The organism is Mycobacterium sp. PSTR-4-N (assembly GCF_022348085.1).
Classification (GTDB): domain Bacteria; phylum Actinomycetota; class Actinomycetes; order Mycobacteriales; family Mycobacteriaceae; genus Mycobacterium.
Genome location: NZ_JAKRFN010000022.1, coordinates 1 through 55,719, shown reverse-complemented (window position 1 = coordinate 55,719; position 55,719 = coordinate 1). Strand labels below are relative to the sequence as shown.

The 55,719-nt window shown below is 69.4% G+C and carries 55 protein-coding genes and 1 pseudogene (1 of these 56 only partly in view); 22 read left to right on the top strand and 34 right to left on the bottom strand.

Annotated elements, in window-relative coordinates; all coding sequences use genetic code 11:
- Together MHN84_RS23670 and MHN84_RS23665 are read left to right on the top strand one after the other, a co-directional pair.
- Window positions 1-466: the 3' portion of a DUF4126 domain-containing protein gene (locus MHN84_RS23670; protein WP_241206955.1), read on the top strand. The gene continues 125 nt to the left of window position 1, outside the view; 466 of the gene's 591 nt are visible here — the last part of the coding sequence; its start codon lies beyond the left edge, outside the window; it ends in the stop codon at window positions 464-466.
- A gap of 23 nt (window positions 467-489) precedes the next feature.
- A complete protein-coding gene (locus tag MHN84_RS23665) occupies window positions 490-972 on the top strand; it encodes an MSMEG_6728 family protein (RefSeq protein ID WP_241206954.1) in 483 nt (160 codons plus the stop codon).
- On the opposite strand, the gene glgC is transcribed toward MHN84_RS23665, so the two are convergent.
- Window positions 969-2,183 (bottom strand): glucose-1-phosphate adenylyltransferase, encoded by a 1,215-nt coding sequence (gene glgC / locus MHN84_RS23660; RefSeq protein ID WP_241206953.1) that lies wholly within the window; start codon window positions 2,181-2,183, stop codon window positions 969-971. The two genes, MHN84_RS23665 and glgC, sit on opposite strands and share 4 nt — an antisense overlap.
- Window positions 2,184-2,338: 155 nt before the next feature.
- On the opposite strand from glgC, the gene glgA reads away from it, so the two are divergent.
- Window positions 2,339-3,514: a glycogen synthase gene (gene glgA, locus MHN84_RS23655; protein WP_241206952.1), complete on the top strand. Its 1,176-nt coding sequence runs from the start codon at window positions 2,339-2,341 to the stop codon at window positions 3,512-3,514.
- Here glgA and MHN84_RS23650 read toward each other — a convergent pair.
- The 7 genes from MHN84_RS23650 to MHN84_RS23620 form a co-directional block, all read right to left on the bottom strand.
- Entirely contained in the window at window positions 3,511-3,678 is a 168-nt protein-coding gene (locus tag MHN84_RS23650; RefSeq protein WP_003406247.1) for a DUF3117 domain-containing protein, read from the bottom strand. The genes glgA and MHN84_RS23650 overlap by 4 nt on opposite strands.
- Before the next feature lie 145 nt (window positions 3,679-3,823).
- Complete coding sequence (locus MHN84_RS23645; RefSeq protein WP_241206951.1) at window positions 3,824-4,441, bottom strand: DNA-3-methyladenine glycosylase I; 618 nt, start codon at window positions 4,439-4,441, stop codon at window positions 3,824-3,826.
- Window positions 4,438-4,740, bottom strand: a complete 303-nt coding sequence (locus MHN84_RS23640) for a DivIVA domain-containing protein (protein ID WP_241206950.1) — start codon at window positions 4,738-4,740, stop codon at window positions 4,438-4,440. Before MHN84_RS23640 ends, MHN84_RS23645 begins: the two co-directional genes overlap by 4 nt.
- Before the next feature lie 31 nt (window positions 4,741-4,771).
- Window positions 4,772-5,731 carry a glucosyl-3-phosphoglycerate synthase gene (locus tag MHN84_RS23635; protein WP_374238410.1) on the bottom strand — a complete coding sequence of 320 codons (960 nt, stop codon included), beginning with the start codon at window positions 5,729-5,731 and terminating at the stop codon, window positions 4,772-4,774.
- On the bottom strand, window positions 5,728-6,552 hold the full coding sequence (gene folP / locus MHN84_RS23630) for a dihydropteroate synthase (protein WP_241207003.1): 825 nt from the start codon (window positions 6,550-6,552) through the stop codon (window positions 5,728-5,730). The genes MHN84_RS23635 and folP overlap by 4 nt, the downstream gene beginning before the upstream one ends.
- Window positions 6,553-6,681: 129 nt before the next feature.
- Entirely contained in the window at window positions 6,682-8,490 is a 1,809-nt protein-coding gene (gene fadD6 / locus MHN84_RS23625) for a long-chain-acyl-CoA synthetase FadD6 (protein ID WP_241206949.1), read from the bottom strand.
- Entirely contained in the window at window positions 8,487-9,089 is a 603-nt protein-coding gene (locus tag MHN84_RS23620) for a TIGR00730 family Rossman fold protein (protein WP_241206948.1), read from the bottom strand. Before MHN84_RS23620 ends, fadD6 begins: the two co-directional genes overlap by 4 nt.
- A gap of 49 nt (window positions 9,090-9,138) precedes the next feature.
- Between MHN84_RS23620 and MHN84_RS23615 the strand changes: the two genes are divergently transcribed.
- Entirely contained in the window at window positions 9,139-11,121 is a 1,983-nt protein-coding gene (locus tag MHN84_RS23615) for an AAA family ATPase (protein ID WP_241207002.1), read from the top strand.
- Between the two features lie 7 nt (window positions 11,122-11,128).
- On the opposite strand, the gene MHN84_RS23610 is transcribed toward MHN84_RS23615, so the two are convergent.
- Window positions 11,129-12,739, bottom strand: coding sequence for an ABC-F family ATP-binding cassette domain-containing protein (locus MHN84_RS23610; RefSeq protein ID WP_241206947.1), 1,611 nt, complete (start codon window positions 12,737-12,739; stop codon window positions 11,129-11,131).
- An 80-nt stretch (window positions 12,740-12,819) separates the two neighbouring features.
- Window positions 12,820-13,884 carry a succinyl-diaminopimelate desuccinylase gene (dapE, locus tag MHN84_RS23605; protein ID WP_241206946.1) on the bottom strand — a complete coding sequence of 355 codons (1,065 nt, stop codon included), beginning with the start codon at window positions 13,882-13,884 and terminating at the stop codon, window positions 12,820-12,822.
- Window positions 13,885-13,938: 54 nt separating this feature from the next.
- Between dapE and MHN84_RS23600 the strand changes: the two genes are divergently transcribed.
- Together MHN84_RS23600 and MHN84_RS23595 are read left to right on the top strand one after the other, a co-directional pair.
- Entirely contained in the window at window positions 13,939-14,292 is a 354-nt protein-coding gene (locus tag MHN84_RS23600) for a YidH family protein (protein ID WP_241206945.1), read from the top strand.
- 11 nt (window positions 14,293-14,303) lie between these two features.
- Window positions 14,304-14,612, top strand: coding sequence for a DUF202 domain-containing protein (locus tag MHN84_RS23595; protein WP_241206944.1), 309 nt, complete (start codon window positions 14,304-14,306; stop codon window positions 14,610-14,612).
- A gap of 4 nt (window positions 14,613-14,616) precedes the next feature.
- Here MHN84_RS23595 and MHN84_RS23590 read toward each other — a convergent pair whose 3' ends face one another.
- The 3 genes from MHN84_RS23590 to MHN84_RS23580 form a co-directional block, all read right to left on the bottom strand.
- Window positions 14,617-15,633 carry an aminotransferase class IV gene (locus MHN84_RS23590; protein ID WP_241206943.1) on the bottom strand — a complete coding sequence of 339 codons (1,017 nt, stop codon included), beginning with the start codon at window positions 15,631-15,633 and terminating at the stop codon, window positions 14,617-14,619.
- Window positions 15,634-15,667: 34 nt separating this feature from the next.
- A complete protein-coding gene (locus tag MHN84_RS23585) occupies window positions 15,668-17,170 on the bottom strand; it encodes an APC family permease (RefSeq protein WP_241206942.1) in 1,503 nt (500 codons plus the stop codon).
- 105 nt (window positions 17,171-17,275) lie between these two features.
- The gene (locus MHN84_RS23580) at window positions 17,276-18,175 is read right to left on the bottom strand and encodes a LysR family transcriptional regulator (RefSeq protein ID WP_241206941.1); all 900 of its coding nucleotides are present in this window, start codon (window positions 18,173-18,175) and stop codon (window positions 17,276-17,278) included.
- Between the two features lie 89 nt (window positions 18,176-18,264).
- Between MHN84_RS23580 and dapD the strand changes: the two genes are divergently transcribed.
- Window positions 18,265-19,248 (top strand): 2,3,4,5-tetrahydropyridine-2,6-dicarboxylate N-succinyltransferase, encoded by a 984-nt coding sequence (gene dapD, locus MHN84_RS23575; protein WP_241206940.1) that lies wholly within the window; start codon window positions 18,265-18,267, stop codon window positions 19,246-19,248.
- 209 nt (window positions 19,249-19,457) lie between these two features.
- On the top strand, window positions 19,458-19,733 hold the full coding sequence (locus tag MHN84_RS23570; protein WP_241206939.1) for a DUF6480 family protein: 276 nt from the start codon (window positions 19,458-19,460) through the stop codon (window positions 19,731-19,733).
- 18 nt (window positions 19,734-19,751) lie between these two features.
- Here the strand turns inward: MHN84_RS23570 and MHN84_RS23565 are convergent, their stop codons facing one another.
- Window positions 19,752-20,927: an ROK family transcriptional regulator gene (locus MHN84_RS23565; RefSeq protein WP_241206938.1), complete on the bottom strand. Its 1,176-nt coding sequence runs from the start codon at window positions 20,925-20,927 to the stop codon at window positions 19,752-19,754.
- 50 nt (window positions 20,928-20,977) lie between these two features.
- On the opposite strand from MHN84_RS23565, the gene MHN84_RS23560 reads away from it, so the two are divergent.
- Window positions 20,978-22,156 carry an MFS transporter gene (locus tag MHN84_RS23560; RefSeq protein WP_241206937.1) on the top strand — a complete coding sequence of 393 codons (1,179 nt, stop codon included), beginning with the start codon at window positions 20,978-20,980 and terminating at the stop codon, window positions 22,154-22,156.
- 2 nt (window positions 22,157-22,158) lie between these two features.
- Here the strand turns inward: MHN84_RS23560 and MHN84_RS23555 are convergent, their stop codons facing one another.
- Window positions 22,159-22,833 (bottom strand): M15 family metallopeptidase, encoded by a 675-nt coding sequence (locus tag MHN84_RS23555; RefSeq protein ID WP_241206936.1) that lies wholly within the window; start codon window positions 22,831-22,833, stop codon window positions 22,159-22,161.
- Window positions 22,833-24,248, bottom strand: coding sequence for an acyl-CoA synthetase (locus tag MHN84_RS23550; RefSeq protein ID WP_241206935.1), 1,416 nt, complete (start codon window positions 24,246-24,248; stop codon window positions 22,833-22,835). Before MHN84_RS23550 ends, MHN84_RS23555 begins: the two co-directional genes overlap by 1 nt.
- Window positions 24,249-24,298: 50 nt before the next feature.
- Here MHN84_RS23550 and MHN84_RS23545 point away from each other — a divergent pair, with 50 nt between their 5' ends.
- The gene (locus MHN84_RS23545; protein ID WP_241206934.1) at window positions 24,299-24,835 is read left to right on the top strand and encodes an NUDIX hydrolase; all 537 of its coding nucleotides are present in this window, start codon (window positions 24,299-24,301) and stop codon (window positions 24,833-24,835) included.
- 160 nt (window positions 24,836-24,995) lie between these two features.
- A complete protein-coding gene (locus MHN84_RS23540; protein ID WP_241206933.1) occupies window positions 24,996-25,490 on the top strand; it encodes a hypothetical protein in 495 nt (164 codons plus the stop codon).
- A gap of 3 nt (window positions 25,491-25,493) precedes the next feature.
- Here the strand turns inward: MHN84_RS23540 and MHN84_RS23535 are convergent, their stop codons facing one another.
- Complete coding sequence (locus MHN84_RS23535) at window positions 25,494-28,907, bottom strand: bifunctional proline dehydrogenase/L-glutamate gamma-semialdehyde dehydrogenase (protein ID WP_241206932.1); 3,414 nt, start codon at window positions 28,905-28,907, stop codon at window positions 25,494-25,496.
- Window positions 28,908-28,980: 73 nt separating this feature from the next.
- On the opposite strand from MHN84_RS23535, the gene MHN84_RS23530 reads away from it, so the two are divergent.
- Together MHN84_RS23530 and MHN84_RS23525 are read left to right on the top strand one after the other, a co-directional pair.
- The gene (locus MHN84_RS23530; RefSeq protein WP_241206931.1) at window positions 28,981-29,904 is read left to right on the top strand and encodes a LysR family transcriptional regulator; all 924 of its coding nucleotides are present in this window, start codon (window positions 28,981-28,983) and stop codon (window positions 29,902-29,904) included.
- Between the two features lie 141 nt (window positions 29,905-30,045).
- Entirely contained in the window at window positions 30,046-30,564 is a 519-nt protein-coding gene (locus tag MHN84_RS23525) for a phenolic acid decarboxylase (protein WP_241206930.1), read from the top strand.
- A 73-nt stretch (window positions 30,565-30,637) separates the two neighbouring features.
- Here the strand turns inward: MHN84_RS23525 and dapC are convergent, their stop codons facing one another.
- Both dapC and fdxA read right to left on the bottom strand, forming a co-directional pair.
- A complete protein-coding gene (dapC, locus tag MHN84_RS23520; protein ID WP_241206929.1) occupies window positions 30,638-31,747 on the bottom strand; it encodes a succinyldiaminopimelate transaminase in 1,110 nt (369 codons plus the stop codon).
- 23 nt (window positions 31,748-31,770) lie between these two features.
- Window positions 31,771-32,094, bottom strand: a complete 324-nt coding sequence (fdxA, locus tag MHN84_RS23515; RefSeq protein ID WP_241206928.1) for a ferredoxin — start codon at window positions 32,092-32,094, stop codon at window positions 31,771-31,773.
- A gap of 302 nt (window positions 32,095-32,396) precedes the next feature.
- On the opposite strand from fdxA, the gene MHN84_RS23510 reads away from it, so the two are divergent.
- On the top strand, window positions 32,397-32,945 hold the full coding sequence (locus MHN84_RS23510; RefSeq protein ID WP_241206927.1) for a YceI family protein: 549 nt from the start codon (window positions 32,397-32,399) through the stop codon (window positions 32,943-32,945).
- Between the two features lie 43 nt (window positions 32,946-32,988).
- Here MHN84_RS23510 and MHN84_RS23505 read toward each other — a convergent pair whose 3' ends face one another.
- From MHN84_RS23505 to mshB, 5 genes are all read right to left on the bottom strand, one after another.
- Window positions 32,989-33,405, bottom strand: a complete 417-nt coding sequence (locus tag MHN84_RS23505; protein WP_241206926.1) for a CsbD family protein — start codon at window positions 33,403-33,405, stop codon at window positions 32,989-32,991.
- Window positions 33,406-33,608: 203 nt separating this feature from the next.
- A complete protein-coding gene (locus tag MHN84_RS23500; RefSeq protein ID WP_241206925.1) occupies window positions 33,609-34,520 on the bottom strand; it encodes a fumarylacetoacetate hydrolase family protein in 912 nt (303 codons plus the stop codon).
- Between the two features lie 153 nt (window positions 34,521-34,673).
- Complete coding sequence (locus MHN84_RS23495) at window positions 34,674-37,253, bottom strand: bifunctional FO biosynthesis protein CofGH (RefSeq protein WP_241206924.1); 2,580 nt, start codon at window positions 37,251-37,253, stop codon at window positions 34,674-34,676.
- Window positions 37,254-37,337: 84 nt separating this feature from the next.
- Window positions 37,338-37,718, bottom strand: a complete 381-nt coding sequence (locus MHN84_RS23490; protein ID WP_241206923.1) for a hypothetical protein — start codon at window positions 37,716-37,718, stop codon at window positions 37,338-37,340.
- Between the two features lie 217 nt (window positions 37,719-37,935).
- The gene (mshB, locus tag MHN84_RS23485) at window positions 37,936-38,790 is read right to left on the bottom strand and encodes an N-acetyl-1-D-myo-inositol-2-amino-2-deoxy-alpha-D-glucopyranoside deacetylase (protein ID WP_241206922.1); all 855 of its coding nucleotides are present in this window, start codon (window positions 38,788-38,790) and stop codon (window positions 37,936-37,938) included.
- Between the two features lie 61 nt (window positions 38,791-38,851).
- On the opposite strand from mshB, the gene MHN84_RS23480 reads away from it, so the two are divergent.
- Window positions 38,852-40,066 carry a chloride channel protein gene (locus MHN84_RS23480; RefSeq protein WP_241207001.1) on the top strand — a complete coding sequence of 405 codons (1,215 nt, stop codon included), beginning with the start codon at window positions 38,852-38,854 and terminating at the stop codon, window positions 40,064-40,066.
- An 11-nt stretch (window positions 40,067-40,077) separates the two neighbouring features.
- On the opposite strand, the gene MHN84_RS23475 is transcribed toward MHN84_RS23480, so the two are convergent.
- Both MHN84_RS23475 and typA read right to left on the bottom strand, forming a co-directional pair.
- Window positions 40,078-41,952 (bottom strand): ABC transporter family substrate-binding protein, encoded by a 1,875-nt coding sequence (locus MHN84_RS23475; RefSeq protein WP_241207000.1) that lies wholly within the window; start codon window positions 41,950-41,952, stop codon window positions 40,078-40,080.
- 69 nt (window positions 41,953-42,021) lie between these two features.
- Window positions 42,022-43,941 (bottom strand): translational GTPase TypA, encoded by a 1,920-nt coding sequence (typA, locus tag MHN84_RS23470; RefSeq protein ID WP_241206921.1) that lies wholly within the window; start codon window positions 43,939-43,941, stop codon window positions 42,022-42,024.
- A gap of 56 nt (window positions 43,942-43,997) precedes the next feature.
- Between typA and MHN84_RS23465 the strand changes: the two genes are divergently transcribed.
- Together MHN84_RS23465 and MHN84_RS23460 are read left to right on the top strand one after the other, a co-directional pair.
- The gene (locus MHN84_RS23465; RefSeq protein ID WP_241206920.1) at window positions 43,998-44,162 is read left to right on the top strand and encodes a hypothetical protein; all 165 of its coding nucleotides are present in this window, start codon (window positions 43,998-44,000) and stop codon (window positions 44,160-44,162) included.
- Window positions 44,163-44,223: 61 nt separating this feature from the next.
- Window positions 44,224-44,490, top strand: coding sequence for a hypothetical protein (locus MHN84_RS23460; RefSeq protein ID WP_241206919.1), 267 nt, complete (start codon window positions 44,224-44,226; stop codon window positions 44,488-44,490).
- On the opposite strand, the gene MHN84_RS23455 is transcribed toward MHN84_RS23460, so the two are convergent.
- Genes MHN84_RS23455 through MHN84_RS23435 form a run of 5 tightly spaced genes read right to left on the bottom strand, consistent with a single transcriptional unit; the run spans window position 44,487 to window position 49,272 of the window.
- Complete coding sequence (locus MHN84_RS23455) at window positions 44,487-45,356, bottom strand: polysaccharide deacetylase (protein WP_241206918.1); 870 nt, start codon at window positions 45,354-45,356, stop codon at window positions 44,487-44,489. The two genes, MHN84_RS23460 and MHN84_RS23455, sit on opposite strands and share 4 nt — an antisense overlap.
- Before the next feature lies 1 nt (window position 45,357).
- On the bottom strand, window positions 45,358-46,326 hold the full coding sequence (gene speB / locus MHN84_RS23450) for an agmatinase (RefSeq protein ID WP_241206917.1): 969 nt from the start codon (window positions 46,324-46,326) through the stop codon (window positions 45,358-45,360).
- A gap of 14 nt (window positions 46,327-46,340) precedes the next feature.
- The gene (locus MHN84_RS23445; RefSeq protein WP_241206916.1) at window positions 46,341-47,105 is read right to left on the bottom strand and encodes an SDR family NAD(P)-dependent oxidoreductase; all 765 of its coding nucleotides are present in this window, start codon (window positions 47,103-47,105) and stop codon (window positions 46,341-46,343) included.
- Window positions 47,102-47,797, bottom strand: coding sequence for an SDR family NAD(P)-dependent oxidoreductase (locus tag MHN84_RS23440; RefSeq protein WP_241206915.1), 696 nt, complete (start codon window positions 47,795-47,797; stop codon window positions 47,102-47,104). Before MHN84_RS23440 ends, MHN84_RS23445 begins: the two co-directional genes overlap by 4 nt.
- Window positions 47,794-49,272: an amino acid permease gene (locus MHN84_RS23435; protein ID WP_241206914.1), complete on the bottom strand. Its 1,479-nt coding sequence runs from the start codon at window positions 49,270-49,272 to the stop codon at window positions 47,794-47,796. Before MHN84_RS23435 ends, MHN84_RS23440 begins: the two co-directional genes overlap by 4 nt.
- A gap of 168 nt (window positions 49,273-49,440) precedes the next feature.
- Between MHN84_RS23435 and MHN84_RS23430 the strand changes: the two genes are divergently transcribed.
- A complete protein-coding gene (locus MHN84_RS23430) occupies window positions 49,441-50,850 on the top strand; it encodes a PucR family transcriptional regulator (protein ID WP_241206913.1) in 1,410 nt (469 codons plus the stop codon).
- A gap of 9 nt (window positions 50,851-50,859) precedes the next feature.
- Here the strand turns inward: MHN84_RS23430 and MHN84_RS23425 are convergent, their stop codons facing one another.
- Window positions 50,860-51,903: an aldo/keto reductase gene (locus MHN84_RS23425; protein ID WP_241206912.1), complete on the bottom strand. Its 1,044-nt coding sequence runs from the start codon at window positions 51,901-51,903 to the stop codon at window positions 50,860-50,862.
- A gap of 88 nt (window positions 51,904-51,991) precedes the next feature.
- Between MHN84_RS23425 and MHN84_RS23420 the strand changes: the two genes are divergently transcribed.
- Window positions 51,992-52,600 carry a TetR/AcrR family transcriptional regulator gene (locus MHN84_RS23420; RefSeq protein WP_241206911.1) on the top strand — a complete coding sequence of 203 codons (609 nt, stop codon included), beginning with the start codon at window positions 51,992-51,994 and terminating at the stop codon, window positions 52,598-52,600.
- Here MHN84_RS23420 and MHN84_RS23415 read toward each other — a convergent pair.
- A complete protein-coding gene (locus MHN84_RS23415; protein ID WP_241206910.1) occupies window positions 52,572-52,994 on the bottom strand; it encodes a (deoxy)nucleoside triphosphate pyrophosphohydrolase in 423 nt (140 codons plus the stop codon). The genes MHN84_RS23420 and MHN84_RS23415 overlap by 29 nt on opposite strands.
- A gap of 27 nt (window positions 52,995-53,021) precedes the next feature.
- On the opposite strand from MHN84_RS23415, the gene MHN84_RS23410 reads away from it, so the two are divergent.
- Complete coding sequence (locus MHN84_RS23410; protein ID WP_241206909.1) at window positions 53,022-53,303, top strand: 4a-hydroxytetrahydrobiopterin dehydratase; 282 nt, start codon at window positions 53,022-53,024, stop codon at window positions 53,301-53,303.
- On the opposite strand, the gene MHN84_RS23405 is transcribed toward MHN84_RS23410, so the two are convergent.
- Window positions 53,251-54,486 carry a mannosyltransferase gene (locus tag MHN84_RS23405; protein WP_241206999.1) on the bottom strand — a complete coding sequence of 412 codons (1,236 nt, stop codon included), beginning with the start codon at window positions 54,484-54,486 and terminating at the stop codon, window positions 53,251-53,253. The genes MHN84_RS23410 and MHN84_RS23405 overlap by 53 nt on opposite strands.
- 157 nt (window positions 54,487-54,643) lie before the next feature.
- Here MHN84_RS23405 and MHN84_RS23400 point away from each other — a divergent pair, with 157 nt between their 5' ends.
- Together MHN84_RS23400 and MHN84_RS23395 are read left to right on the top strand one after the other, a co-directional pair.
- Window positions 54,644-55,273: a hypothetical protein gene (locus MHN84_RS23400; protein WP_241206908.1), complete on the top strand. Its 630-nt coding sequence runs from the start codon at window positions 54,644-54,646 to the stop codon at window positions 55,271-55,273.
- A 42-nt stretch (window positions 55,274-55,315) separates the two neighbouring features.
- Window positions 55,316-55,719 (top strand): annotated as a pseudogene (locus tag MHN84_RS23395) (hypothetical protein); the annotation flags it as partial.

Below are 55,719 nucleotides of genomic sequence, written 5' to 3'. Positions count from 1 at the left end.
GCTCGAGAACGGTTGGGTGATGGCCATCGTGGCGATGCTCCTGGCCGTGGAGATCGTCGCCGACAAGGTGCCTGCGCTCGACAGCGTCAACGACACCATCCAGACCCTGGTCCGGCCGACCGCGGGGGGCATCGTGTTCGGCTCCGGCACGGCCGCACAGACCGCCGCCGTCACCGACCCTGGCGCCTTCGCGTCGTCCGGTCAGTGGATTCCCGTGGCCGCCGGGGTCGTCGTCGCGCTGGTGGTGTCGCTGACGAAGTCGACGGTGAGGCCCGCGGCCAACGTCGCGACGGCGGGCATGGCAGCACCGGTGCTCAGCACGATCGAAGACATCGTCAGCGTACTGCTCGTGGTGCTGGCGATCCTGGTCCCGGTGCTGGTGCTGCTCGCCCTCGTCGGCATGGCCTGGGCAGCGGTCCGGCTGATCCGGCGCCGGCGGCGTGCGACAGAAGTCGGTACTCGCTGAGGGGCCTGGGTACCCGGCCCGTCATGCAGACCTTCCTGCCGTACCCGGACTTCGCGGCGTCGGCGCGGGCTCTCGACGCCCGCCGCCTCGGTAAGCAGCGCGCAGAGACCATCCAGGTGCTGCGCGCGCTGACGGTTCCGGGCTACGGCTGGCGCAACCACCCGGCCGCGACGATGTGGGCGGGCTACGAGGAAGCCGTCGTGCGCTACGGCATGGAGGTCTGCGCGGCCTGGTGCGCGCTCGGCCGGGCCGACACGTGCGCGGCCACGCTGCTCACCGATCTGACCGCGGCCACCGGCGTGACGGCGATCCGCAGTCAGGACGAGCTGGCCACCGCCGGCGAGGTACCACCGTGGCTCGGCGACGCTGCGGTGCACCGCAGCCACCAGTCGGCACTGGTACGCAAGGACCCCGACCACTACCGTCCGCTGTTCCCGGACGTGCCCGACGACCTGCCGTACGTGTGGCCGGCCTCGGACCGACCCCGTCGCCGATCGGACGGTTAGACCCAGACACCCTTGCCGACGGCCACGACGCCGCCCGCGCTGACCGAGAACCGCTCCCGGTCCTTGTCGAGGTCGACGCCCACCATCTCCCCCGGACCGACCACGACGTTCTTGTCCAGGATGGCGTGCCGCACCACCGCGCCGCGACCGATCCGCGCGCCCGGCATGATCACGCTGCCCTCGACGATCGCACCGTCGTCGACGGCGACGTTCGACGACAGCACCGAGTTACGCACCGACGCCGCAGAGATGATGCTGCCGGCGCCGACGACGGACTCCTGCGCCGAACCGCCGTTGACGAACTTGGCCGGCGCCAGGTTCTCCGAGCTGCCGCGAATGGGCCACCGCTTGTTGTAGAGGTTGAAGATCGGGTGCACCGAGACGAGGTCCATATGGGCGTCGTAGAACGCGTCCAGCGTCCCGACGTCGCGCCAGTAGCCGTGATCACGCTCCGTCGCCCCGGGCACCTCGTTGTTGTTGAAGTCGTACACCGAGGCCATACCGTCGGAGACCAGACGCGGGATGATGTCGCCACCCATGTCGTGGTCGGAGTCGTCGTCCTCGGCGTCAGCGCGGATCGCATCGATCAGCACCTTCGTGGTGAAGATGTAGTTACCCATCGAGACGAACGTCTGCTCCGGATCGTCGGGCGTGCCCGGTGGATCAGCCGGCTTCTCGATGAACCCGCGGATACGCCCCGAATCGTCGGAGTCGATACAACCGAACGCGCTGGCTTCCGCGCGCGGCACGCGGATCCCGGCGACGGTCGCACCTGCGCCACTCTCGATGTGCTGCTGCACCATCTGCTCCGGATCCATCCGGTACACGTGATCGGCGCCGAAGATCACGATGTAGTCGGGATCCTCGTCGTAGATCAAATTCATCGACTGGTAGATCGCATCGGCCGAGCCGGTGTACCACCGCGGACCGAGACGCTGCTGCGCCGGCACCGGGGTGATGTACTCGCCGGCAAGCCCCGAGAGCCGCCAGTTCTGCGAGATGTGGCGATCCAGCGAATGCGACTTGTATTGGGTGAGAACACAGATCCGCAGGTATCGAGCGTTGACCAGATTCGAGAGCACGAAGTCGATCAGCCGGTAGGCGCCTCCGAACGGAACCGCGGGCTTGGCCCGGTCGGCTGTCAACGGATACAGCCGTTTACCTTCTCCGCCGGCGAGGACGATGCCCAGCACGTGTGGCGCTTCCCTCATGAAACCAACCTATCGGCAGGTGGTGACGGGGGCCAGCTATTGGCAGGCATTGGCGAGTTCTCGTTTCTCGACCGAGTCTGGTGGATCAGAACAAGTGCATCAAGACAATTGAGGATGCGGCGCGAGCCGTCGGCCGATCTGGGTACGGTCAGTCCATGCGAGTGGCGATGATGACGCGGGAGTACCCACCGGAGGTCTACGGCGGCGCCGGAGTCCACGTCACCGAACTGGTCGCGCAACTGCGACATCTCTGTGAGGTCGACGTGCACTGCATGGGAGCACCGCGCCCGGGGGTGACCGTCGCCGCCCCCGATCCGGCGCTGGCAGGCGCCAATCCCGCCCTGGCCACGCTGTCGGCCGATCTCACCATGGTCGACAGCAGCTCCGAGGCCACCGTGGTCCACTCGCACACGTGGTACACCGGCATGGCCGGGCATCTGGCCGCGCTGCTCTACGGCGTGCCGCACGTGTTGACCGCGCACTCGCTGGAGCCGATGCGGCCGTGGAAGGCCGAGCAGCTCGGCGGCGGATACCGAATCTCGTCGTGGGTGGAGAAGACGGCAGTGGAGGCCGCGGATGCGGTGATCGCCGTCAGCTCCGGGATGCGCGAAGACGTGCTGCGCACCTACCCGGCGTTGGACCCCGACCGGGTGCATGTGGTGCGCAACGGCATCGACACCGACGTCTGGTATCCCGCTCAACCCGACCCGGCGGAGTCGGTGCTCGCCGACCTGGGGGTGGACCCGACCCGCCCGATCGTCGCATTCGTCGGCAGGATCACCCGGCAGAAGGGCGTCGCGCACCTGGTGGCCGCCGCGCATCACTTCGCGCCGGAGGTGCAGCTCATCCTGTGCGCCGGGGCGCCCGACACCCCGGAGATCGCCGAGGAGGTGGCGTCGGCAGTTCAGCAGCTGTCCAGCGCCCGCACCGGCGTGTTCTGGGTGCGCGAGATGCTGCCGACCGCGAAGATCCGCGAAATTCTTTCCGCGGCAACGGCATTCGTGTGTCCGTCAGTCTACGAGCCACTGGGCATCGTCAATCTCGAGGCGATGGCGTGCGGGACCGCGGTGGTCGCGTCCGACGTCGGCGGCATCCCCGAGGTGGTCGATGACGGACGTACGGGACTGTTGGTGCATTACGACCCCGCCGATGCGGCGGCCTTCGAGCGCGACCTCGCCGAGGGCGTCAACTCCTTGGTGGCCGACCCGCAGCGCGCCGCGATGTACGGCGCCGCGGGCCGGGCCCGGTGCATCGAGGAGTTCTCGTGGGCACAGATCGCCGAGCAGACCCTGGAGATCTACCGCAAGGTCTGCGCAGCGTCCGGCGGCTAGCTGGTGACGCCCTTGAGTTCGTCTCCGAGGGCGGCTGCCTCATCGGGAGTCAGCTCGACGACCAATCGTCCGCCGCCTTCCAGTGGTACCCGCATCACGATGCCGCGCCCCTCCTTGGTTGCTTCCAGTGGACCGTCTCCGGTCCGGGGCTTCATCGCCGCCATCGAGTGCCTCCTCCACATGGGCGTGCCCGTCAGGGCCCGATTGGTCGTGCAAACTCCGATGACGTCGAACACTGACAGCATCGGCTCTGAACTGCTTCAGACGTCCATTGTTCCCTATCCACGCCATCTCGTGTGCAAAGACCCGCTATAGCTGCGCCTGCGGCTCGGTTCGCGGCACCCAGCAGTCGGCGACGTGGTCGTCCACCATGCCGGTCGCCTGCATCAGTGCATAGGCCGTCGTCGGGCCGACGAACCGGAACCCACGCCGTTTGAGTTCCTTGGCCATCGCGGTGGATTCCGGCGACGTGGCCGCGACCCCCGACAGGTCGACCGGCCGGGGTCGGGTGGCGCGGTCTGCCGGGGCGAAAGACCACAGCAGCTGGGCCAGGTCGCCGCCCGCATCGGTGAGATCGGCAACGGCTCGCGCGTTGGCGATGGTGGCCTCGATCTTGGACCGGTTGCGCACGATGCCGACATCGGACAGCAACCGCTCGACGTCGCGCTCGGTGTAGCGGGCCACCCGCTCCACGTCGAAGCCGTCGAACGCGGCGCGGAAATTCTCCCGCTTGCGCAGGATGATCAACCACGACAGACCGCTCTGGAACGCCTCGAGGCTGACCCGCTCGAACAGCGCACCCGAATCGTGCACCGGTTGGCCCCACTCGGTGTCGTGGTAGTCGCGGTAGAGCACGAAGTCGTCGTCGGAGAGGCGCGCCTGGTCGATCCAGCCGCACCGGACCCGACCGTCGGAGGCGACCGTCATGTGCCGTGCTGCGGAACGTCGCGCACCGCAGCGAGTTCGCCGCGCAGCTGATCGATCTCGCGGGCCAGGCGCTCGAGCGCCCAGTCGACCTCACTGGCCTTGTAGCCGCGCAACGTCTGGGTGAACTTCAGCGCCTCGACATCGGCCCCGGTGATCTCGGTGGCCGGCAACGAGGTGGCCGTGGTGGCTTTCGGCAGCGGCGGCAGCACCTCACCCCGGCCGAACAACACACTGCCGATCGCGAACAACACGATGCCGACGAGCACCAGCACGACGAGGTAGAGCAGAACGAGCGTCACACGTCGATAGTGCCTGAGTGCTCCGACAGAATCAGCGGGGACGCAGCGTGATCATCGGGGGCCGGTCGTCCAACGACACCGAGGACGTGCGAGGCGTGTAGTCCTCGCCGTCGGCGAAGAACTGAGTCAGCCCGACGCCGGAGTCCGGGATACCGCAGCGCTGCAGCAGCGTCGCGATGACCTGGCGGCTCATCGAGGCCAGCTCGGTCAGCGGGCGGTTGCGGTGCGTGCGGACGCCGAGATTGACCTGTGCGATCCCGTCGAGGCCCAGCCGGTCGTAGGCGTCGACAAGCAGCCCGATCTCCACGCCGTAGCCCGGGGCGAACGGCACAGCGGTCAGGAGTTCCCGGGTGCCGGCGTACTCGCCGCCCAGCGGCTGGTACAGGCACGACAGCTCCGGGCGCAGCGCTGCGAGCAGAGGCCGGGCCACCAGCTCGGTCACGCGACCGCCGCCGTTGGCGTCCTCGCGTCCGCTGACCTTCAGCGGGCGCCGGTAGAAGCCCTTGACCAGGTGCACGCCGTCAGCGGTGAGCAGCGGGCCGAGCAGCTTGGGCACGAACATCGGGTCCGGGTCGAGCAGATCCGAGTCGACGAATGCGATCAGGTCACCGGTCGTCGCGGCCAGCGAACGCCACAGCACCTCACCCTTGCCGGGCGCGGGCGCCACCTCAGGCAACGCGGCCTCGCGGCTGATCACCCGAGCGCCCGCGGCCAGCGCGCGGATCTCGGTGTCGTCGGTGGATCCGGAGTCGAGCACCACGAGCTCGTCGACCAGTCCGCCCAGCAGCGGCGTGATCGTCTCGACCACACCGGCGACGGTCTCTTCCTCGTTCAGCGCAGGCAGGACCACCGAGACGGTGCGCCCCTTCTTCGCGGCTTCCAGCTCGGCAACCGTCCAGGTCGGACGGCTCCAGCTGTGGTCGGTCAGCCAGCGGTGCTCGGCCATTCCCGCAGGGCCCGTTCCCGTGATGCGCTCACTCAAGACCGTCATGCCAGTCCCCTCACCGTGCGTTGTGGCGGACGGACGCCGTTGATCGACGCCACCATGTCCAGTACCCGACGTGTGGGGCCCACCTCGTGCACACGGAACATGGCGGCTCCCTCGGCGGCCGCGAGTGCGGTCGCGGCCAGGGTGCCTTCCAGGCGCTCGGTGAGTCCCACACCGAGAGTCTCCCCGACGAAATCTTTGTTGCTCAGGGCCATCAGGACGGGCCATCCAGTGTTAACAAGCTCTTTTACGTGCCGCAACAAAGTAAGACCGTGGTAAGTGTTCTTGCCGAAATCATGGGTCGGATCGATCACGATGCCGTCCCGTCGGACGCCGTGGGACAGGGCCCGCTCGGCGGCGGCGGTCACCTCGGCGAGCACGTCGTCGACCACGCCGCGTTCGGTGATCCCGTAGTTGACCCGGAACGGCCGGGTCCGCGGGACCGCCCCGCCGGTGTGTGAGCACACCAGGCCCGCGTTGAACTCCGCGGCGACGGCCGGCAGCTCGGGGTCCGCACCGCCCCAGGTGTCGTTGATCAGGTCCGCGCCGGCCGCGCAGGCCTGCTTGGCGACCTCGGCGCGCCACGTGTCGACACTGATCAACTGGTCGGGAAAGGTGCCGCGCAGCCATTCGATGAACGGCACGACGCGGGCGATCTCCTCGTCGACGTCCACGGTCTGGCCCGGCCCGGCCTTGACCCCGCCCACGTCGACGACGTCGGCGCCGTCGGCGACGACGCGGTGCGCAGCCTCCTTGGCGGCGTCGTCGGTGAACGTGGCGCCCCGGTCGTAGAAAGAATCCGGCGTCCGGTTGACGATCGCCATGATCAGCGCACGATCACCGGCCACCGGCCGCCCGAGAAACGTCGACTGCACGCCCTTCAGGCTACGGACCACGGCGTATCGGGCGCGCTTACCGACATCTGACGTCGGTCAGCACGCCCGACTCAGCGATTACTTCGGCTTCTTGCCCGCGGCGACCTCGTCGGGGTACTCGTCGTAGAACTCCACGTACCCCTCCTCCTTGCCCGAGAGCACGTAGATCGGGTCCTCGATCTCCACGTCCTCGGTGTCGTCGTCGTCGCCGGAGGCCTTGCCGTAGCCCTCCTTACGCAAATCACCCTTCTGCGACTTGAACGTTGAGGTGTGCGCGAGTTCCTCGACCACGCGGACGAACAGCGGCACCGCGTAGCCGGGCAGTTTGTCGTAGGCGGCCTTGGCCAGCGACTTGCCGTCGAACTCCTGGCCTTCTTTGAGTTGCACGGCGGCCATCCCCGCGCGGCCGCTCGCGCCCGGCACCTCGACCCCGAACACCGTGGCCTCCTCGACCTGCGGATCCGTCGAGATCGCGGCCTCGACCTCGGTGGTCGCGACGTTCTCGCCCTTCCACCGGAACGTGTCGCCGAGGCGGTCGGTGAACGCGGCGTGCCCGAAGCCCTGCGCGCGCATCAGGTCGCCGGTGTTGAACCAGACGTCGCCCTCCTTGAAGGCGTCGCGCACCAGCTTCTTCTCGGTGGCCTCTTTGTCGGTGTAGCCGTCGAAGGGCTGGAAGTTGCTGACCTTGGACAGCAGCAGACCCGGCTGGCCGTTCTTGACCTTGCGCAGCCGGCCGTTCTCGTCGCGCTTGGGGTCGCCGGTCTCCTCGTCGTATTCGACGAACGCCACGGGGGTGGGGCAGATGCCGGTCGTCTTGTCGATGTTGAGCACGTTGACGAACGCGGTGTTGCCTTCGCTGGCCGCGTAGAACTCGCAGACCCGCTTGATGCCGAACCGTTCGGTGAACTCGTCCCAGATCGCCGGCCGCAGTCCGTTGCCGGCGATGACGCGGACCTTGTGCTGGCGATCGGTCGGCTTCTCCTCCTTGCCGAGCAGATAAGTGCAGATCTCGCCGATGTAGACGAACGCGGTGGCCTCGTAGCGGATGACGTCGTCCCAGAACTTCGACGCCGAGAACGACTTGCCCAGCGCCAGCGTCGCACCCGAGTTCAGCACCGAGGACAGCGCGACCGTCAGCGCGTTGTTGTGGTAGAGCGGCAGGCAGCAGTACAGGGTGTCGCTGCTGTTGAGCCGCATGCCCAGGCCGCCGAAGCCGGCCAGCGCCCGCAGCCAGCGGTAGTGCGTCATCACGCTGGCCTTCGGCATGCCCGTGGTGCCGGAGGTGAAGATGTAAAAGGCCTTGTCCTTGGCGAGCACCGCCGATGTGGTCGCGGGGTTGGTGGTCGGCGCGCCCTGCGCCTTCTCCTTCATTTCGTCGACGGTGACCAGCCCGGAGGTGTCGGCGCCGCTCTCGGTGATCGGATCGACCAGGTCGACCTCGGCGACCACGACCTTGGCTTCGAGCAGCCCCAGGCTGTGGGCGAGCACGTCGCCGCGCTGGTGGTAGTTGATCATCCCGGCGATGGCGCCGCACTTGACCGCGGCGAGCATCAGCAACACCGAGTCCGGGGAGTTGCGCAGCATGACGCCGACGACGTCGCCGTGGCCGACGCCGCGCGCGGCGAGAACCGCGGCGTAGCGGTTGACCGTCTCGTTGGCCTCGCCGTAGGTGAGCTCGGTGTCCTCGAACTTGATGAACACCTTGTCGGCGTAGCGGCCGGCGCGGTCCTGGAACACCTTGCCGATCGAGGTCTTCGCCGTCGGACGGGCCAGGAACCCGGTGACGACGCCCTGCACGATCGTCGGCGTGTCCATCAGCAATCCCGGTACCTGGCTCGCGATGTCGAGGACCCCGACACTGCTCCGCTTCCCGGATTTACCGCTCATTCCCGCTCCCCTTGTTCCTCGGTGGTCGTGTCTCGGTCACCCTGGCCCGGTGCGCATGCGGCCAGAGCAGCCTCGATGTCGTCGACGACTTCCAGTCGCGCCAGCGCGCCGTCGGCGACATAGCCGCTCTGGACCAGCCCGCGTAGCCAGTCCAGAAGCCCCTCGTAGTGCCCCCAAGTGTCGAGCATCACGATCGGCTTGGTGTGCATACCCAAATAGCCCGCTGTCCAGGCTTCGAAGAATTCTTCGAGGGTGCCGATGCCCCCGGGCAGCGCGATGAACGCATCGGCGCGGTCCTCCATGACCTGTTTGCGCTCCCGCATCGTGTCGGTCACGACGAGCTCGTCGGCCTCGGTGTCGGCCACCTCCCGGTGCACGAGCGCCTTGGGGATCACGCCCACCGTGCTGCCGCCGTGCGAGCGGGCCGCCGCGGCCACTTCTCCCATCGCCGAGACGTTCCCGCCGCCGGAGACCAGCGTCCAGCCGCGGTCGGCGATGGCGGCGCCGAGACGCCGGGCGAGGTCCAGCAGGCGGGGTTCCGTGGGGCCCGAGGCGCAGTACACGCAGACGGCCCATCGGCGATCGGGTTCTGGGGACACGACCTAAAACTTAGCCGCAGACGAATAGGCTGGGCCGGTGCCCGTGCCTGTGCCGCTCACCTGGGTGACCGCACCCGACGAGCCCGCGCTGACACAGTTGGAGACCGGCGTTCGCGATCGCTCGGGGGCGGCGTTGATCGGGCCGGCCGGCGTCGGCAAGACGTGGCTGTTGCGCCGGGCGGCGGAGCGCCTCGGACCTAACGTCCCACGGGTCGATTGGATACGGGCGACGGCGACGCGCACGGCGATCCCGTTCGCCGCCGTGGAGCATCTCGTCGACATCTCGGACACCGGGAAGACGGCAGCGGTCCTGCGGGCGGCGCGCGACCGTCTCGGTGACGGCCGGTTGCTCGTGGTCGATGACGCGCACCTGCTCGAGCCGTTGTCGGCCGCGCTGATCTACCAGCTGGCGGTCGGCGCCACGGTGCGCCTGCTGCTCTCGGCCAGCGTCTCGGCGAACCCGGTACCCGCCGAGGTCAGTGCACTGTGGCGCGACGGCCTGGTGTCCCGCATCGACCTCGACCCGCCCGGACACGACGACGACCGGTTGATGGCCCATGTGGCCGACTTCGTCGACGCGGCGACGCCGCAGGTGCGCCGGGTGCTGGAGTACCTCGCGGTCTGCGATCCCCTGGGGCTCGAGGACCTGGCGGTGCTGACCAGCGCCGGCGCCGTCGACGAGGCCGTGTCGGCGGGCGCGATCTCGGTGGACGACGACGGGGTTCACCCGGCTCACCCGCTGTTCTGTGACGCCGTGCGTGCGGCGCTGGGCGGTCCGGAGATCCGGCGGCTGCGCACCGCGGTGGTGGGACGCCTGTCGACGGCGGGCCCGCGGGGTGTGGTCGCCCGGCTGCGCCTGGCGGCGCTGGCCGTGGGCAGCGACGAGCCGCCGCCGGTCGCGCAGGTGTGCGCCGCGGCCAGCGATGCCCTGCGGCTCGGTGATCTGGAACTGTCCGAGCGGCTGGGGCAGGCGGCGCTGGCCCAGACGCCCGATCTGGGCGCGCGTCTGACCGTCGGCTACGCGTTGGCCTGGCAGGGCCGCGGTCGCGACGCCGACGCGGTGCTCGCCGAGGTGGATCCCGCCGACTTGACCGAGGACGAGTTGCTGGCGTGGGCGCTGCCGACGGCGGCGAATCAGTTCTGGATGTTGTCCGAGCCCGAGCGGGCGACGGCGTTCCTGCAGACCACCCGGGGCAAGGCCAGCTCACCCGCAGCCCGCACCACGCTGGATGCGCTGTCGGCGACGTTCGCGATGAACGCCGGCAATCTCGGCAAGGCTGTCGAGCTGGCGGGTCAGGTGCTCGCCTCCCCCGACGCCGACGAGACCGCGGTCGGTTGGGCGGGTTCGGCGGCGGCGTTGTGCGCGGCCCGGATGGGCAAATTCGCCGAGGTCGACGCGGTGGCGGAGCGCGCGATGTCGGCCGGCCAGCCTGGCCTGCTGCGGTTCACCAGCGGCTTCGGCCAGACCACCGCGCTACTGATGGCCCGGGAGCCCGAACGCGCGTTGGCGCTGGCGCGGCGGCTCACCGATTTCGCCCAGCGCCGCCAGCCCGGCCGTGCGATCGGCGAGGTGCTGGTCGCCGACGTGCTGATCGCGACCGGCGAGACGGCGCAAGCGGTGGCGCTGTTGCGACAGTCCGCCGCCACGCTGGCCCCGACCGGCTACTCGTGGGGCCCGCTGGCCTGGATGCTGTTGGCGCAGGCACTCGGCCGGCTCGGCGACACCGTGGAGGCAGGAAAGGCGTTGTCGCGGGCCGAATCCCGGCACGGGCTCAAGTCGATGCTGTTCGCGCCCGAGCTGGCGCTGGCACGGGCGTGGACGATGTCGGCGCGCCGGGACACCCACGGCGCGGTCGCGGCGGCCCGGGATGCGGTCAAGGCCGCCGAGCGCGGAGGGCAGAAGGCGGTGGCGTTGCGCGCCGCGGCCGATGCGGTGGCGCTGGGCGATCCCCGAGGAGTCGACACGCTGACCCGGCTCGCGCGGGAGGTGCCGTGCGCCTTCGGGCGTGACGCGGTGGCCTCATCCGCCTGAACCGGCGTCAGCGCAGACCGCCTGCCCGCAGGTGCAGCACCCGGTCGACGCCGATCGCATCCAAAAACATCTCGTCGTGGCTCACGACGACGAAGGCGCCGCGGTAGGCCTGCAGGGCCTGTTCGAGTTGGGCGACGCTGACGAGATCGAGATTGTTGGTCGGCTCGTCGAGCAGCAGGAGCTCCGGCGCGGGTTCGGCGAACAGCACGCACGCCAGCGTGGCCCGCAACCGCTCACCGCCCGAGAGTGTCGACACCGTCCGGTCGACCGCCTCGTCGCCGAACAGGAGCTGCGCCAGCAGATGCCGTCGTCGCGTGACCGACAGGCCGGGCGCGTGGGCGGCGAGATTGTCGGCCAGCGTGGCATCGTCGTCGAGCAGATCGAGCCGCTGCGACAGGTACGCGACGCGGCCACCCGAGCGTTCCACGGTGCCGCGATCGGGTGCGAGATCGCCGAGCAGGACCCGAAGCAGCGTGGTCTTGCCGCTGCCATTGGGACCGGTGAGTGCGATCCGCTCGGGGCCACGGATCGAGAACTCGACACCCGAGAGCACCTCACGATCTGCGCGGGTCACCGCGATAGCGTTGCAACGCAACACCATACGTCCCGCTGGCACCGCCGTGTCCGGCAGATCGAGGGTGAGCGCGTCGTCGTCGCGCAGCAGCGTTTCGGCCTCGTTCAGCCGCGTCCGCGCGTCGTCGATGCGTCGCGCATGCACGTCGTCGGTACGTCCGGCGGTCTCCTGTGCGCGGCGCTTCATGGCTCCCGCAATGATTTTCGGTATGCCCGCGTCAGGCAGGGAGCGCTTGGCGGCACCGCTGCGCCGGTCGGCACGTTCGCGGGCCTGCTGACGATCACGCTTCTGCCGCTTGAGGTGCTGTTCAGCCTGGCGTACCGCGCTGCGCGCAGCGCTGTCTGCGGCGTCGACCGCGGCCCGATAGGCCGTGAAGTTCCCGCCGTAGGACGTGATCTCGCCGCCGCGCAGCTCGTCGATGCGGTCCATCCGGTCGAGCAGCATCCGGTCGTGGCTGACCAGCAGCAGGCAGCCGGGGACGTCGTCCAAGGCCTCGTAGAGCCGGCCGCGGGCATCGACGTCGAGGTTGTTGGTCGGCTCGTCGAGCAACAAAATATCGCTGCGCTGCAACAGTTCTCGTGCCAACCCCAACGTCACGACCTCACCGCCGGACAGGGTGCCCAACGACCTGTGCAAGCCGATGTGATCGAGCCCGAGACGGTCGAGCTGAGCGCGGGCACGCTCCTCGACGTCCCAGTCGTCGCCGATGGCGGTGAACACCTCGTCGCGAGAATCTCCGGCCGTCAATGCGTCGAGCGCGGCCAGCACGTCGGCGATGCCGAGCAGCTCGGCCACGGTCCCGTCGGTTCGGTCGTGGAGCAGCGGCAGGGTCTGGGGCAGGTAGCCGACTGTGCCGACGGTGCTCACCGACCCGGCGGCGGGGTGGAGTTCACCGGCGGCAAGGCGCAGCACCGTGCTCTTGCCGGCGCCGTTGGGTGCGACGAGCCCGGTGCGGCCGGGGCCGACGGTGAAGGACAGGTCTGTGAACAGCGGGGTCTCGTCGGGCCAGGCGAACGAGACGTGGGAGAAGACGATTGATGGCATGAGCGAACTCTCGAGACAGTGCGGACGAAGGGCACGTGAGTCGTCAGCGCGAGAGCATGGGTCCAGGGTAACCAGACCCGTCAACCGATTAAGTACCGCCGCAACGTCTCGGTGACCGCGCTGATCTGCGCGACGTCGACGTGTTCGTCGACGCGGTGCGCGGTGTTCGGGTCTCCCGGACCGTAATTCACCGCGGGCACTCCCAGCGCGGCGAATCGGGACACGTCGGTCCAGCCGTATTTCGCACGTACCGCTCCCCCGGCGGCCTGCACCAGCGCCGCGGCGGCCGGGCGCGTCAACCCGGGCAGCGCGCCGGCCGCCGAATCGGTCATCTCGATCGCCACGTCCAGTCCGTCGAACACGTCGAGCACGTGGGCGTAGGCGGCATCCACGGTGCGGTCGGGGGCGAACCGGAAGTTCACCGTGACCGAGGCGGCGTCGGGGATCACGTTGCCGGCGACACCGCCGTCGATGCGTACCGCCGACATCCCCTCGCGGTACACGCAGCCGTCGATGTCGACGCTGCGGGCCTGATAGTGCTGCAGCCGGGTCAGGACGGGCGCCAGTTTGTGAATCGCGTTGTCGCCCAACCAGGAACGCGCAGAATGTGCGCGGGTTCCGGCCGTCTGGATCACCACCCGCAACGTACCCTGGCAGCCGGCTTCGATGAGCCCGCCCGACGGCTCACCCAGGATCGCCACGTCGGCGGTCAGCCAGTCCGGCAGTTCGCGTTCGATGCGGCCGAGCCCGTTGGCCGACGCCTCGATCTCCTCGCAGTCGTAGAACACCAGCGTGATGTCGTGTGCGGGTTCGGTGACCGTGGCGGCGAGATGCAGGAACACCGCATCGCCGGACTTCATGTCGGAGGTCCCGCAACCGTAGAGGAGGTCGCCGTCGCGGCGGCTCGGCACGTTGTCCGCGGCGGGCACGGTGTCGGTGTGCCCGGCCAACAGCACCCGCGACGGCTTCCCGTACTGCGTGCGCGCCAGTACCGCGTCGCCGTGGCGGACGATCTCGAACCCGGTGGTCTGCGCGCGCAGCGCGGCCTCGATCTCGTCGGCGATGCGCGTCTCGTGGCGGGACTCACTGGGGATGTCCACCAGCGCCGCGGTCAACGCGATCGGGTCACCGTGAAGGTCGAGCACGAGACACCAGGTTAGTCGGTTCGCTAGCGTGAGACCGCGCTGGGAAGGAGCTCGATGCCACCATCGGAGCAGGAACCCGACTATCGGTTCACGCTGGCCAACGAACGTACTTTCCTGGCGTGGATCCGAACCGCGTTGGCGCTGATCGCCGGCGGGGTGGCCGTCGTGCAGTTCGCGCCGGCGTTCGGGATCGCCGGGGTGCGACATCTGCTCAGCGTGGTGCTGACCGCGGGCGGCGGCGTGCTGGCCGTGCTCGCCGTGCGCCGGTGGCGGGTGGTGCAGGACGCGATGCGCCGCGGCGTGGACCTGCCGCCCACACGCGTTCCCGCGGCGCTGGCCGCCGGCATCGTCGCTGTCACGTTCGGCGTGCTGGTGGTGTTGGTGATCTGGCCCCCGACCGGGCACTGAGGGGCGCTGACGTGGCGGAGAAGCCGGGCTTGCAGACCGAGCGGACCCTGCTGTCCTGGGAGCGCAGTTCCCTGGGCCTGATGGTCGGCGGCGCACTGATGCTGATTCGCCACCACGGCCCGCCGATCGCGGGCGGGCCGTGGCTGGCGACACTGGCCGGACTGTTGGCCATCGCCGTGCTGGTGCTGGGTTACCGGCGGTCGCGCCGCATCCGGACTCCCCACGCCGTCGAGGTGGCGGAGCTGGAAATCCGGGTGCTCGGCTACGGGACCGCGGTGTTCGCGGTGACCGCTGCGGTGGCGCTGGCCTTCTCGATGTGAGCGGTCAGTACTGGATGGCCTCGATCAGTGGCGACGGCTCGTCCATCAGCGCCCAGAAGCGGTCCCGGATGGCGACGGTCATCGGGCCCGGCTCGCCCGAGCCGATCGGCTCACCGTCGAGGGTGTTGATCGGGGTGACGCCACCTGCGGTGGTGACCGCCATGATCTCGTCGGCCTCGTAGAGCTCGTGGCTGGTGACGTCGCGCAGGCTCGCCTCGATGCCCATCGCGTCGGCGATCTCGAACACGGTCTTGCGGGTGATGCCCGGCAGCGCATTACGTGACGGGGACGCGAGGACGCCGTCTTTGACGATGCACACGTTGAACCCGGGCCCTTCGGCTACGCAGTTGTCGGAGTCCAGCAGGATCGCCGTCCGCGCGCCACGGTCCTTGGCCTCGAAGCTGGCCGCGGTGAGATCGCCCCACTGGTAGTTCTTGATCGTCGGGTCGACGGTGTTGCGGCCTGCGCGGCGCACGTGGCGCGGGACGACGGCGGTGGTGCCGAAGATTTGCTCGTACGGGGGGAACGCCCACAGGTAGGGAATCGCGTAGATGTACACCTGGTGGGTGAGCTTGGTCAGGTCCTTCTCGCCCTTGCGGCGTCCGTAGCCACGGGTGACCGTGAGGTTCACGAACGACTCGCGCAGCTGAGACATGCTCACGCACTTCTTGGTGATCTCGGCGAGTTCGTCTTTGCTCATTCCGGCGTCCAGGCGCAGCTTGCGGGCGCCGTCGAGCAGCCGGTCCAGGTGGTCGCCGAGCCGGAAGATGTTGCCGTGCCAGACATGGGCGACGGTGTAGGTCAGATCGGAGTGCCCGAACCCGGTGTCGAAGATCGAGATTCGCGCGTCCTCGGCGGGAATGAACTCGCCTTCGATCCAGGCCACGCCGCCGGCGTAGGGGCTCGAGGTGTCCAGTTCGTAATCGCTGTACTGGATCACCGAGCCGGGCGGGGTGTCCTCGCGGATGGCACCGGGCTCGACGGCGACCAGGTTGGACGTTCCTGTATCGGTAACAGTCATGGGAGACAATGCCTTTCGGTTCTAGGGATGGCGCTCAGAGGTTGTGGGTCTTGGCGTACGTCGCGCCGGCGTCACCGCGCGCCAGGCGCGACTTCAGCCCGGTGGCCCACCACAGCGCCGCGACGGCGACGATGCCGAGGAACACCCACTTGTTGGTGGTGAACTGCGGGAGGAAGAGCAGGGCGACCGCGACGCCGAGGAACACGACCAACGCCGTGACGTAGAGCGGGAGCCGGAACCGGCCCAGGTCGAAGGTGCCGGGTTCGCCGCGCGGAATGGTGCCGCGCCGGTAGCCGACGATCAGCCCGATGGTCTGCAGGATGTAGACGAAGAAGAACAGCAGCGACGCGATACCGATGATGTAGTTGAACGCCTTCTCGTTGACCAGCGCGGAGAGGAGCAGCAGCGCCGACAGGCAACCCAGCCCGAGCACCGCGTACGTCGGCGCCTTGGACTTGGGCGACACGTGGCGCCACACGTGCGAGAACGGCAGCATGTTGTCGCGGGCCATCGAGTACGTCAGCCGGGTGGCCACCAGGATGTTGGCCAGCAGGCAGGCCAGGATGTTCGTCAATGCCACGGCCACAACGATTTTCGTGACCACCGGGCCGGCCTGCTGGGTGATGATCTCCTCGATCGGTGCGGCCGAATTGGCCTCGACCGCGGCGGCATCCTTGATGGCCAGCACGTACACCACGTACATCAGGAACTCGATGACGATCGAGGTGACGAGCGCATAGAACATGGTCTTGGGCACCACGCGGCGGGCGTTCTTGGTCTCCTCGGCGACGTCGGCCCCGGACTCGACGCCGATCAGGCCGAAGAACGGTCCCAGCGCGGCAGCGAGCCAGGCCAGCATGTAGGAGTCCTTGTCGCCGGACTGCCCACCGGTGAACAGCGTCGAGATCGGCTGGTGGTTCTCCGGTGACGAGAACGCGATGATCGCGATCAGCGCGGTGGCGCCGACGGTGATGACCAGTTCGAGGCTGACGCCGATGTTGTTGACCATCGTCGCGAACCGCACGCCGTAGATGTTGATGAGCACGCAGACGAACACCACGCCGATCGCGAGCAGGATCTGCGCACTCTGGCTCATGCTCCAGCCGAACAGTCCGCCGAGGTAGCCGGACAGGATGAAGCCGACTCCTGTCATGCCGCAGACCCAGCCCAGCAGCGCGATGACGCCGGTGAACCAGGCCAGATTGGGTCCGTTGATCCGGCTGATCCACTGGTAGGAGTAGCCGGCCAGCGGCAGCTTGGCGGTCAGGTCGGCGGCGATGAACGTCCACAGCGCGAACACGGCGCCGGCCAGCAGCAGCGTCCACACGAACGGCGCACCGGCGGTGAAGTAGCCGGCGCCGAAACCGGTGAACACCGCGGTGGTCGCACTGATCGTCGCGAACCCGATGGCGAACGAGGCCAGGGTGCCGACCGAACGGTCCAGCTTCTGGGAGTAGCCGAGCTCGGCGAGCACGGCGTCTTCGTCGTTCGCGGGTGATGCGGATGAATGAGTCGGGCGGATGTCTGCGTCGGTCATGGTCACTCCAGGTCACGCTGGGGGGATGGACACTCCTGGACAGAATTCCGCCATCTCGGCGTCACCGGAAGTTCGATGTTTTGATCTACTCATAAACTCCGGTTATCACTCGGGCTCGGGCTCACCGGTGCTCCACTGCTCGGCCACCAACCGGACGAGGGCGTCGGCTTGAGGCGTCAGGCTGCCCGGGTTCCACGCGAGCGCGGTGTGGCTGGGCGGCCGGTCGCTGATCGGGACGTACGCGATGCCGGGCCGGTCGTAGAACCGGGCGACAGATGAGGTGGTGAAGCTGATCCCGAGCCCGCGCGCGATCGCCGTGGTCTCGGCCTCGTAGGTGGCGGCCACGGCCGCGATGGTCGGCGGCCGGTTACCGCGCACGTCCATCGCCAGCCAGTAATCGCGCCACGTGCCTGCCGTCAACGGAGCGCACACGATCGGATCGTCGAGCAGCTCGATGATCGAGATCTCGGCGCGCCCCGAGAGACGGTGATCCCGAGGCAGACAGGCCACCCACGACTCGGAGTCCAAGATCAGCATGCGGTGCTCGGGCAGGTCGACCGGCGGCCGGATGATCGCCACCTCGGTGGTCCCGTCGGCGAGACCTGCGGTCGGATCGGCGAAGTCGAACTCGATCGGCTCGACCGTGACGTCGGGGTAGGCGGCCTCGAAGTGGCGCACCAGCCGGAAGAGCAGGTCGGCTCCGGTGCCGATGAGGTAGCCGACCCGGAGAACGCCGCGGCGGGTACCGGAGAGCATGACGAGGTTGTCGACGACGGCGTCGACGCCGGCCAGCGCCTGCTGCACCTGGGGCAACCAGGCCGCGCCGAGGTCGGTGAGCGCGACCTCGCGGGTGTTGCGCCGGAACAGCACGACGCCGAAGTGCTGCTCGAGTTGCTTGATCGCGGTGGACAGTGCCGGCTGGGTGATGAACAGCTTCTCGGCGGCGCGGCGATAGTTCAGCTCCTCGCCGAGCACGGCGAAGTAACGCAGTTGGCGCAACGTCACGTCGGTACTCGTGGCACGCCTCCCGTCCGATCGGGGCCCGGGTCGGGACCTGTCACGCGATGCTAGGCCCACCGGTAGCCTGAGGCACCGTGACAACAGGTGCATCAGGTATCGGAGTGGCGACGATCGCGGCCGACGGATCCGTTCTCGACGTGTGGTTCCCGGCACCGGAGCTGTCAGAGGAGGGCGAGACCGGCGGGCAGGAGCGCAGCGACTCGGGGAATGTCTCCGGCACGGTGCGGTTGTCGGTGGCCGAGGTGCCCGCGGAGCTCGCCGAGCTCGCCGTCCCCGACGAGGACCGTGGGGTCGACGTCGTGGTGGTCCGCACCGCGATCGCGTCGCTGGACGACAAGGCCGTCGACGCCTACGACGCCTACCTGCGTCTGCATCTGCTCTCCCACCGGCTGGTGGCGCCGCACGGGCTCAACGCGGACGGGTTCTTCGGCGTGCTGACCAATGTGGCGTGGACCAACTACGGGCCCTGTGCTATCGACGGTTTTGAGACGGTGCGCGCCCGGTTGCGCCGCCGCGGCCCCGTCACCGTCTACGGCGTCGACAAGTTCCCGCGCATGGTCGACTACGTGATGCCGGCCGGGGTGCGCATCGCCGACGCGGACCGGGTGCGCCTGGGTGCACACCTGGCGCCGGGTACGACCGTCATGCACGAGGGCTTCGTGAACTACAACGCCGGCACCCTGGGCAGTTCGATGGTCGAGGGCCGCATCTCAGCCGGTGTCGTCGTCGGCGACGGATCCGATGTCGGGGGTGGCGCGTCGATCATGGGCACGCTCTCCGGCGGTGGCACGCAGGTGATCTCGATCGGTAAGCGGTGCCTGCTGGGCGCCAACGCAGGGCTCGGAATCTCGCTGGGCGACGACTGCGTGATCGAGGCCGGGCTGTACGTCACCGCGGGCACCAAGGTGACGACCTCTGACGGGCAGACGGTCAAGGCGCGTGAGCTCTCCGGGACGAACAATCTGTTGTTCCGCCGCAACTCGGTGACCGGCGCGGTCGAGGTGGTCAAGCGCGACGGTACCGGCATCACGCTGAACGAGGCCCTGCACGCCAACTAGCCCGGCGCGTTTCGGCGAGCGCGCGCGTTTGTACGTCGACACGCCGCGCGAGCCGGTAGTTTGCGCGCGTTCGGCGGTCCCGAACGCGCGCCGGGCGCCCGGGGCAGCCGTGACCGAACTCTGACGAACACCCCTGACGCGGCGGAATCCGTTTGCCGGACCACAGCACGCGGGGATTGACAGGGAAACCTGTCGACAGGAGTACAGCCATGGCGGCGAGTGCCGAGCACCCCACAGCGCTTCCCCCCGACCCGGACCCCAGCGATACCACGGGTCTCTCGCAGGGCGGAAGTGTGCAACCGGGTGACACCCCACCCGATTCGGGCTCACTGTCGGCGTCGGCAAACCAGAACCCGCCGCCGAAACACCGCTTCACACCGGTGGCGATCGCCGGCATGATCGGCGCCGGGATCGTCGTGGTTCTGTTCCTGACCGTCGCCATCGTCTACGGCTTGCAGGTGTTCGGCCTGATGGACCGGTGGTGATCTCCGGCGCGTACCAGGTCAGGCACCCTGCCGTGCCACCCACGCAGCCAGTGCGTCCGGCGACGTCGCACGGTCGAGCCCCGCGATCACGGCACCCTGCAGCGGCCCGTCCGCACCATGCTGCGCATCGCGCACCGGCGGCGGTGACGCCTTCCGGAACGCCATCAGCGCGTCACGGAAGGCGGCGGCGAAATCGTCGCTCGCCTGCGCCCGCAGCAGCGCGGCCACCCCGCCGAGCGTCACGACCTGCGGGTCGTGCAGGTTGACCAACGCACCGATGCCGCGGCCCAGGGAGACCGCCACCTGTCGAAAAGCTCTGCGAGAGAAGTCATCCCGCCGCGCCATCACGTCATGGACGTAGCGGGTCGGGTCGGACGGTTCCGGTTCGCCGAGATGACGCGCGAGTGCCCGACCGTCCACGGTCATATCCCAGCAAGCCATTGCGCCACATGGGCATTCGCGCCCCGGCTCACCGAAGGGGACGTGCCCGTACTCCCCCGCGGCGCCGTGCGCGCCCGCGACCGGTTCACCGCCCACGACCAATGCTCCGCCGATGCCCTGGGCGACCATCAGATGCAGCGCCGTCGTCACACCGCGAGCGGCGCCGGTGCGGGCCTCGGCCAGGCCGGCGAGGGTGGCGTCGTTGCCGAGGAGCACGGGCACCCGCCGCGGGATCTTCGCGGCCAGCACGGCCAAATCGACATCTCGTGAGCCACGGGCGGTGAACTGGACCAACTTGTTCTCGCTCACGGTTCCCGCGACCGAAATCGACAGCGCTGCACAGCGATCGGCGTGACGCCGGTACATCGCGCCGATCGCGCGCGACATCGTCGTCAGCGCGCCGGCGAGGTCATCGCCCGCATAGCCCTCGTGCGCCACGACGGCGAGCCGGCCGTCCACGCCGGCGACGGCCAGCCGCCAGTCGGCGGCTCCCAGTTCAGCCGCCAGGATCAGTGGACCCCCGTCGTGCGCGGCCAGCACCGCGGTAGGTCGGCCCCGGCCCTGCGCTGCCGCGGGGGCCTCGTCGAGCAGGCGGGCCTTGCGCAGCCGCGCCGCCAGCTCGCTGGCACTGCCGCTACCGATGCCGAGTCGGGACGCCGCCGCGGCGCGTGTGATGCCGGGTTCGTCCCGCATCACCGCGAGCAGCTGCGCGGCGGTGTGCCAACGCAACCGTTCGGCATGTGCAGAGACCATGCGCGATACTCCTTTTGAATAAACTCGCCGACTGAGTATATTAGGGACACGTGACTCTGACAGCCGACCAGGCGACGACGCGCGGTGTGCGTGACGCCCTGCCCGCCCTGCTCTCGCTGGCGCTGGCATCGGCGCTGGCGGTCACCACGGAAATGCTGCCCGTGGGGCTGCTGCCCGATCTGGGCGCGGCGTTCGGTGTCTCCGACTCGACCACAGGGCTGCTCGTCGGACTCTATGCCGTGATGGTGGCCATATGCGCCGTACCGCTGACGATCGCCACCTCGCGCTTCGCCCGTAAACCGCTGCTGATGGCCACAGTGGCCGGCTACGTGCTGAGCAACACCGTGGTCGCGCTCGCGCCCACCTTCGCCGTCGTCGCCGCCGGACGCGCGATCGGCGGACTCACCCACGCACTGTTCTTCGCGTTGCTCATCGGCTACTCGCCGCGGTTGGTGTCTCGCGCGCACGTGGGCCGGGCATTGGCGATCGCCGGCAGCGGGGTGTCCGCGGGCCTGGTGCTGGGTGTGCCGCTGCTGACCTCGCTCGGGGCCGCGGCCGGATGGCGCGCCGCGTTCATCACGCTGGCGGTGGCGTCGGTCGCGACGTTCGTGCTCGTCGGCGCCGTCCTCCCCCCGGTGGCCAACAGCCGACCGACCAGCAGGCCCGAGCGCGGACGGCGGGGCATGCTCGTCGCGGTCTCCGCGTCCAACCTCGTCGTCTTCATCGGTCACTTCAGCGCCTACACCTTCATCAGCCTGCTGCTGCTGTCCAGCGGCGTCGGTCCGGCGTTCATCGGCCCGATCCTGCTCGGCTGCGGTGCGTGCGGCCTGCTCGGCCTCTGGTACGCCGGCAAGGGCCTCGATCGCAATCCTCGCCGCACCACGCTGATCCTGCTGCTGGCCACCGTGGCGGCCGTGGCACTGCTGGGCCTGGGTTGGCCCGCGCAGGTCGCGGTGCTGTGCGCGACGGCGCTGTGGTGCGCCGCGTTCGGCGGGGTGCCGTCGGTGTATCAGGCCTGCGCGGTGCGCACGCACGCGGTGTCCCCGGAACGCGCCGGGGCGTGGGTCAACGCCACGGCCAACGTCGGGATCGCGGGCGGATCAGCGCTCGGGGCGATGCTGCTCGACAGGCAGGGGCTGGGTGTGCTGCCCTGGGTCGCGGGCGCACTGATCTTCGGCGGGACGGCCATTGCTGCGTTGTCGCGCAGGGCCTTTCCGGCCCAGCCCTAGGCTCAGCCCGCGGCGTGGGGTCGTAGTGGCGGACAGTTGCCCGCAGCGTCGACCGCCAGTTCGTAGTGCCAGATCTCGTTCGCGTAGATCTGACAGAGCCCGAACTGCTTGCCGTTGGCCATCATCCACTCGTCGGCGGCCGTCGGACCGATGTCGACGGCTTCGCCCAGGACGTGTTTGGACACCTCCGGCGTGGCCACGAATTGCGCGGCGGCCGCCACGCTGCCGTAGTTGCGCACGGCGTCGTCGAACAACCGCTGTTGGAAGCCTTTCGAGCGCCACCCCGAGGTGATCCGGACATCGACACCCGCCGGTTGGGCAGCCCGGGCGGCGTTCTGCACAGCCTGCAGCAACGCCGGATTCATCTGCGAAAGGATCGGATTGGCGGAGTCGAACGGGGACAGCGTGGTGCCGTCGGGCAGCCAGCCGCCGGTGGTGTCGACGGCCGCGGATCCGATCGAGAGCGGTTCGACGGGCGGTGCCGGCGCGGCGGGCTCGGGCGGCGGGGGCAGCACGATGCTGGTCTGGACGAGCATCACCTGCGGCGGGGCTGGCATCGCCTGGGTGGCGTGACCGCAGGCTGCGACAGTGAGCGCGCTGCCGATCGCCGCGAGCGCGCGCGTTCTGCCAGAGGGGCGCGGCGTGTTGCGTACAGACCCGCGCGCTCGCGGGAGCATCAGAACTCCTGGAGCAGGAGCTTTTTCTGCACCTTGCCCATGCCGTTGCGGGGCAGCGCCTCGACGATGCGCACCTCCCGCGGTCGCTTGTGTACCGAGAGTTCCTGTGCGACATACTCGATCAGCTCGTCAGGCGCCGCGTCACCGACAACGAACGCGACGATCCGCTGTCCTAGGTCGGCGTCCGGAGCCCCGACGACCGCGACCTCGTTCACCCCGGCGTGCGCCAGCAACACCGTCTCGATCTCGCCGGCACCGATGCGGAAGCCACCGCTCTTGATCAGGTCGACCGATTCGCGCCCGACGATGCGGTGCATACCGCCCGCATCGATCACCGCGACGTCACCGGTGTGATACCAGCCGTCAGCGCTGAGCACGGCGGCGGTGGCGTCGGGCCGGTTCAGATAACCGTCGAACAGCGTGGGACTCTGCAGGTGCAGGGCGCCGATCGTCTCGCCGTCGTGCGGCGCGACCGTGCCGTCCTCGGCGAGCAGCCTCGTCGCCACCCCCTCGAGCGGCAAGCCCACCCAGCCGGGCCTGCGTTCACCGGATGCCAACGTGCTCAACGTGATCAGTGACTCGGTACTGCCGTAACGCTCGACCGGCTGGTGGCCGCTGAGCCCGGCCAACCCGTCGAACACCGGCACCGGCAGCGGCGCGCTTCCCGACACCAGCAGCCGCGCCGGCGCCATGGCCCGAGCGGCATCGCCGTCGTCGACGATGCGCGACCATACCGTGGGCACCCCGAACACCAGCGAGCCACCCTCGGATACGGCCTGCGCATAGTTCTGCGGCGACGGCTTGCCGGTGTGGACGAAGCGATTGCCGATGCGCAACGAACCCAGCAGTCCCAACACCAGACCGTGGACGTGGTACAGCGGCAGGCCGTGCACCAGCGTGTCCTCGGCGGTCCACTGCCAGGCGGCGGCGAGCATGTCGATGTCGGCCGCGATCGCGCGGCGGCTCAGCACCACGCCTTTGGGCGGGCCGGTGGTGCCGGAGGTGTAGATGATCAGCGCCGTCGCGTCCTGGGCGGGCTCGGCGTAGCGGTGCCAGGACCGCGCGTGCAGCCGCACCGGAATGTGCGGCAGCCCCCCGGTGTCCTCAGGGAGCTCGCCCAACCAGGCCAGCGCCCCTGAGTCGGTGAGGATGTGGCGGCGCTCGGCGGCACCCACGTCGGCGGGTACGGGAACGACGGGCACTCCGGCGATCAGCGCGCCGACGACGGCCAGCACGGTGGCGGCGGTCGGCCGGGCCAGCACGGCGACCGTGGCGGCGCCGGCGACCCGCTCGGCCACCGACGTGGCCGCGCCGACCAGGTCGCTGCGGCTCAGCGTCACGCCGTCGATCCGGACCGCGTCGTCGATGTCGGCGCCGGCGGCCACCGCCGCGGGGTTGAGAGAGGCCAGCAGCACGCACTGAGGCTACCCGGCCGGCCTGGGCGCGCTCCGGCGATACTGGGGCGATGGATTCGATCCGGGCGCTCGCGTCCCGCCAGATCTATCAGAACAACTGGCTGACCATCCGCGAGGACGACATCCAGCGCCCCGACGGCAGCCACGGCATCTACGCCGTCGTCGACAAGCCCACCTACGCGCTGGTGATCCCGCGAGACGGGCACCGGTTCCACCTCGTCGAACAGTTCCGCTATCCACTGGGGTTGCGGCGCTGGGAGTTTCCCCAAGGCACCGCCCCGGACCGCGCGCACCTCGAACCGGCCGCCCTTGCCGCGCGCGAGCTGCGAGAGGAGACCGGACTGACCGCCGCGACACTGACCGAGCTGGGCCTGCTCGACGTCGCGCCGGGAATGAGCAGCCAGCGCGGCCGGGTGTTCCTCGCCACCGACATCACCGAGGGTGCGCACGACCGTGAGCACGAGGAACAGGACATGCGCAGCGCGTGGTTCGAGCGCGCGGAGATCGAGCAGATGATGCGCGACGGCGTCATCACCGACGCGCAGTCGATGGCCGCGTGGACGTTGATGCTGCTGGCCGGCCATTGACGTCTCAGTGAGGTGCGGGCGCGTGCGAGATCAACCCGTGACGCAACCGTGCCCGTGTCGGCGGGGATGGGTGTCGGTCAGCGGAGATACCGTGCACAGATAACTGGAAGAACACTGTGTGTTCGCAACCCACTGTGTGATCGGAACTACGGCGAGGACCATGTCTGCCAGACGGAGCGCGTGCGCGTCAGCAATGCTCGTCGCGGCCGCGTGCGTCCATCCGACCGCCACGGCGACGGCAGTCCTGCCCGACTGGTCGGGGCGCTACACCGTGATCACGTTCGCGTCGAACAAGCTGGGCACCAGTATCGCCGCCCGCCAGCCCGAGCCCGACTTCCGGGCCCAGTACACGTTCACCACGTCGTGCGCGGGGACGTGCGTGGCGACGGCGACCGACGGTCCGGCCCCCAGCAATCCGACGGTCCCCCAGCCGAGCCGCTACACCTGGGACGGCAAACAGTGGGTGTTCAACTACAACTGGCAGTGGGAGTGCTACCGCGGCGACGACGTCCCCCGCGAATCCGTGCCCGCCCGCTCGCTGGTGTTCTACGCACCGACGTTGGACGGCTCGATGTACGGCAGCTGGCGCACCGAGATCCTCGAAGGTGTCTGCAGGGGCACCGTCATCATGCCGGTTGCCGCCTATCCCGCCTGAGCGCTAGTCGAAGAGACCCTCGACGAGTGCCGTGGGCGAGCCGAACCGGTGCGCGGTGACCGACACCGCTTGTTCGCGCAGGAAGGTGAGCATCTCGATCCGCCCCGCCTCGACCACCGGTTGTGCATACAGCGCTATGTCGGCCCTGCCGTCACTGGCCTCAGCGAACGCCTCACGCGAACCCCCGAGGAGACGGACACGTTCAGGAGTGTTGTCACGCAGGGTCTTTCGCCACGCGTTGGTGTCCTCGACACGACAGGCCACGCCATGGGCGTGCAGCAGCGCGGCGGTCGCCGACTCCAGGGGCACGGGAGTCGAGACGGTGACGTGGCTGCGCGCCAGCACCCCCGCGGCGACGACCCGCAGCAGCGCGACGGTCGAATCACCTTCGGCGCGCACCGTGACGGGCACGGGCCGATAGCGCAGGACGTTCTTCTCCGCCGCGAGACCCGTCACGTCGCGGGTCACCCCGAATTCCTGCTCCCACGCGAGTGCGTCGGAGGTCAGGGACCTCTGCAGGAACTCCGCGTTAACTTCGAGTTCAGCTGCCGCACTGAGGAAGTCGGCTATCACGGGCGTCAGGGAGGCACCGCGGGTCGCCGGTGTGCTGCGCCAGTCGGTGAGACCGACGAGGTAGTTCGGGCCGCCGGCCTTCGTACCGGCACCCACCGCCGACTTCTTCCACCCGCCGAAGGGTTGGCGCCGCACGATCGCGCCGACCGTCGATCGGTTCACGTAGGCGTTCCCGGCCTCCACGGCGTCGATCCAGCGTTCGATCTCGGCTCGGTCCAGGGAGTGCAACCCGGCGGTCAGGCCGTAATCCACCTCGTTCTGGATCGCGATCGCCTCGTCCAGGTCGGCGGCTTCCATGAGACCCAGTACGGGTCCGAAGTATTCGGTCAGGTGATACTCGGAGCCCCGGCGGACACCCGTCTTCACGCCGGGCGACCACAGCCGACCGGTGTCGTCCAGCCGGCGCGGTTCGACCAGCCACTGCTCCCCCGGCCCCAGCGTGGTCAAGGCCCGCAACAGCTTTCCGTCAGCGGGCTCGATCACCGGCCCCATCTGTGCGGTCGGGTCCGACGGATAGCCGACCGTCAGCGAGGTCACCGCGTCCATGAGCTGATTGCGCAGGCGTGCGGAGTGCGCGGCCGAACCGACCAGGATCGCCAGCGAGGCCGCCGAACACTTCTGGCCGGCATGCCCGAACGCCGAAGCGACCAGATCCTTGACAGCCAGGTCGATGTCGGCGTGCGGGGTGATCACCATGGCGTTCTTGCCGCTGGTCTCGGCGAGCAACGGCAGGTCCGGCCGCAGCCTGCGGAACAGCGCCGCCGTGTCGAACGCCCCGGTGAGGATCAGGCGCCCGACCCTCGGATCGGAGATCAGCTGCGAGCCGAGGTCACCTTCGTCGACGTGGACGAGCTGGAGCACGTCGCGCGGTACGCCGGCATCCCACAGCGCCTGGACCATCACCGAGCCGCACCGGCGGGCCTGCGTGGCCGGCTTGATGATGACCGCACTCCCCGCCGCCAGTGCCGCCAATGTCGAACCCGCCGGGATCGCGACCGGGAAGTTCCATGGCGGCGTCACGACGGTCAGCCCCACCGGGACAGCGACGGCACCGTCGACGTCGTCGAGGTTCTCGGCGAGGTGGGCATAGTAGTTCGCGAAGTCGATGGCCTCGGAGACCTCCGGATCGCCCTGGTCGAGGGTCTTGCCGGTCTCGGCCGCCATCACCTCGAGCAGTTCCGCGCGGGCGGCTTCCAGGGCGCCGGCGGCGCGGCGCAGGATCGCCGCACGCTGCGCGCCCGACTGGGCCGACCACGAGTCCCCCGCGGCGACGCCGGCGGCGATGATGCTCTCCAGGCGATCCGCACGCGTGACGGTGTGCTCCTCCACCAACGCGAGCCCCACCTGCGACCGGGCGATGCGCTCGGTGATGGCCCGGCCCCACGCCCGGTTGCCTGGCAGCGACGGATCGGAGTCGGCGACGTTGGCGAACACCGGCCGCATCGAATCGGCGGGTTCGTCGGTGCGCCGGTCCTGGCGGCGATTCGGCTGCGGCACATGGGTGTCCAGCGCGGCCAGCGATGCGACGAAGCGGTCTCTCTCCCGCTCGTAGAGGGACTGTTCGTCGTGCAGGTCGAACACCGCGGACATGAAGTTGTCCTGGCTCGCACCCTCTTCGAGCCGTCGCACCAGATAGGCGATCGCCGCGTCGAAGTCTTTCGGGTGCACCACGGGCACATACAGCAGCAGGCCTCCGACGGTGCGGCGCACGGCTTCGGCCTGGGCCTCGGCCATACCCAGCAGCATTTCGAAGTCGACGCGGTCGCGCACACCGCGGCGACCGGCCAGCACCCACGCGTACGCGATGTCGAACAGGTTGTGTCCGGCCACCCCGATGCGCACATTCGCCGTGCGGTCGGGGTGCAACGCGTAGTCGAGCACGCGCTTGTAGTTGGTGTCGGTGTCCTGCTTCGTCGGCCACGTCGCCACCGGCCACCCGTGCAGATCGGCTTCCACGTGCTCCATCGGCAGGTTGGCGCCCTTGACCAAGCGCACCTTGATGCCGGCGCCGCCGCGCCCTCTGCGAGCAGACGCCCACTCCTGCAGGCGCATCATGGCGGAGAGCGCATCCGGCAGGTACGCCTGCAGCACGATGCCGGCCTCCAGATGGACCAATTCGGGGCGATCCAACAGCCGGGTGAACACCGCGATCGTCATCTCCAGGTCGCGGTACTCCTCCATGTCGAGGTTGATGAACTTCTTGGTCGGCGAGGTGGCCGCGAGCGTGAACAGCGGCAGGAGGCTGCGCTCGACATGGTCGACCGCCTCGTCGAACGCCCATGGCGAATGCGGAGGCACGGTCGCCGAGACCTTGATCGAGACGTAATCGACGTCCGGGCGCGCGAGCAGGCGTTCAGTTCCGTCGAGGCGCCGTTGCGCTTCCCCGCGCCCCAGCACGGCCTCGCCCAGCAGGTTGATGTTGAGCCCCACCCCGCGCTTGCGGATGCGGGCGATGGACGGGCCGAGGCGCCGGTCGGTGGCGTCGACCAAAAGATGTCCGACCATGCTGCGCAGGGCCTTTCGCGCGATCGGAATGACCAGACCGGGAATCACCAGCGACAGGGTCGCGCCCAGCGAGATCAGGCGGCGCAGGTGCCACGGCAGGAACCCGGGCGCGGTGCGGGCGAGCTCGCGCAGGTTGGCGGCAGCGACGCGGTGGTCGTCGGGACGGATCACGCGGTCGACGAATCCGACGGTGAAGTCGAGTCCGGCCGGATCGCGAAGAACGTCGGCCAGCCGGCGAGCGGCTGCGGTGTCCCGTCGGCCCGCGGCGTCGTCGAGCCACTCGCGGACCAGGGTCTCGACGTCGGTGAGCACGTCAACATCGCGGTCGATCAGTGTCATGTCTTCCATGATCCGCGGCCAAGAACCCTAAAATAAAGCGATGTTTTGTGAAGGAAATGCGTAAGTAGACGTGATGGTTCGTCGCCCCGACCTGCTGGACACCCGCCGGTTGCGCCTACTGCGCGAACTCAGCGTGCGCGGCACCATCGCCGGCGTGGCGGAGGCGCTGCACCAGAGTCCGTCGTCGGTGTCGCAGGCTCTGGCCCGACTCGAGCACGACGTCGGGGTGCCGCTGCTCGAGAAGGTCGGACGCCGCGTGCGACTCACTCCGGCCGCCGAAGTCCTCGTCGAGCACACCGCGGTCATCCTGGACCGGCTCGAACTGGCCGCCAGCGACGTCGCGGCCCGCAGCACCGAGGCATCGGGAACGGTGCGAATCGCGGTGTTCCAGTCCGCCGCATCGGCGTTCATGCCGCAGATGCTCACCGCACTGGCGACGCATCACCCCAGGCTGCGCGTGACGATGTCGCAGCGAGAACCGGAACAGGCGCTCTACGAGACGTGGATGCGGGAGTTCGACCTGGTGATCGCCGAGGAGTACCCGGGCCACGCCGCCCGCGTGTACCCCGACCTCGACCGCGAACCGCTGACCTCTGATCTGCTGCGCCTCGCCGTGCCCGCGAGCGGCGAGCCGTGGGATCAGGTGCGAACCGTGACCGACGCCGCGCTGCTGCCCTGGACCATGGAGCCCGTCGGCACCGCCTCTCGGCACTGGGCCGAACAGCTGTGCCGCCGAGCAGGTTTCGAGCCCGACGTCCGTTTCGAGACCGACGACCTGGAAGCGCAGATCGCCCTCATCGAAAGCGGCAACGCGGTGGCGATCCTGCCGGACTTGATGCGGGTGCGGCGCCGCCCCGACGTCCGGGTCGTCGACGTCGACGCACGCCGCCGCACCGTGTTCACCGCGACCAGGACCGCGCTGAGCCGCACACCCGCGATCCGCGCCTGTCGCGCGGCGCTCGCATCCGTCGCGCCGGCGGAACTCACGTTGCTCTGACCGCACCTTCTCTCCCGCGAGCAGACACGAACTCGAGCTCTTCGGGGCGTGTCGAGCTCGAGGTCGCGTCTGCTCGCGGAGTTTCGCGACCCTCATGTCGGGGCAATGGGGAGGCGGTCCGCACTCTGGCGAGGAGAGCTCATGACGACGATCGACGACACGACCCCGGTGCAGGATCTGACCGGGATCGTCGGACACCGCTTCATCTACACCTACGCCAACGGCTGGCGCTACGAGATGTACGTGAAGAACGACCACACGATCGACTACCGCATCCATTCCGGGATGGTCGGCGGCCGCTGGGTGAAAGACCAGCAGGTCGATCTCGTGGCGCTCGACGACGACCACTACAAGATCTCGTGGACCGAGCCGACGGGCACATCGGTGGCCGTCAACGTGATCCCCGGCAAGCGCCGACTGCACGGCGTCATTTTCTTCCCGCAATGGGTCGAACAGCACGGCGAACGTACGGTGTGTTTCCAGAACGACCATCTCGACCAGATGGCGGCCTACCGCGATCAGGGCCCGACGTATCCGATCTACGTGGTTCCGGAGTTCGCGACGATCACGCTGTTCGAGTACGTGGGGGCCGACGACGAGACGGTCATCGCGGTCGCGCCCGGGGACCTTCCGCCGGGCTGGGCAGACCGCACCAACTGAGCGCGACCAGACACAGTCTCGAGCTGTTTGCGGCGTGTCGCGCTCGAGTTCGCGTCTGCTCGCGCAAGAGAACTCAGGCCAGCCGGGCCACCGCGGCGGCGATCCGCTCGTCGGTCGCGGTCAGCGCCACGCGCACGTGCCGGGCACCGCGCGGTCCGTAGAACTCGCCGGGAGCCACAAGGATGCCCCGCTCGGCGAGCCAGGCGAGTGTCTCGCGGCCCGGCTCGTCGCGGGTGGCCCACAGGTAGAGGCCGGCCTCCGAGTGGTCGACCGTGAATCCGGCCGCACGCAACGCCGGCAGCAGCAGGTCCCGCCGGCGCTGATACCGCGCCCGCTGCTCTTGCTCGTGTGCGTCGTCGTCCAGCGCGGCCACCATCGCGGATTGCACCGGCGTCGGGACCATCATGCCGGCGTGTTTACGCACCGCGAGCAGTTCGGCGACCACTGCGGCGTCGCCGGCGACGAAGCCGGCGCGGTAGCTCGCCAGCGACGACGTCTTCGACAAGGAGTGCATGGCCAGGAGCCCGGTGTGGTCACCGTCGCAGACATCGGGATGCAGCACCGACAGCGGTTCGGCGTCCCAGGCCAACCCCAGATAGCACTCGTCGGAGGCGATCAGCACTCCGCGCTCGCGTGCCCAGCCGACGACCTTGCGCAGATGCTCGACTCCCAGCACCTTGCCCGTCGGGTTGCTCGGTGAGTTGAGGAACACCAGTGCAGGTACCGCGGGTCCCAGCTGGGTCAGCGAGTCGGCGCGCACGACGGCCGAACCGGCGAGTAGCGCGCCCACCTCGTAGGTGGGATAGGCCAACTCGGGGACGACGACGGTGTCGGCGGCGCCGAGGCCGAGCAGGGTCGGCAACCAGGCGATCACCTCTTTCGTACCGATCACCGGGAGTACCGCCGACGGCGTGAGCCCGGTGACGCCGTACCGCCTGCCGAGCGCGGCGACCGCCGCGTTCCGCAGCGCGGGGGTGCCGGCGGTGGTCGGATAGCCGGGCGCCGCGCCGGCTGCCGCGAGTGCGTCTCGGATCAGCGGCGCGACCGGGTCGACGGGGGTGCCCACCGACAGGTCGACGATGCCGTCCGGATGGGCCCGTGCGGCGGCGGTGACGTCGGCCAGGGTGTCCCACGGGAAGACGGGGAGCGACGCCGACCGGCGACGGGCGGCGAAGTCAGGCACGGGACCGTGTCCCGTCGATGCGGTCAGTCCTCACCCTGCGGGGGCAGGTCCTTGACCGCCTGCGGATCGTTGTCGGTCTGGCCGACCTTCGATGCGCCGCCGGGCGAGCCCAGCTCGCTGAAGAAGTCGGCGTTGATCTGCGTGTAGCTGGCCCACTGGTCCGGCACATCGTCTTCGTAGTAGATGGCCTCGACCGGGCACACCGGCTCGCAGGCGCCGCAGTCGACGCACTCATCGGGGTGGATGTACAGCATCCGGGCGCCCTCGTAGATGCAGTCGACCGGGCATTCCTCGATGCATGCCTTGTCTTTGACGTCGACGCAGGGCTCGGCAATCGTGTACGTCACGAACTTCTCCTAAGTCCTCTCGAACTACCTGTCCGGTGGGCTGTTCCCGGTAGGCGCGCTGGTCGGCGCGACCGGCTCAGCAAGTATCCCTGCCGCTGGATGGCCGCGCGTGTCAGTGTGCCCTAACTCCGCGAATCCCCGGTAGGGGTTCCGCGTGGTTACTGATACTAAACGTCGCAGATACCACGCGCGTCGCACCTCGGGGGAAGACGATCGGGAGTGTCGGGAATGGATTCGGACCGCGGTCCGTTTCAGCCGGTGCCAGCGTCGGATCGTCCGACACACGTCCGGAAGGAATCCTCATGACCAGTTCTGTTGCCACTGCCCTGCCGACCGGCACCTGGGCGATCGACCCCGTCCACTCCTCGGTCAACTTCTCCGTACGCCACCTCGTGGTGAGCAAGGTCCGCGGCGGATTCGACACGTTCAGCGGGACCATCACCGTCGCCGAGGACGGCACGCCGTCCGTGCAGGCCGAGATCGCGGTCGACTCGATCGACACCCGCAACGAGCAACGGGACGCGCACCTGAAGGCCGCCGACTTCTTCGACGTCGAGAACCACCCCGTCGCCACCTTCGCCTCCACCTCGGTGCGTGAAGCCGGCGATCATTACGTGCTCGAGGGAGACTTCACCCTCAAGGGCGTCACCAAGGCGATCTCACTGGAGCTCGAGTTCAACGGGGTGAACCCCGGCATGGGACACGGCGAGGTGGCCGGCTTCGAGGCGTCAGTCGTACTGAACCGCAAGGACTTCGGCATCGACATCGACATGCCGCTGGAGACGGGCGGCGCCGTGGTGGGCGACAAGGTCACGATCACGCTGGAGATCGAAGCACTGAAGCAGGCCTGACGTTCACGGGCCGCATCGCCCTGCGGCGATGCGGCCCGCTTCATCATCGGGTGATGGCTTCCTTGAGCCCGGCCGAAACCGCCTTCGTGGCGACCTTCCGGCCCTTGTGACGCTTACCCGATGCGGTGCTCCGGCGGCGCAGCAGCAGCACCGCGACGACGACGGCACCGACGGCTGCCGCGAGCACGACGCCCGACGTCTGCGGCGCGTTCTCGGCAACGGCGTTCTTCACCTCACCGGCCTTGTCCTGGACGGAATCGACGACCTGCGAGGCCTTTTCGTTGGCCGCCTGCGTGACGTCCTCGGCCTTGTGCTTGACCTCGTCGACCTTCTGCTTCGCTTCGGCCTCGACCCGGTCGGCCGCGCCGTCTGCGCGCAGATCGTCGTTGCCGGTGGCGTCACCGATCGCTTCCTGTGCGCGGCCGGCCATCTCCTGAGCCTTGTCGGACAGCTCTCCCATGATCACTCCTTCGATTTTCCGTTGCTGTCCTTGAGACGGCGGCGAACGCGAGAACCGAACGGCGGGGGCCCGTGATGTCGGACACAACGGGTCATTCGCCGACGAGGCCCCACGTGGCTTCGGTGCCGACATGACCGATGCGGGCCACCTAGGAAGCGAACGCCATGCGCGGAAAATCCGAAAACCGTGGTCATCGAGAGTCGTCAGGTGGTCACGATCGGATGGCTTATCTCACCGATCTGGTCGATGCTCAACGTCAGCTGGTCACCGGGTCGCAACCAGTGGCCCATCTCCATGCCGGAACCACCTGGCAAGGTTCCCATGGCGAACAGCTCTCCGGGAAACAGTCTTTCGTCCCGAGATGCGTGGGCGAGCATCTCGCCGAGCGTCCATTGCATCCCCCTGCTGAACACTGTCCCCACGGTCGCGCCGTTGATGGTCACCGATCCGGTCAGATCGCCGATGTGAGGCAGGATCTCATCGGCACTCACCGCGAGCACCGACATCGACGAGGTGAAGTGCTTGGCCTTCTGCGGGCCCAGTCCGGTCGCCATCTCCCCCCGCTGTACGTCGCGGGCGCTGAAATCGTTGACGACCACGAACGCGCCGATGGCCTCGACCGCTTCGGCAGGGTCGGCATTGAACAGCGGTGCGCGCAGGACGAACCCGACTTCCAACTCGAAATCCAATGCACGCGAATAGGACGGAACATCGATCGGTGTGCCGCTGGGCACGAACGTCAGATGATTGGACATGTAGTAGATCGGCTGACGGTAGAACAGCGGCTTGGGCTTGAACGCGGGGAACGGGCGGCGCGTCAGTCTCTCCACCATCCCGGCGGCGCGCGATTGGCCCGGATGGAAACGCCGCACCAGACCGCGCGCTGCATCGATGGCGTGCCGCTCGTAGAGCATGAAGTCGCGAAACGACGCGGGCTGGACGGGCAGCAGGTGGCCCGAGAGCCGGTGGTGGTGACGGGCCATCGAGAGTTCCCACTCGCGGTCGAAAACCCGGCCACCGAGCGCATCGCTGTCAGGCGCGGCCTGCCAGCTGCCGTCGGCAGCGAGCGTTTGCACCGCGATGTGTCCGTCGACCAGAGCCCGTCGCAGCTTCACAGTGAAGGTGATACCAGCTCGGGCTGTGACGCGCGGGAGGACGTGCGCGGTCCCCACGATCGAGCGCGCGCACAGTGCCCGCCTGTCGCGGCGTGTCGACGTGCAGACGCTCCCCCGCAAGCGGGAGGTGCCCCCAGCGCTCGCGGAGAAGAGCTAGGCCGCCAGCGGGGTGTAGTCCGTCGAGCGTTGCCGGGCGGGACGCCCGATGCCGGCGGCGATCGCGACGAGTTCGGCGACGGTCTTGGCGCTGCCGTTCTCCGAGCCCGCCATCCGCGAGATCGTTTCCTCCATCAGCGTGCCGCCGAGGTCGTTGGCCCCGCCGCTGAGCATCACCTGGGTGCGCTCGACCCCGAGCTTCACCCACGAGGTCTGGATGTTGGAGATCCTGCCGTGCAACATGATCCGCGCCAACGCGTGCACCGCCCGATTGTCCCGGTGCGTGGGACCCGGCCGCGAGCCGCCCGCCAGATACAGCGGCGAGGACTGGTGCACGAACGGCAGCGGCACGAACTCGGTGAAACCGCCGGTGCTGTCCTGGATCTCGCGCAGCACGTTGAGATGCCCCACCCAGTGCCGTGGCTGCTCGACGTGGCCGTACATCATCGTCGAGGACGACCGCAGCCCGACCTCGTGGGCGGTGGTGATGACCTCGATCCACATCGGGGTCGGCAGCTTGCCCTTGGTCAGCACCCAGCGCACCTCGTCGTCGAGGATCTCGGCCGCCGTGCCCGGGATCGTGTCGAGGCCGGCCTCGCGCAGCGCGGTCAGCCAGTCCCGAATCGAGGTGCCCGCCCGCGTCACGCCGTTGGCGATCTCCATCGGTGAGAACGCGTGCACATGCATCGACGGCACCCGCGCCTTGACCGCCCGGACCAGGTCGGCATATCCGGTGACCGGCAGCTCGGGGTCGATGCCACCCTGCATGCACACCTCGGTCGCGCCCGCCACATGCGCTTCCCACGCCCGGTCGGCCACCTCGGCCGTCGACAGCGAGAACGCATCGGCATCGCCCTTGCGCTGGGCGAACGCGCAGAACCGGCAGCCGGTGTAGCAGATGTTGGTGAAGTTGATGTTCCGGTTCACGACGAACGTGACGTCGTCACCGACGACGTCACGGCGCAGCGCGTCGGCGAATGCGGTGACCGCCTCCAGAGCCGGGCCGTCGGCCGTGGCCAGCGCCAGGTACTCGTCGTCCGAGCAGCCCGCCGGGTCCGCCTCGGCCGAGCGCAGCGCGGCCAGCACATCGGTGTCGATGCGTTCGGGCGCGCGGGCGGCCAACTCCGACACCTTGGCGCGGATCGCGTCCCAGTCGCCGAACGCCGACCCCAGATCGCTGCGGGTCTCGGTGCGACGGCCCTCGCTGTCGATGGCAGCGTGCAGGTCGACCCGGCCCAGTGATTCGGCGGCTTCGTCGGGCTCCTGCCAGGGCCGCCCGACCGGGTTCACGTCGCGTGCGTAGCCCGTGTCGGGGTCGGCCAGCGCGGCGACATGCCCGCCCACGCGTGGATCGATCCACGCCGCACCGGCGGTGACGTACTGCGGCTGCGCGGTCAACCGCTGCACCAGGTCGTAGCCGGCGTCGGCGGTGACCGCGGCCAACTCGTCGAGTGCAGGCCAGGGCCGTTCGGGGTTCACGTGATCGGGGGTCAGCGGGGAGACACCACCCCAGTCGTCGACCCCGGCCCCGATCAACGACAGGCACTCGGCCCGCGACACCAGATTCGGTGGCGCCTGGATGCGCATCTTCGGACCCATCACCAGACGCGTCACCGCGATCGTGGCCAGGAAGTCGTCGATCCCCGCATCCGGCGTCGCCGCCATCGCGGTGTGGTCCTTGGCGCGGAAGTTCTGCACGATCACTTCCTGCACGTGCCCGAACTCCCGGTGTGAGCGGCGGATCGCGTGGATCGTCTCCGCCCGCTCGGTCAGCGTCTCCCCGATGCCGACCAGCAGCCCGGTGGTGAACGGGATCGACAACCGGCCCGCATCGTCGAGCGTGCGCAACCGCACCGCCGGGTCCTTGTCGGGGCTGCCGTAGTGGGCCAGCCCCTTCGTCTCGAACAACCGTCGCGACGTCGTCTCGAGCATCATCCCCATCGACGGCGCCACCGGCTTGAGCCGGGAGAGCTCCGACCAGCTCATCACCCCGGGATTGAGGTGGGGCAGCAGGCCGGTCTCCTCCAGCACCCGGATGGCCATGGCCCGCACGTAGTCCAGGGTCGAGTCGTAACCGCGTTCGTCGAGCCACTGCCGCGCCTCGTCCCAGCGCGCCTCCGGCCGATCCCCCAGCGTGAAAAGGGCTTCCTTGCATCCCATCTCGGCACCCTGGCGGGCCACCTCGAGGATCTCGTCGGGCTCCATGAACATGCCCTTGCCCTGCGCGCGCAGCCGGCCCGGCACCGTGACGAACGTGCAGTAATGGCAGGTGTCACGGCACAGGTGCGTCACGGGGATGAACACCTTGCGCGAGTACGACACCGGCAGCCGGCCCTGCGCGCCCCGCCTGCCCGCGGCCTCCAGGCCGGCGTCGCGCACCCGCGCCGCGCTGGCACACAGGTCGGCGAGATCGTCGCCACGGGCCGTCATCGCGACCGCGGCTTCCTCCACGTTCAGCGCCACTCCGTCGCGCGCGCGTCGCAACACTCGTCGCATCGCCGCCGCCGAGGGCGGTACGGACGCAGGGGGCAGGCTGGGAGTGGGCAGATCGGTGCCGCGCTGGGAATTCAGAGCCACTTCCCCATAACCCCGGCGTCGACGCGGATCATCCGCGCGTCTCACATTCTGAAACAACAGCGCCTGGCATACCGGCCACAGTAGTCAACGGCGGTTCGGGACGGGGCGCGCCCCGCTGCGTTCCGCCGCCGCCCGTCGCCGGGTCAGCAGCCAGCCCGCGGGCAGCGCGCCGACGGCGATGAGCAGGATCGACGCGTACTCCATCAGCCCGACTCCGCCGAAGACGATGTCGTCGCCCGGACCACCGAAAGTGCACAGCAGCACGGTCGCGAGCCACGCCCACAGCGGCGCGGCCGCCAGCCGTGTCGACGTTGTCCACTGCAGGGCGACCCACACCAGCGCCACGTTGATCGCCCCACTGACGACGGCACTGATCGGGACGGGCACACCGCCTAGCCGCAGCGGAAGGAAGAAGACGGCCATCAACGCCGAGAGCACGCCGTCGAACGACAGGACGGCGAGCACGAAAAAGCGCAGCCGGTCGGAGGCCGGCGGTGCGGGAGAACTCAGGTCGGGATGCTGTCGAGCACGGAAACCAGGGAGCCCACGACCCACTGGAAGTTGTCGAGGCGATCCTGCCAGTGCTGCAGGTTGGGATCGAGATCCGGATCCATGGGCTTCCCTTCCGCGCGTCGGGCAGACCAGGGCAGCGTACCCCGTCCGGCCCCACCTCACCCTCGGCTCACCCGAGGCTCAACCCGGCGAGCAGATCCGTCTCCCATCCCCGCTCATCGCGCTCCCCCGCCTCACCGGAGACCAGCACGTAGTGTTCCACCGCCGGCACCGGCAGGGCGATGTCGTTGGACAGCGCCATCGCCGCCCCGTCCGGGGCCACCTGCACCTGGGTCGCGTGCGCGCGCAACGCGGCAACCTTGGCGGGCAGGTGGGCACTGATGTCGAGGGCGGCGTCGATCGTGTCGTCGGCGAATCCGATGAGCGGCAGCTCCTCGGGCTCGAGGGTGATCCAGTGCGCCGGGAGCCCCGAGAGCCCGGCGAGGCCGTCGCGAAGTGCGTTCTGCGACATGACGTTCCAGTAGAACTTCGGCACCTGCCACTGTGCTGCGGCGACGCCGGCCGTCGCGATGCGATGGGCATGGATGTGGTCGGGGTGGCCGTAACCGCCCTGCGGGTCGTAGGTGACGACGACGTGCGGGCGAAGGTCGTCGATCACCGCCGCGAGTGCGGCGGTCTGCTCGTCGAGGTCACCGTCGACGAACCGTTGCCGGTGCCGGGCGGGCGTGCCCGCCATCCCGGAATCCCGCCACCGGCCGGCGCCGCCGAGATAGCGGGGCCGGTCGACCCCGAGCGCGGCGAGCGCGGCGGTCAGTTCGCCGATCCGGTAACCACCCAGCTGATCGGCCGCGTCGACGGCCAGCTGCGCCCACTGCTCCCCGATCACCTCACCCTCCTCGCCCAGCGTGCACGTCAGCACCTGCACCTGCGCGCCGCGGGCGCAGTAGTGCGCGATCGTGCCGCCGGTGGTGAGGGTCTCGTCGTCGGGGTGGGCGTGGACGAACAGCAGGCGCGGCGTCTCCATGCGCCCAGCTTGCCCGCTTGCCTGCCGCTCATCGACTCCAGGTGTGGCTTACATTCGCCTGGTGTCCCGCCGCAGGTTGGAGTTCGGCTGCGCGATCGTCGTGATCGGTCTTCTCGCCGGCGTCGCCGGGGCCGCGACGACGCTGCTGCTGCACGCCGTCGAGCACCTCACCTACCGCTACAGCTTCGGCACGCTGCTCACCGGTGTCGAGGACAGCGGCCCCTGGCGCCGCGCGCTCGGTCCGATGGTCGGCGGTGCGCTGGCCGGGGCCGGATGGTGGCTGCTGCGGCGCCGCGGTTCCGTGCCCACGCTGTCCGCGGTTCTGGCCGGCGAGCAACCAGTGCGGCGGCTCGCGCTCACCGGTGACGCCGCCCTGCAGGTGCTGCTCGTCGGATCGGGTGCCTCGCTGGGTCGCGAAGGCGCACCCCGCCAACTCGCCGTGGCATGGGGCGATCTCGGCACGTCGCGGTGGGCACTCACCGCCGCCGACCGTCGCATCCTGCTCGCCTGCGCGGCCGGCGCCGGCCTGGGCGCGGTGTACAGCGTGCCGCTGGGCGGTGCGCTGTTCGCGACGCGAATCCTGTTGGGCACCTGGCACCCTCGCGCGCTGGGCACGGCGCTGATCACCTCCAGCCTGGCGGTCGCCGTCGCAGCCCCGGTGACGCACCTGGAGCATCCGCTGACCTGGCCTGCCGCCGACCTCTCGCCGCTGTTCGCCGTGCTCGCCGTGGCATTGGCACCGCTCGCGCTCGTCGTCGGAGTGGCGTTCACCCGCATCACCGCCTCCCGACCGGTGGCGGCGTCCCCGGCCCTCATCCCGGCGATCGCCGCTGCGGGGCTGCTCACGGGGGTGTGCTCGATCTGGCTGCCGGAGCTGCCCGGCAACGGTCGCAGCGTGCTCGAGGTCAGCGTCGGCAGCGGTCTCACCCTCGGCGCCGCGGCGGCGATCTTGGTGCTCAAACCTCTTCTGTCGGCCGCGTTTCTGCGCGCCGGGGCCGTCGGCGGTCTGCTGACCCCCGCTTTGGCGACGGGTGCGGCGGCCGGTTCGGTGGTGGCGCTGGGCCTCGACGCGGTGACCGGTGTCGCTCTCGACGTGCCCGCGGTGTCGCTGACGTGTGCGGCCGGGGTACTGGCGATCACTCAACGCTCGCCGCTGTTCGCCGCACTGTTCGTGTGGGAGCTGGCGCGCCCGCCGGTGTGGCTGCTCGCCGTGTTCGCGTTGGCGGCGTTCACCGCCTACGGCCTGTCGCGGTTGCGCCGCACGACTGCCTCCTAGCGACCTCCCGGCTACTGGGGCAGCTTGACCCACCGGCCGGCGTCGCCGACGATCCCGACCGGCACAGCACCGGTCAGGCTGACGCCGCCGACGCTGGGGCCGGCGGCGACGATCGTCGTGTCCTGCAGGATCGGCAGCACGGTGGCCATGTCCCACAGGCGCGGCTCGACGTCGTCGATCACGTCGCCCACGTCGGCGGTGCCCTGCAGCGCGGCATCGATCCGGGGCTGGATCGCCCGATCGCAGATGCCGGTGATGTTGCTCGGCGCCTGCACGAGCTCGCCGGTCTCCGGCGCGGGTACGGGCGTGGACGTCGCGATGGTCGCCGGCGGCGCGGGCCGGGAGGTGGCCGTCGTCGTGGTCCTGGGCGACGGCGCGGGGGCGGTCGTGGTCGGCGTGGGCGTAGCGGGTGTGGTCGGGGTGCTCGGCGCCGTGGTCGGGATGGCCGTCGCCTCCAGGGCCGGACATCCGAACCGCGACGCCAGTGCGGTCGCGAGATCGCCCCCGGCCTGGTGCCAACCGACGACGGCGTCGACCGTGTTGTCCGTCAGCGCCTCTCCGTAGAGCGTGACCGGGTCGAGTGCCGACACCGACGCCGCGATGCCGACGCTGCGCAGCTGGTCTGCGGCGGTGTTGGCGACCGCGACCGACGTCGGGTCGTTGGCCGCCACGCCCAACACCAAGGTGAGCGGCTCACCGTCCTTGACCAACTGGCCACGGTCGTTCTCCGGTGTCACGGACGGCGACGGGCGGGGGGTGGGCGTCGGAGTGGAGGTGGGGGTCGGGGCCTCGATCTGGTACCCGGCCGCTTCGAGAAGGTCCATCGCCTCGTCCCGCGTCATCGCCGGCGGAGCCGTGGGCGTGTAGCCCGGGTCCGACGGCGAACGGACCTGCGCCTGCGCCAGTGTCACGGTGTTGTCGTCACCGGCTCCGACGGCGGCCAGCAGGTCGACGTCGAGCAGGCCGAGGACGGCCTTGCGCACCTGGGCGTCGCTGAGGGCGGGCCGTTGCGCCCGCAGCGTCAGCTGCATCACCCGCGGCGTGACGATGCGGGCGGTTCGCACGTCGGGGATGGCCGAGAGCTGTGCGAACACCGCGGACCCGCCGTGCACCTGCGCCACCTGGGTGTCGCCGTTGCGGATCGAATCCGCCAGCGCGGCCGGCGCCCCGCCCCGGCGGAACAGGATGAGGTCCGGGACGGCCGGTGTGCCCCAGTAGCGGTCGTTGCGCGCCAGCAGGATCTCGTCGCGCTGCGGGTCGATGCTCTCCACGCGGAACTGCCCGCCCGTCACCGGCAGCGCCTGTGCGAGCCCCGCCGAGAACCCGCCCGGCACGTCCTTGACGATGTGCGCGGGCAGCAGGTTGTGGAACAGCTCGCGCCACGCCGGATAGGGCTGGGAAAACGTGACCACCGCGGTCTTGCCGCCTTCGACCGACTGCACCCCGGTGATGAGGTCGTAGCCCGCCGGATCGACGGTGCCCGGCTCGCTGACCATCTGCCGCCACAGGTACCAGAAGTCGTCGGCGCCGATCGGCGCGTTGTCCGTCCACTGCGCCTCGGGGCGGATCTTGTAGGTGACGGTGAACGGGTCCTGGCTCGTCACCTCGGCGGACTCCAACAGCGTCGGATCCATTTCCCAGCGGGATCCGGTCGGGGTGCGGGAGTCGGGGATCGGCCGGAACGCGCTCGGCAGCACCAGCGAGCTGATCGCGGCGTTGACCGGGGACTGGTCGGAGACCAGGTGGGCGTTGAAGCCGGGACCGATCGAATCGATCGCCATGATGATCTGCGTCGCCTTCGTCGGCGGCGGGGCCGTGGCCTTCGTGGTGTCGGTGCTCTGCGGCGCCGGCGGCGGGCTCACCGTGCACCCCGAGGCGGCCACCATCACCGCGACCGCGCAGCAGAGAACTCGGCGGGCGGTCGGCACGCTGTACAGGGTAGCGACGGGCGTCCCCTAGACCCCGGCCTGCTGGTTGGCCTGCTGCTTGGCCCGCGCCTTGGCACGCGCCCTCAGCGAGCCGGTCAGCTCCACCTTGCGCACCCGCACGATCTCCGGGGTCACCTCCACGCACTCGTCCTCGGCGCAGAACTCCATCGCCTTCTCCAGGTCGAGCTCCAGCGGGCGGGCCAGCGTCTCCATCACGTCGGCCGTCGACGACCGCATGTTGGTGAGCTTCTTCTCCCGGGTGATGTTGATGTCGAGGTCTTCGGCGCGCGGGTTGATGCCGACGACCTGGCCCTCGTAGGTCTCCTGCCCGGGCTCGACGAAGAACTGCCCGCGGTCGGCGAGCTGGATCATCGCGAACGGGGTGATCTGGCCGGACCGGTCGGACACCAGCGAACCGGTGTGGCGGGCGCGGATCTCCCCGGCCCAGGGCCGGTAGCCGTCGAACACGGCATTGGCGATGCCGGTACCGCGGGTCAGCGTCAGGAAGTCGGTGCGGAACCCGATCAGGCCGCGGCTGGGCACGATGAAGTCCATCCGCACCCATCCGGCGGCGTGGTTGGTCATCTCCTCCATGCGGCCCTTGCGGGCGGCCATCAGCTGGGTGATGGCACCGACGAACTCCTCGGGGCAGTCGATCGTCATGGCCTCGAACGGCTCGTGCAGCTTGCCGTCCACCATGCGGGTGACCACCTGCGGCTTGCCGACGGTCAGCTCGAAGCCCTCCCGGCGCATCTGCTCGACCAGCACGGCGAGCGCGAGCTCACCACGGCCCTGGACCTCCCAGGCGTCCGGGCGGCCGATGTCGACGACCTTGATGGAGACGTTGCCGACGAGCTCGGAGTCCAGCCGGTTCTTGACCATGCGCGCGGTCAGCTTGTGCCCCGACACCTTGCCCGCGATCGGCGAGGTGTTGGTGCCGATCGTCACCGAGATGGCGGGCTCGTCGACGCTGATGCGGGGCAGTGCGTGCGCGTGGTCGGGGTCGGCGAGCGTGTCGCCGATCATGATCTCCGGAATGCCGGCGACGGCGACGATGTCGCCGGCGACGGCCTCGTCGGTCGCGGTGCGCTCGACGCCGACGGTGACCAGCAGCTCGGTGATCTTGGCGTTCGTGATCACGGGGTGGCCGTCGACCTCGCGCATCCACGCCACCTGCTGGCCCTTCTTGATCCGGCCCTTGTAGATCCGGATCAGCGCGAGCCGGCCCAGGAACGCCGACGCGTCGAGGTTGGTGACGAGTGCCTGCAGGGGAGCTTCCGGGTCGCCCTGCGGCGGCGGGATGTGCTCGAGCAGGACGTCGAACAGCGGGTCGAGGTTCTCCCCGTCGGGGTTCTCGCCGCTGGCGGGTGCGGTGGTGCTGGCGATGCCGGCGCGCCCCGAGGCGTACAGCGTGGGCAGGTCGAGCGCCTTCTCGGCGGCGGCCTGCGCGTCCTCGTCGAGGTCGGAGGCGACGTCGAGCAGCAGGTCGTGGCTCTCCTCGACGACCTCGGCGATGCGGGCGTCGGGCCGGTCGGTCTTGTTGACCACCAGGATCACGGGCAGATGCGCGGCAAGGGCCTTGCGCAACACGAACCGGGTCTGCGGCAGCGGACCCTCGGATGCGTCGACGAGCAGCACCACGCCGTCGACCATCGACAGGCCGCGTTCCACCTCACCACCGAAGTCGGCGTGGCCGGGGGTGTCGATCACGTTGATGACGGTCATGCCGCCGTCGGCGTGGTGCCGGTGCACCGCGGTGTTCTTGGCCAGGATGGTGATGCCCTTTTCCTTCTCCAGGTCACCGGAGTCCATCAGCCGTTCGATCGCGTCGTCACCGCGGTGGGTCAGCGCCCCGGATTGACGCAGCATCGCGTCGACCAGGGTGGTCTTGCCGTGGTCGACGTGGGCCACAATGGCGACGTTGCGGAAGTCGGGGCGTGCAGTCACGCCCGTGATTGTCGCAGTGTGGTGCACCGATCGCGAAAACGAGAGATACCCGTCACGTGGCCAGCAAGCTCACCGACCTCACCCCGAAGAAGAAATGTTGCCGCAGCAAGCCGCGCTGCAAGAAATGTCCTTTGGTGCTGCACAAGGTGCACAGAGCCGAGCGCACCGGGCTGCGCGGCAAGGAGCTCGAGAAGGTCTACAAGCGGGCCAGAAAGGCCTGATCGCGGGCGGTCGACGGGCGTACCGTGGAGGTACCCGTCACTCTCGTGGAGGTTGGCCATCATGACGGTTTTCGAGGTGCTCACCGTGGCCCTGATCATCGCGCTGGCGACACTGACCGCGCTGGCGATCTATCTGGGTCTGATGAACTGGATCGGCGCGCTGTACCTGGTGCGGTGCTCGGCCTGTCACCATCTGGCGTTCAGTTCACGGCGAGATCCGCGGGTGTCGTGCCCGCACTGCGAACATCCCACACTGCTGCACCCGATCTACGCGGCACGCCACCGTGACGCCCCGGTGCGCGTGCTCGACGACCGACTGCGGTTCTAGCGCGGCACGTCTGGCGGGGTGATGCCGCGCGGCGTCAGCCCCAGCGATCGCACGTGCGTCGCGATCTCACCCAGGCTGGTGGTCCACACCTCTGCATGCCCGGCGACGTAGCCGATGAGGTGGTCGAGTTCTTCTGCGCGCGAGGGTCTTCCGCTGAGGAAGGGGTGGTTGGTCAGCACCCAGCACCCCCCGACCCGGCGCATGGCGTCGAACTCGAGCTGCCACAATTCCCGTGCCTTGCGGGGTGATTCGATGAGTCCGCTGCCGGACACGTCGGGCAGATAGCAGTACTGCTCCCAGTCGTCGAGCGCCCACTGGATCGGAATCTCGACCAGACGCCCGTCGTCCCCCACCGCGAGTTCGTAGGGCTGGTCGGCGTCCATCAGGCTGGAGTCGTAGAGGAAGCCACGTTCGACGAGCAGGGCCGGGGTGCGCCACGACAGGTCCCACATCGGCGCCCGGTAACCCACCGGCCTGACCCCTGCCACGTCGGCCAGCGCGGCCAATCCGCGGTCCAGCGCATCGATCTCACCCTCGAGCGAGAGCCGGGTGGGCTGCTCGTGCAGATAGCCGTGGTGGGCGATCTCGTGACCGGCGGCGACGATCGCGCGGACCGCGTCCGGATAACGGTCGGCGGTGTGACCGGGCACGAAGAAGGTCGACGCGATCTGGTGGCGCTCCAGCAGCGACAGGATTCGTGGCAGACCCACGAGCGGACCGTAGGCCTGGTGGCTCATCACACTCATCCGCGCACCCACCGACTGCCAGTCACCGGAGGGCTCCCACAGCACCGCGGATTCGGCATCGACGTCGAAGGTGAACGCCGCCGCCGCGAGTTTGCCCTTCGGCCAGGCGAATTCGCTCATGTCACCGGCCTGCCATCAGGGTGATCAGTTCGTAGGCGAGGTTGGCCGCCGCGACAGCGGTCACCTCCGCATGATCGTAGGCCGGCGCGACCTCGACGACGTCGGCCCCCACGATCGGCAGCTCTCGCATCGCTCGCAGAACTGCGACCAGCTCCCTGCTCGTCATTCCGCCGATCTCCGGGGTCCCGGTGCCCGGCGCGAACGCGGGATCGAGGACGTCGATGTCGATCGACACGTACACCGGATGGTCGCCCACCCGCTCCAGGATCCGTTCGATCGTGCCGTCGACGCCGATGCGGTCGATGTCGCGGCAGTGCACGACGGTGAAGCCGAGCTCGGCGTCGTCCAGTAGATCGGCACGATCGTAGAGCGATCCGCGAATACCGACGTGTGCCGATCGGTCTTTGACCAGCAGACCCTGCTCGGCGGCCCGACGGAACGGTGTGCCGTGGGTGCACGGCGCCCCGAAGTAGGTGTCCCATGTGTCGAGGTGGGCGTCGAAGTGCACGAGCGCGAGCGGTCCGTGCACCGCATGCAGGGCCTGCAATGACGGCAGGGCGATCGTGTGGTCCCCGCCCAGGAGCACCACTCTCTGGCCGTCCTCGACGAGCAGATCGGTCACGCCGGCGCGGATCTGGTCGACTGCGGCGGAGATGTCGAACGGGTTGGCGGCGATGTCGCCGGCGTCGACCACCTGGGCGGCGGTGAACGGAGCGACGTCGAGCGCCGGGTGGTAGGGCTTGAGCAACCGCGACGCCTGCCGAATCGCGGCGGGGCCGAACCGCGCCCCGGGGCGGTAGGTGACCCCGCTGTCGAACGGCACGCCTGCCACCGCGATGTCGTAGCGCTCCACCTCGTGGCGCTGCGGCAGCCGTGCGAACGTGCCCAGGCCCGCGTAGCGGGGCACCTGCTGGGCGTCGACCTGTCCGAGCGTGCCGTTGGCAGTGCGCACATGAGATCCCTGTGCCATGAGATGTTCTCCTTTCACACCCGTGACCGTGTCGACCCGCCGTTGCAGGACAACACCTGGCCGACCACGGCGGACACCTCGAAGTCGGCGAGCAGTTCCACCGCCGCCGCGATCTCATCCGGATCCCCGATGCGGCCCAACGGGATTGCGCCGGCATAACGGGCGTGCACGGTAGCCAGGTCCACCCCCGCGGCGGCGGCGTCGACCTGCAGTTGCGGAGTGTCGGTGACACCGGGCGCCACCCCGTTGACGATGATCCCCTCCAGGGCCAGTTCTCGGCCGAGGGTCTTCACCAGCGAGATCAGCCCCGCCTTGGACGCCGCGTACGCCGTCGCCTCGGGCCAGCCCGTGACACCCCACTCGCTGGTGATCACGACGATGCGCCCCTCTCCCCGGCGACGCATGTGCGGCAGCACCGCTTGGATCAGGAAGAAGGTGCCGCCGAGATTGGTGTCGACGACGTTCCACCAGTCGGCGTCATCGTGGTCGAGCAGCGGCGCCATCGTCATGTAGGCGTGGTTGGCGACGAGCACGTCCAGTCGGCCGCACTTGTCAGCGACGGCGTCGGCGATACGCACACATTCGGCCGGATCGGAAACATCGCCGGGTACTGCGAATCCGCCGATGCTGCGGGCCAATTCGATCAGCTCGGCAGTCTCGTGCAGATCGTTGACGGCCACGGTGGCGCCGGCGGCCGCCAGTCGGCGGGCATGCGCGACCCCCATGCCCTGGCCGGCTCCGGTGATGAGCGCGACGCGCCCGGTCAGAGAGGTCGTCATATCACCGCTCCCGAGTTGACGTTGACCACGTCGCCGACGCTGAATCCCGCGTCGCACACCAGATACTCCACACATCGGGCGACCTCGGCCGGTAACGCCAGCCTGCGCAGCGGCAGCGTGGCAAGGTAATCGGCTGCGCGCCAGGGGGAATCGGCGGCCAGCAGAGGTGTGTCGGTGGGTCCGGGTGCGACGGCGTTGACCCGCACCCCGGTGGGCGCGACCTCGGCGGCGAGGCTGCGCATCGCGCCCAGCAGGGCGCCCTTGGCCGCGGCGTAATGCGCGTCGTGCTCACCTCCCCCGACCGCGAGTTCACTCGCGATGGCCACCAGCGAGCCCTGATTCGCGTCCAGGTCGGGCAGGCACGCCCGCGCGAGGTTGACGAAGCCGCCCAGGTGCACCCGCAGCATGCGGCGCCATGCCGTCGCGGTGATCTCCTCGACCGGCGCCATCGCGTAGTGCCCCGCGACGCTGACGGCTGCGGCCACCGGTCCCAGCCGTGCGCGTACCCCGTCGATGGCCGACGCGAGTGCCGCGCCGTCGGACACATCGGCACGCACCGCGAGGTCGACACCTGCGGCATCGACGAGGTCGACGCCGGCGACGGCGAACCCGCGTGCCCGCAGGGCGGAGACGACCGCTGCGCCGATGCCGCTGGCAGCCCCGGTGACGACCGCCGTTCGACGGTCACTCACTGCGGGCGCCCCGCCTCGTCGGCGCGCTCGTCGAGGGATTCCGCCTCCTCGATGACGCTGACGGCGACGATGCGGGATCGCACCGCGGCGAAGATCGCGGCACCCATGAGCGCCAGCGCCAGCACGCCGATCCACACCGACCAGTCGAGGTAACGCTGTTCGTAGACCGCGCGGGGCCAGGAGATGTTGAGCATCTGCAGCACCGCCCACACCACGGCGACGGCCGCCACGGGGAGCGCCAGCCGGCCGAGGGAAAAGGACGGCGCAGTCCAGGTGCGGCGGACGAGGACGACCAGGAACCCGATGAGCGGGAACAGGAACGCGAGATAGAAGCCGCCGGTGGTGAAGTTGACCATCAGGGAGTAGATGTCTCCGGCAACGATCGACAACCCGAACAGTGCGCCGCCGACGACGGTGGTCACGGCGATGGCGGCCACGGGCATCCGGTTGACCCCGCCGAGACGGGCCAGTGTCCTCGCTGCCGGCAGCGCACCGTCGCGGGCATACGCCCAGATGACGCGCGACGCTGCGGTCTGCAACGCCAGGAAGCTGGCCAGGAAGCCCACCACGAACAGCACCTCCACCGGTTTCGCGATACCGGCGCCCAGCGCAGTGGTCAGGGTGTCGTACACCGGGTCGGCGACCGAGCCGGCCGTGACGGCAGCCATGTCGGGGATCGCCAGGATGATCGCCAGACTCGAGTACGCGACGACGAGCGCGATGAACGTCAGTGAGAAGAGCACCGCCTTGGGCAGGTCGCGGCGTGGCTCGTGCACCTCTTCGGCGATCGCGCCCGCGCTCTCGAATCCGACGAACGAGAAGCCGATGAACGCGACCGCGATCAGGAACGGCCCGGACAGGTAGGACCCGATGTCGACGCCGCTGCCGCCACCGTCGAACAGCACCGACAGCGAATTGTTGCGATGGAAGACCAGCAGCCACGTACCCAGCCCGATCGAGCCGAGCACCTCGGCGACGATGCTCGCGGTCATGAACACCTTGAGCGCACCACGGCCGATCAGGTTGATCACCGTGCCGCACAACAGGATCACCACCGCGATGCCCGCCCGCAGGCCGCCCGACGGCGCCTCGACACCGGCGATGTTGGCGATGAACCCGGCCGCCCCCAACGCGACCGTCGCCATCGCGATCACCAGCGTCCACATGTAGAACCAGCCGGCGAACCAGCCGTAGCCGGTCCCCATCAGCCGTCGCGACCACTGGTAGATCGAGCCTTCCAGCGGCCAGCGGGACACCAGCGTCGCGAACACGAACGCCACGAGCAGCTGTCCGCCGAACACCAGCAGGAAGCCCCACCAGAAGCTGGGGCCCGCAGCGCTCAGCGCCAGCCCGAAGATGCCGTAGAGGGCCACGATCGGAGAGATGAACGCGAACGCGAAGGCGAACGCCGACCAGAGCGAGAACTCGCGCCGCAGCGCGTACGGCGAGTCGACGCTGTCAACCGAAGACGTCATGATTGCTCCCATCCGGTTCCGGGTTGGATGAACTATGGGTCCGCGTTGTCGTGATCACCACCCATCGGACCGAAAACGCAGCGATCGCACCCACCGCGGGGTGTCGCGTTGGACGATCGCACAACGAACGGCGGGCCACGATGTGTCGCCGGCGTTACGCTCAGGGCCATGACCGACCCGCGGGCCCCGGGCGCGGTGGCGCCGACGGTGCGCGACCTGCTGGCCGGTTCCCCGCTGGGCCTGATCGAGCCGCCGGGCGCCCCGCAGGATCTGGACCGCGAGATCAGCTGGGTGCACACGACCGAGATCCCGGATCCGGCCCGCTATCTCCAGGGCGGGGAACTCGTGTGCACCGTCGGTCTGTCGCTGCACACCCGGCAGGATTGCGATGTTTTCGCCGACGCGCTGGCCCGCTCCCGCGCAGCGGGGGTGTGCTTCGGCACCGGTGACGGGCACGACGTCGTGCCGGCCGAGCTCCTGGCCAGGTGCCGAGCGCACGGTCTGCCCGTGCTCATCGCTCCGCGGGACGTCCCTTTCGAGAGCATCAGCCGCTTCGTCGCCGACTATCGACTCGGCACCGAACTCGTCACCGCCCGTGCAACCGCTGCCCTGGTGCCCGAGATGATGGCGGCGCTGCGCAGGCGCGATCCGGTCCGCCTGCTGCTCGACAGGGCGGGCGAATTGCTGGGCTGCTACTTCATCCTCGACGAGGCACAGTGCCGCCCGCCGATCGACGACGATCACACCGAGGCCACCGTCACCATCCCCGGCCTGGGTGCGCTCGTGTGGATCGGTCGCGGCACGCCGCCCGACCCGTCATTGCTCGAGACGATCGGCCGCTTCGTCGCGGCCGCGCAGAACGAGCGCGACATCGAGGCCGCGCTCGCCCGGGAGCGCGTCGGCCAGCTGCTCTCCCTCGTCGAACGCCGGATGCTGCTACCCGATGCGTTGAGTCAACTCCTGCGCTGGCCCCACGCGCCGTCGGCGACGGTGCGGGTGTCCGCATGGCCCGGCGGGGCCGGCGCCCTGCTGTCCCTGGCGTTCCCCGACGCCCTGGTCGGCGATGCCTCGGACGTGTGCCTGGTGCTGCACGACGCGGGGCGCGCCGACACGACCGCCGACACGCTCTCCTTGCCCTCCGGCCATTCCGCGGACGTGCCGATCACCGAACTGGGGCCGGCGATCACCCAGTCGCGGATCGCGTTGAGCCTGGCCCATCAGCACGGCGGCAGCATCGGACCCGATCAGCTCAGCACGCTGACCAGCCTGATCGAGCAGCTACCGGTGGCGCAACTGACGCCGTTCGTGACCCAGCTGATCGAGCCGCTGGATCGGCTCGACCGTGAGCGCGGCACCCAGCACGTGCGGACCTTGCGTACCTTCTTGGCGGCCAACGGTTCCCCGTCCGACACCGCGCGCGAGCTGTTCCTGCACACCAACACCGTGCGCCACCGGTTGACGCGGATTCGCGAGATCACCGGCCGCGACCCGCTGCACTTCGACGATCAGACCGCGTTCGCGATCGGGCTGCGCGCCTTCGACCGCGCCACGGGCGGGGTCATCCGCGCGCCGGGATAGGACAGCGCGTCAACGGGCCATCGGGAACAGCGGGGGGTTGATGCGGGCGAAGCCCTCCTGGCGGTGGTACGGAAAGTGGGGATAGGGCTGCTCGCGGTTGCTGACCGCGTCGAGCCGCGCAATGTGGTCGTGGTCCAGCGCCCATCCGACGGCACCGAGGTTCTCCTCGAGCTGTCGCGCATCCCGCGCGCCCACGATGACCGATGCGACGGTCGGACGGCGCAGCAACCAGTTCAGCGCGACCTGGGGAATGGTCTTGCCGATCTCGCCGGCGATGGTGTCGAGTTCGTCGATGACGGCGTGGAGCAGGTCGTCGTCGACCGGCGGTCCGGCATCCGCTGTCGCGTGCAGACGGCTGCGCGTCGGTATCGGCGCGTTGCGACGAATGCGGCCGGTCAGGCGCCCCCAGCCCAGAGGACTCCACACGATCGCGCCGACTCCCTGATCGACGCCCAGCGGCATCAGCTCCCATTCGTAGTCACGCCCGATCAGCGAGTAGTAGACCTGGTGGGCGACATACCGTGGCTTGTGCGCGACATCCGCCGCCGACAGCCCCTTCATCAGTTGCCAGCCCGCGAAATTCGAGACCCCGCTGTAGCGGATCTTTCCCTGCCGGGTCAGCACATCGAGGGTGTCGACGACCTCCTCGACGGGGGTTCGCAAGTCGTACCCGTGCAATTGGAACAGGTCGATGCGGTCGGTGCCCAACCGACGCAACGCCTGCTCGACGGCGGTGATCAGACGTGTCCTGGACGTCCCGGCATCACTCGGTCCGTCCCCTGTCGGGAGCGCGGCCTTGGTCGATATCAGTACGTCGTCGCGTCGGCCCGCCAACGCCTGACCCAACACCTCCTCGGACCGGCCGGCCGAGTACACGTCGGCGGTGTCGAACAACGTGATACCGGCCTCGCGACAGAGGTCGACCAGTCGGCGGGCCTCGTCCACACCCGTGTCGCCCCACGCGCTGAAAAACTCGCCGCCTCCGAAAGTTGCTGCACCGAAGGCCAATTCGGAGACGACGAGGCCCGAGTTTCCCACTCGACGATACTCCATGCTTCTCCTTAACGGGAATTTTGTCTCGATAAGGAACCGTACCAGTTCACGACCCTTAACGCGACATTCGTCGCGTTAAGATGGCTGGATGGCATCCTCGCGACCCGGCGGCAGAACGGCGCAGGTGCGCGCAGCCGTCCTAGAGGCGACAGCCGACCTCCTCGTGGCCGGCGGCCTGGAGGGTGTGGACCTGACCGAAGTGGCCCGACGGTCGGGCGTCAGCAAATCGACGGTGTACCGGCGCTGGGGCACGGTCTCAGCGCTGGTGACCGACGTGCTCGCGGACATGGCCGACACATCCTCGCCGCGCCCGGCCACCGGCAGCGTGTCCGGCGATCTGTCCGCCATCGCACAGTTGATCCAACGCACCCTGGCCGATCCCCGGCAGGGGCGCCTGTTCGCAGCGATCATCGCCGCGGCGACGTGCAACCGCGACACCGCAGCCGCTCTGGCGCGGTTCTACCGGACCCGCACCGACGTGTTCGCCCCCGTGATCACCGAAGCGATCGCCAGAGGGGAGACACCCGAGGGCACCGACCCCGGCGACGTGATCAGGCACCTGTCGGCGCCCCTCTACTACCGCATGCTGACGGGCAACGGAGCACCCGACGTCGACGACGCCGACCGCACGACCCGAGCCACGCTCGCAGCCCTCGCCGAAGGCGTGTTCATCCGCGATGCCCATCGCCATGATTAGTGACGCCCGGCCGCAGTAGGGCCGCCAAGTCCGGCAGCCACGCGCGATCGGCAGGCACCCAGTCCAGGGTGTCGAGCTCCCCGGCGCCGACCCAGCGCAGCGCCCGGTGGTCGTGCGGATGCAGCACCCCGCCGGTGCGGGTCACCAGGTACGCCCGTAGCGTCGCCGCCTCACCCAGCGCGACGTCGCTTCCGAGGCGGGCACCAACGGTCACCTCGATACCCAACTCCTCCAACAACTCTCGCCGCAAGGCCCCGGCATCGTTCTCGTCTGTGCCCACCTTCCCGCCGGGCAGCTCCCAGCGTCCGGCAAGTTCGGGTGGGCGAGCCCGCTGCGCGACGAGCAGCGTCCCCTGCTCGATCAGCGCTCCGGCGACGACAACCAGGGTGGGCACGGGCGGACACGGTATACCGTCGAGGGCATGGCCGTGTTATCAGACGACGATGTCGATGCTGCCCTGCCCGAACTCGACGGCTGGGAGCGCGCCGACGGCGCCCTACGCCGCAGCGTGACGTTCCCGGCGTTCCTCGACGGCATCGAGGCCGTCCGCCGGGTGGCCGAGCGCGCGGAGGCCGCCGACCATCATCCGGATATCGACATCCGTTGGCGCACGGTCACTTTCGCGCTCGTGACGCACTCCGAGGGCGGTATCACGGACAAGGACGTGGCGATGGCGCGCGAGATCGACGGCCTCCTCGGCTAGCGATCCAGCCGAGCGTCGCCAACGTGGCGACGATGTAGATCAGACCGGCCCATGCCAGATACCAGGGCCGGGAGATCTCCCAGATGGTCGGCTGGGCGAAGCTGAGCAGCCACGGCACGCCGATCAGCGTCAGCGCGAGCCACCCCCACCCGAGGATCCGGGCGCCCGGGTGCGCGCGCAGGGGGCCGTGCAGCAGCCAGATCATCAGCGGGATCAGCCACACCCAATGGTGGGTCCACGAGATCGGCGACAGCAGTAGTCCGAACAACGACACGATGACGATGGCGCCGAGCCGGTCGTTCGCACCGCCGATGGCGCGCCAGGCCAGCACCGCCAGCACAGCCGTCACTGCGATGCCGGCGAGCACGGCGGGGCCGTAGCCGGCGTCGTGTCCCAGGATGCGCGAGACGCCGCCGCGCCAGGACTGGTTGAACGACGTGCCGACCGGGCCGACGCGCCTCGCGTCGCCGAGCAGGTCGGTGAAGTAGAACCGGGCCTGCTCGCCGATCACGAGCATGGACAGCCCGATCGTCGCGAAGAACACCGCAGCGGAAAAGGCCACCGTCGCCCAGCGGCGGGCACCGGCGAAGTACAGGCCCGAAACTGCCGGGGTCAGCTTGATCCCCGCCGCCAGCCCCACCAGCAGCCCGGACAACCACCACCGGCCGCTTCTCACCGCGAGCAGGATGGCCAGCACGAGCACGACGTTGACCTGGCCGTAGTCGAACGTGCTGCGCAGGGGTTCGGTCCAGATGCCGACCGCGGTCCACAGCATGGCGACACGCCGGTCTCCGGCGGTCTCGGTGTCGATCTCGCTGTCGGTCAGCAGACCCTGGCTGATCCGCACGACGCCGTAGAGCGCCGCCATGATCCCGATCGTCCACAGAAACGCCACGATGCCGAACGGCAGCAGGTGCAGCGGATAGAACACCACCGCCGCGAACGGTGGATAGGTGAACGGCAGCGGGAAGTCCGGGGTCTGGTCGGCGTAGACGTAGTCGTAGAGGGTGCCGGGCCGGTCCAGTGCGGCTGCGCCACCCACGTAGACGTGCAGATCGACGAAGTTCGCGCCGTTGGGCAGCAGGTAGGTCCACGCCAGCCGGGCGCCGATGCTCAGGATCAGGAGCGCAGGGGCCGCAGCGGACAGCCGGGCTGCCCACCGTGAGCCCGCGGCCGTCTCGATGGTGTCGATGGCTGCGACTTTAGCGACGAGGGTGCTCGGTCACCGTCTGCCTTCACGTCCGTAACGGTTGAATAAATGCCACTCATGTCACTTGAGTAACTCTAGTAACAGGCTAGCTTCGGGTCCAGGCGTGCCACTACACCGATTGGGAGACCTCATGCACCGCACCCGGAAACTGTTCGCCACCACGATGATTGCTGCGGCAGGAGCGGTGACGGCTGCTGTCGCCCTCAGCGCGGGAGCCGCCGCTCAACCCGCGCCGGCCCCGGCGCCTGCCCCGGCACCCGCCGTGCCCGGACTGCCGTTCCTGCAGCAACTCGCCGCCAACCCGGCGGCCGCGACGCAGCTCATGCAGGGCTTCGCCAACCTGATGGGCGGCGCCCCCGCCGCGGCCAGCGCGACGACGAGTGCCGCCACCGCCCCGCTGGCCCCCGCCCCGGGAGCCACCGCGTCGCTGACACTGCCTCCGAGCGTGAACGCGCTGCCCGGCGCCGTCGCCGCGCTGCCGGAGACGCTGCCCGCGGCCATGCCGACGGTGACCGCCACCCCGGGCACCATCCCGGCCGGCAACACCACCACCGTTCCGCCGGTCAACACGCCGGCCGCCGCATCCCCGCTGTCGGGGCTGACCGATGTGCTCGGCGCACCCGGCAGCCTGGCGTCGCTGCTGCCCGGCGGGTCCCCGCTGGCGGGCCTGCTGCCCACCGGCGGCGCTGCCACCACACCGGCTGCCCCCGCGGCACCGGCCGCTCCTGTCGCGGCACCGCTGCTCTCGGCCCTGCCCTGACGCCGCTCGCCCGTTAACCGCCCATCCGACACGAGGGGAACCATGTCAACGATCAGGACGATGCTCACCACCGCCTTGGCGGTGAGTTCATCGACCGCGTTGCTGGCGGTCGGCGTGACCGGCGTCGCTCACGCCGACCCGGCGGCGCCGCTGCCGATCGACGGGCTCACGGCGCCGGGCCTGCCCGCGGTGCAGAGCCTCGGGCCGGTGATCCAGCAGGCCGCCGCGGACCCGTCGAACGCGGCGTCGATGTTGATGGCCGCCGCGGCGGTCTTCGCGGGCGACGCCGCGGCGCCGGCGCCGTCGCGTGACGTGGCATCGGCGGTCAACCAGTTCGTGCAACCCGTCGCGCACGTCCCGGCGGCGGGAGCCGTGCCCGGCGCCGAGGCCCATCTGCCGGCGGGCGTCAACCCCGAGTTCGTCGTGGGCCCGGCTCCGGACACCGC

What these genes read in the sequence shown, in the direction of transcription:
- MHN84_RS23665 (WP_241206954.1), top strand. Translation starts at nt 490, where the DNA reads ATGCAGACCTTCCTGCCGTACCCGGACTTCGCGGCGTCGGCGCGGGCT.
- MHN84_RS23460 (WP_241206919.1), top strand. Translation starts at nt 44,224, where the DNA reads ATGACGGTTTTCGAGGTGCTCACCGTGGCCCTGATCATCGCGCTGGCG.
- MHN84_RS23430 (WP_241206913.1), top strand. Translation starts at nt 49,441, where the DNA reads ATGACCGACCCGCGGGCCCCGGGCGCGGTGGCGCCGACGGTGCGCGAC.
- MHN84_RS23435 (WP_241206914.1), bottom strand. Translation starts at nt 49,272, where the DNA reads ATGACGTCTTCGGTTGACAGCGTCGACTCGCCGTACGCGCTGCGGCGC.
- MHN84_RS23650 (WP_003406247.1), bottom strand. Translation starts at nt 3,678, where the DNA reads ATGGCGGCGATGAAGCCCCGGACCGGAGACGGTCCACTGGAAGCAACC.
- MHN84_RS23410 (WP_241206909.1), top strand. Translation starts at nt 53,022, where the DNA reads ATGGCCGTGTTATCAGACGACGATGTCGATGCTGCCCTGCCCGAACTC.
- MHN84_RS23425 (WP_241206912.1), bottom strand. Translation starts at nt 51,903, where the DNA reads ATGGAGTATCGTCGAGTGGGAAACTCGGGCCTCGTCGTCTCCGAATTG.
- MHN84_RS23455 (WP_241206918.1), bottom strand. Translation starts at nt 45,356, where the DNA reads ATGAGCGAATTCGCCTGGCCGAAGGGCAAACTCGCGGCGGCGGCGTTC.
- MHN84_RS23585 (WP_241206942.1), bottom strand. Translation starts at nt 17,170, where the DNA reads ATGACCGACGCAGACATCCGCCCGACTCATTCATCCGCATCACCCGCG.
- MHN84_RS23505 (WP_241206926.1), bottom strand. Translation starts at nt 33,405, where the DNA reads ATGGGAGAGCTGTCCGACAAGGCTCAGGAGATGGCCGGCCGCGCACAG.
- mshB (WP_241206922.1), bottom strand. Translation starts at nt 38,790, where the DNA reads ATGGAGACGCCGCGCCTGCTGTTCGTCCACGCCCACCCCGACGACGAG.
- MHN84_RS23420 (WP_241206911.1), top strand. Translation starts at nt 51,992, where the DNA reads ATGGCATCCTCGCGACCCGGCGGCAGAACGGCGCAGGTGCGCGCAGCC.
- MHN84_RS23590 (WP_241206943.1), bottom strand. Translation starts at nt 15,633, where the DNA reads ATGACTGTTACCGATACAGGAACGTCCAACCTGGTCGCCGTCGAGCCC.
- fadD6 (WP_241206949.1), bottom strand. Translation starts at nt 8,490, where the DNA reads ATGAGCGGTAAATCCGGGAAGCGGAGCAGTGTCGGGGTCCTCGACATC.
- MHN84_RS23540 (WP_241206933.1), top strand. Translation starts at nt 24,996, where the DNA reads ATGTCTGCCAGACGGAGCGCGTGCGCGTCAGCAATGCTCGTCGCGGCC.
- MHN84_RS23635 (WP_374238410.1), bottom strand. Translation starts at nt 5,731, where the DNA reads ATGACGGTCTTGAGTGAGCGCATCACGGGAACGGGCCCTGCGGGAATG.
- MHN84_RS23570 (WP_241206939.1), top strand. Translation starts at nt 19,458, where the DNA reads ATGGCGGCGAGTGCCGAGCACCCCACAGCGCTTCCCCCCGACCCGGAC.
- speB (WP_241206917.1), bottom strand. Translation starts at nt 46,326, where the DNA reads ATGGCACAGGGATCTCATGTGCGCACTGCCAACGGCACGCTCGGACAG.
- MHN84_RS23565 (WP_241206938.1), bottom strand. Translation starts at nt 20,927, where the DNA reads ATGGTCTCTGCACATGCCGAACGGTTGCGTTGGCACACCGCCGCGCAG.
- MHN84_RS23645 (WP_241206951.1), bottom strand. Translation starts at nt 4,441, where the DNA reads ATGACGGTCGCCTCCGACGGTCGGGTCCGGTGCGGCTGGATCGACCAG.
- MHN84_RS23555 (WP_241206936.1), bottom strand. Translation starts at nt 22,833, where the DNA reads ATGCTCCCGCGAGCGCGCGGGTCTGTACGCAACACGCCGCGCCCCTCT.
- folP (WP_241207003.1), bottom strand. Translation starts at nt 6,552, where the DNA reads ATGGCGATCGTCAACCGGACGCCGGATTCTTTCTACGACCGGGGCGCC.
- glgA (WP_241206952.1), top strand. Translation starts at nt 2,339, where the DNA reads ATGCGAGTGGCGATGATGACGCGGGAGTACCCACCGGAGGTCTACGGC.
- MHN84_RS23510 (WP_241206927.1), top strand. Translation starts at nt 32,397, where the DNA reads ATGACCAGTTCTGTTGCCACTGCCCTGCCGACCGGCACCTGGGCGATC.
- MHN84_RS23530 (WP_241206931.1), top strand. Translation starts at nt 28,981, where the DNA reads ATGGTTCGTCGCCCCGACCTGCTGGACACCCGCCGGTTGCGCCTACTG.
- MHN84_RS23475 (WP_241207000.1), bottom strand. Translation starts at nt 41,952, where the DNA reads ATGGTGGCCGCCTCGGGGTGCACGGTGAGCCCGCCGCCGGCGCCGCAG.
- MHN84_RS23525 (WP_241206930.1), top strand. Translation starts at nt 30,046, where the DNA reads ATGACGACGATCGACGACACGACCCCGGTGCAGGATCTGACCGGGATC.
- MHN84_RS23400 (WP_241206908.1), top strand. Translation starts at nt 54,644, where the DNA reads ATGCACCGCACCCGGAAACTGTTCGCCACCACGATGATTGCTGCGGCA.
- MHN84_RS23445 (WP_241206916.1), bottom strand. Translation starts at nt 47,105, where the DNA reads ATGACGACCTCTCTGACCGGGCGCGTCGCGCTCATCACCGGAGCCGGC.
- MHN84_RS23545 (WP_241206934.1), top strand. Translation starts at nt 24,299, where the DNA reads ATGGATTCGATCCGGGCGCTCGCGTCCCGCCAGATCTATCAGAACAAC.
- MHN84_RS23600 (WP_241206945.1), top strand. Translation starts at nt 13,939, where the DNA reads ATGCCACCATCGGAGCAGGAACCCGACTATCGGTTCACGCTGGCCAAC.
- glgC (WP_241206953.1), bottom strand. Translation starts at nt 2,183, where the DNA reads ATGAGGGAAGCGCCACACGTGCTGGGCATCGTCCTCGCCGGCGGAGAA.
- MHN84_RS23610 (WP_241206947.1), bottom strand. Translation starts at nt 12,739, where the DNA reads ATGCCATCAATCGTCTTCTCCCACGTCTCGTTCGCCTGGCCCGACGAG.
- MHN84_RS23535 (WP_241206932.1), bottom strand. Translation starts at nt 28,907, where the DNA reads ATGACACTGATCGACCGCGATGTTGACGTGCTCACCGACGTCGAGACC.